Here is a 56941-nt window from a genome sequence, read left to right as displayed (position 1 = left end):
GGTGCCGAGCGCGACCCGGCGGGCGAAGACCCGGCCGTACGGGGTGCGCACGGACATGCCGCTGCCGTACTCCCGCAGGTCGGTGGCCCGGGTGTGCTCGTGGATCCGCACGCCCTGGCTCAGGCAGGCGTCCTTGAGGCCCCAGGCGAGCTTGGCGGGGTGGACCATGGCCACGCCCTCCTTGTCCCAGAGGCCGCCGAGGAAGGTCGGCGAGTTCACCTCGGCACGCACCTGGTCGGCGTCCAGGACGGTGATGTCGAGGCCGTAGCGGGCGATCGCCTCGGCGACCTCGTGCAGCTCCTCGACCTGGTGGGGCTGGGTGGCGACGTCGATCTCGCCGGTGCGCTCCCACTCGGCGTCGATGCCGTAGCGCTTGAGGGTGGCCTCGATGCCGTCGAGGTTGGCGGCACCGAGGCTCTCCAGCCGGGCGAGTTCGGACGGCCAGCGCTCCAGGCCGTTGCCGAAGCCGTGGGTGAGGCTGGCCGCGCAGAACCCGCCGTTGCGCCCGGACGCGGCCCACCCGACCTCGTTGCCCTCGACCAGCACGACGTCCAGCGAGGGGTCGCGTTCCTTGGCGATGAGGGCGGTCCACAGGCCGGAGTAGCCGCCGCCGACGACCAGCAGGTCGCAGGTGGTGTCGCCGACCAGGGCGGGCTGCGCCGCCGGCCGGCCGGGATCCTCCAGCCAGAAGGGGGTGGGCCTGGCGTCACTGAGCGCGCGGGCGGAGTCCATGCATTATCAGCCACTTTCTACGGATAGGTGATGTGACGAGCCACCGCTGACCGACCGTACGTCAGGCGGCGGCCTTCCTGCGGTTGCCGAGCCACTGGCCGACGACGGTCAGCGCGACGGCGGCGAGGAACATCGCGGTGCCGATGACGTTCACCTGCACCGGGATGCCGCGCTGCGAGGCGCCCCAGACGAACATCGGGAAGGTGACCGTGGTCGGGCCCGAGTTGAACTGGGTGATGATGAAGTCGTCGAAGGAGAGCGCGAAGCTGAGCAGCGCGCCCGCCGCGATGCCGGGTGCCGCCAGCGGCAGCGTGACCCGGAGGAAGGTCTGGACGGGGGTCGCGTAGAGGTCCTGCGCGGCCTGTTCGAGCCTCGGGTCCATGCTCATCACCCGCGCCTTGACCGCCGTCACCACGAAGCTGAGGCAGAACATGATGTGCGCGATGAGGATGGTGGTGAAGCCGAACGGGATGCGCATGTTGAGGAAGAGCGTCCCGAGCGAGGCGGCCATGACCACCTCGGGCATGGCCATCGGCAAGAAGATCATCGCGGTGGTGGCCGAGCGCCCGCGGAAGCGGTAGCGGGCCAGGGCGAAGGCGACCATGGTGCCGAGGACGGTGGCGCCGATGGTGGCGAGCACCGCGATCTGCAGGCTGAGCGAGAGCGACTGGCACATGTCGGCCACGCCGCAGGGGTTGGTCCAGGCGTCGGTGGAGAACTCGTTCCACTCGTAGTTGAACTTGCCCACCGGCTTGTTGAACGAGAAGGCGAGCACGACCAGGTTGGGGAGCACCAGGTAGGCGAGTGCCAGCACGCCGGCCAGCACCACCAGGTGGGCGCGGACCCACTTCAGGATTCGGGACATCAGACCAGATCCTCCGTCCCGGCCTTGCGCATGTAGACCGTCACCATGCCCAGGATCAGGGCCATCAGGATGAAGCTCAGCGCTGCCGCCGTGGGGTAGTCGAGCACGTTCAGGAACTGCTTCTGGATGCCGTTGCCGACCATCTGCTCGCTCGGCGAGCCCAGCAGCTGGGCGTTGATGTAGTCGCCGGAGGCCGGGATGAAGGTCAGCAGGGTACCCGCGACCACGCCCGGCAGCGAGATCGGGAAGGTGACCTTGCGGAAGGTGGTGAACGGCCGGGCGTAGAGGTCGCCGGCCGCCTCGTGCAGGCGCGGGTCGATCCGCTCCAGCGAGGTGTACAGCGGAAGGATCATGAACGGCAGGAAGTTGTAGGTCAGACCGCAGACCACCGCGAGCGGCGTCGCGAGCACCCGGTCGCCGGAGGTGAGGCCGACCAGGTTGGTGAGGTCCAGGACGTGCAGCGCGTTGAGCGCGCCGACCACCGGGCCGCCGTCGGACAGGATGGTCTTCCAGGCCAGCGTGCGGATCAGGAAGCTGGTGAAGAACGGCGCGATGACCAGGATCAGGATGACGTTGCGCCAGCGCTTGCTCGCCTTGAAGGCGATCGTGTACGCGAGCGGGTAGCCGACGGCCAGGCAGAGCGCGGTGGCGACGGCGGCGTAGGAGAACGAGCGGACGAAGTGCCACTTGTACTCGACCAGCGCGTCCCAGTAGGTCGAGAGGTGCCAGGTGACCTTGAAGCCGGCTTCGAGCGAGCCGGTCTGCAGCGAGGTGGACGCCTGGTAGACCATCGGGACCGCGAAGAACACGACCAGCCAGGCGATGCCGGGCAGCAGCAGCCAGTACGGGGTGAGCTTGCGCCGGGGCTTGGGCCCGTCCTTCGCGAGGGGGCCGCCGTCGGGGGGTATCGCCTGCGCCGGAGCGGCCGGGGTGGTGGCGGTCATGCGGCCTCCTCCCCGGTGCCCGCGTCGATCGCCTGCGAGGCGTCCAGGGCGAAGGCGTGCGCCGGGTTCCAGTGCAGCAGGACGGCGGCACCGGGGACGACCCGGGCGTCGCGCTCCATGTTCTGCTCGAAGACGGTGACCTCCTGGCCGCCGTCGGTGCGCACCACGTACTGGGTGGAGACGCCGATGAAGCTGGAGTCGAGCACCGTGCCGGCCAGCTTGTTGCGGCCGTCCGCGACCGCCTCGGAGGCGTGCGTGATGGTGATCTTCTCCGGGCGCACGCCGAGGTGCACGCGCTTGGCCCCGGTGGCGCAGCGCGCCTTCGGCACGGTGAGGCGGGCGCCGGCCGCGCTCAGCAGCAGGTCGCCGCCCTCGCTGCCGGTGACCTCGGCGGACAGCAGGTTGGACTGGCCGAGGAAGTTGGCCACGAAGGTGGTGGCGGGGTTCTCGTACAGCTCGGCGGGCGCGCCCAGCTGCTCGACCCGGCCGCCGTTCATCACCGCGATGGTGTCGGCCATCGTCATGGCCTCCTCCTGGTCGTGGGTGACGTGCACGAAGGTGATGCCGACCTCGGTCTGGATCCGCTTGAGCTCCAGCTGCATCTGGCGGCGGAGCTTGAGGTCGAGCGCGCCGAGCGGCTCGTCCAGGAGCAGCACCTGCGGGTGGTTGATCAGCGCGCGGGCGACGGCGACGCGCTGCTGCTGGCCGCCGGAGAGCTGGTGCGGCTTGCGCCGGGCGTACTGGCCGAGTTCGACCAGTTCCAGCATGTCCTCGACCTGCTTCCTGACGTCCTTCCGGCCGCGCCGGCGCAGGCCGAAGGCGACGTTCTCGAAGATGTCCAGGTGCGGGAAGAGGGCGTAACTCTGGAAGACGGTGTTCACCGGCCGCTTGTACGGGGGCAGGGCGGTGACGTCCTGGCCGCCGATCAGCACGGTTCCGCTGGTGGGCTCCTCCAGGCCGGCGATCATGCGCAGGGTGGTGGTCTTGCCGCAGCCGGAGGCGCCGAGCAGGGCGAAGAAGGAGCCCTGGGGGACGGTCAGGTCGAGCGGGTGGACGGCGGTGAAGGAGCCGTAGGTCTTGCCGATGCCGGTGAGCCGGACGTCGCCGCCGACGGCCGCGTCGCGCTGCTGGTCTGTCATGGGGTGGGTGTCTTCCTGGGTTCGCTGCCGGGAGTGGGGGTCAGGCGCCGATGAGCTTGGAGAACTTCTGCTCGAAGTCGCTCTCCTCGGTCTCGGTGAGGGTGCGGAACACGTGCGCCTTGGCCGCCATCTCGGGGGTGGGTACGACCAGCGGGTTGGCCGCGCTGTCCGGGGCGAGGGTGGCGAGCTCGTCCTTCATCCCGGTGACGGCGGAGACGAAGCCGATGCCCGCGACCAGCTGCGCCGCGATCTTCGGCTGATAGTAGAAGTCGATCAGCTTCTCGGCGTTCGTCTTGTGCTGCGCCTTCGCCGGGACCAGCAGGTTGTCGGTGGAGGAGATGAAGCCCTTCTCCGGGATGACGAACTCGATGTCCGGGTTGTCGGCGCGCAACTGGATCAGGTCCCCGCCCCAGGCGATGCAGGCCGCGATGTCGCCGGAGGACAGCTCCTGGCCGTAGTCGTTGCCGGTGAAGCGGCGGATCTGCTTGCTGTCGACGGCCTTCTGCAGCCGGGCGACCGCGCCGTCGAAGTCGTCGGCGGTGAACTTCGCGGTGTCCTTGCCCTGGTCCAGCAGGACCATCCCGATGCTGTCGCGCATCTCGGAGAGGAAGGTGACCCGGCCCTTCAGCTCGGGGTCGTCCAGCAGCTGCGAGACGCTGGTGACCTCCTTGCCCTTGGTCGCCTTCCGGTTGTAGGCGACCACGGTCTGGATGCCGGCCCACGGGTAGGAGTAGAGCCGCCCCGGGTCCCAGTCGGGGGCGCGGAAGCGCGGCTCGACATTGGTGATCGCGGTGGTGACGTTCGCCGGGTTGAGCTTCTGGACCCAGCCGAGCCGGATCAGCCGGGCGGCCATCCAGTCGGTGAGCACCACCAGGTCGCGGCCGGTGTCCTGGCCGGAGGCGAGCTGCGGCTTGATCTTGCCGAAGAACTCGACGTTGTCGTTGACGTCCTCGGTGTACCTGACCTTGATCCCGGTGGCCTGGGTGAAGGCCTCCAGGGTGCCGTGCTTCTCCTTGTCCTTCTCGTCGGTGTCCACGTAGAGCGGCCAGTTGGAGAAGGCGACCTCCTTCTGCGTGTCCGAGAGGTCCTTGGCGGCGTTCGCGGTCGAGTCGCCGGTCGCCCGGGGAGCCGCCGGGATCCCGCAGGCGGCGAGGGTGCCCGCTCCGGCGGTCAGGGCGGCGGCGCGCAGCAGGGCGCGGCGGCCGAGCGCGGCCCGGCCGCTGGTCAGACTGCGCTCCCAGGCCCTGCGGACCGGTTCGGGCAGACCGTCGGTGAGCTCGTTGAACGCCATGGAACGGGCCTCCTGGGGAGATGAAGGGGCGTGGGGGAAGCGCCCTCGTCCGGGGGTTATCTGTCTCCGAAGACGGTGCGGTGCCAGTCCTTGCGGGCCACCGCGGTGGTGTCGAACATGACGTGCTTGACCTGGGTGTACTCGTCCAGCGAGTACTGGGACATGTCCTTGCCGTAGCCGGACGCCTTGTAGCCGCCGTGCGGCATCTCGCTGATGATCGGGATGTGGTCGTTGACCCAGACGCACCCGGCCGCCAGCTCCCGGGTGGCGCGCAGCGAGCGGTGCACGTTGCTCGTCCAAGCGGAGGCGGCCAGGCCGTACGGGGTGTCGTTGGCCAGCCGCAGGCCCTCGTCGTCGCCGTCGAAGGGCAGCACGACCAGCACCGGGCCGAAGATCTCGCCCTGGACGACCTCGCTGTCCTGGGCCGCGCCGGTGACCAGGGTCGGCGGGTAGTACGCGCCGCGGGTGAGGTCGTGGCCGTCGTGGCCGGTCGTGGGCACCCGGCCGCCGGTGACCACGGTGGCGTACGAGCGGGCGCGCTCCACGAAACCGGCCACCCGGTCCCGGTGGGCGTAGGAGACCAACGGGCCGAGGTCGGTGTACGGGTTCAGCGGGTCGCCGATCCGGATCGCCGCGTACAGCTCGGCCACCCCGGCCACGAAGGCGTCGTACAGCGGGCGCTGGACGTAGGCGCGGGTGGCGGCGGTGCAGTCCTGGCCGCCGTTGATCAGCGAGGCGGCGACGGCTCCGTGCACGGCGGCGTCCAGGTCGGCGTCGTCGAAGACCACGAAGGGGGCCTTGCCGCCGAGCTCCAGGTGGGTGCGCTTGACGCCCGCGGTGGCGATCTCGGCGACCCGCCGGCCGACCGCGGTGGAGCCGGTGAAGGAGACCATCGCGACGCCCGGGTGCCCGACCAGGTGCTCGCCGGCGGTGCGCCCGGCGCCGGTGACCACGTTGACCACGCCGTCCGGGATGCCCGCCTCGGTACAGGCCGCGGCGAACATCAGCGAGGTCAGCGGGGTCAGCTCGGCCGGCTTGAGCACGATGGTGTTGCCCGCCGCGATCGCCGGGAGGATCTTCCAGGCGGCCATCTGCAGCGGGTAGTTCCACGGCGAGATCGAGCCGACCACGCCGATCGCCTCGCGCCGCACGTACGAGGTGTGGTCGCCGGAGTACTCGCCGGCCGCCTTGCCCTCCAGGTTGCGGGCGGCGCCGGCGAAGAACGCGGCGTTGTCGACCGTGCCGGGGACGTCGAACTCGGTGGCCAGCTTGACCGGCTTCCCGGTCTGCGCGGTCTCCACCCGGGCGAGGTCGTCGGCGGCCCCGGCCAGCACCGCGGCCAGCCGGGTCAGCGCCTCGGAACGGGCGCCCGGGGTGGCCGAGGACCAGCCGGGCAGGGCGGCCTTCGCGGCGGCGACGGCCGCGTCGACGTCCCCGGTGCCGGCCAGGGCGACCTGCTCGACCACGCTGCCGTCGGCGGGGTTGACGACCTGGAAGGGCTCGCCGCTCCCCCGGGTCCGGCGGCCGGCGATGTACTGCGCGCCCGCGCCGAAGTCGGTCAGGTCCATCTGGTTCCTCCAAGTGCCGGTGGTACGACCGGGCGGCGGAGCGCCGTCTCCGCAGGTGGGGGTCTGCGGGGCGCGGGACGCCGTCCTGTCGATCATCGGGGTTGCGCGATCCTGGCAGTCCGGCTCGCTCCGGACAAGGGATTCCACGGTTGCGTTCTGGTCAACGCGACGGATTCCGCTGTGGGGTCGGTTTTTCGCCACAGCCGACCCGCTGACCATGCCCGGTGCGGCCCGGGCGTGACAAGGGTCACTGCGGCAATCTCGATACGAAGCGCCTTACAGGGTGCAAGGGTCCCGGCAGGGCGACAGGTCGTCGTGGGGATGGATGATTCACCTGACACTCTGACCGGCAGGCACCACGCACCACCCCCATCACCACCCCGACACCCCCCGATCCCCCACTCTGGCCCCCACGGCCACGGAGGCCCGCGATGCTCCCCACCGTCGCCCGCGTACTCGACCTGGAGGTGATGCGGCGCGGCCTGCCCCAGGTCGTGGCCGGCGCCGACCGCCTGGAGCGGCCGGTCCGCTGGGTCCACGTCAGCGAACTGCCCGACGTCGCCGGGATGCTCCGGGGCGGCGAACTGGTGCTCACCACCGGCATCGCGCTGCCCGAGGACCGCGAGGGCCTGGCCCGCTACGTCCACGAGCTGGACGACGTCGGGGTGGCCGGCCTGGTCGTCGAGTTCGGGCGGCGCTACTTCGACGCGCTCCCCCGCGCCCTGGTCAACGCCGCCGAGCAGCGCGGGCTGCCGCTGATCACGCTCCGCCGCGAGCTGCGCTTCGTCGCCGTCACCGAGGCCGTGCACGCGCTGGTCGTCAACGCCCAGCTGGAGCAGCTGCGCGTCTCCGAGTCCGTCCACCAGGTGTTCAACGAGCTGGTGGTGGAGGGCGCCGAACCGCCCGAGGTGATCCGGCAGGTGGCCCGGATGGCGGGCGCCCCGGTCGTCCTGGAGAACCTGGCCCACCAGGTGCTCGCCCACGACACCGCCGGGCGTCCGGAGGCCGAGGTGCTGGAGGACTGGGAGCGCCGCTCGCGCGGGGTCCGTCCGGCCGGCCGCACCGGCCACGACCCGCGCAGCGGCTGGCTGGTCACCACCGTCGGCGCCCGCGGCCAGGACTGGGGGCGGCTGGTGCTGGTCCAGGAGCCCGGCCCGCTGCCCGAGGGCGAGGCACACCCGCACACCATGCTGCTGGAGCGCGGCGCGTCCGCGCTGGCGCTCAACCGGCTGGTGGTGCGCGACCGGGAGAGCCTGGAGCGGCAGACCCACCGCACCCTGCTGTCCGGCATCCTCACCCACGCGCTGACCGTCTCCGAGGCGGCGCTGCGCGCCCAGGCGCTGGGCGTCCCGCTGGAGGGCCGGCGACTGGTCGGCGTGGTGCTGCGGCAGCGGCGCGGGCCGATCCCGGCCGCGCTGGAGGCACAGGCCCGGCTGCGCGACTTCACCGAACTGGCCGCGAGCGCGGTCCGGGCCAGCCGGCTCTCCGCCCTGGTCGGCTCACTGGACGACGAGGCCGTCGGCCTGCTGATCTCACTCGGCGCCCAGCAGGAGGAGCACGCCTCGCTGGACGCCTTCTCCGCCACCCTGCGCCGGATGTCCGCCGAGGCCGGCCGGGAGGGCGCCGACCCGGCGGGCCCGGTGGTCGCGGTCGGATCCTCGGTCGGCTCGGTCCGCGACGCCCGGCGCACCCTGCTGGAGGCCACCCAGGTCGCCGACGCCGCCCTGCACGACGCGCCCGGCGGCGGCCGCACCTCCTCCTACTACCGGCTGCCGGACGTCCGGCTGCGCGGCCTGCTCCACCTGCTGCGCGACGACGCCCGGCTGCAGACCTACGTGGAGCGGGAGCTGGGCCCGCTGCTGGCCCACGACGCCGAGCACAACGGCCAGTTGGTGCAGATGCTGCGGATCTACCTGGAGCAGGGCCGGAACAAGTCGGCCGCCGCGGACGCCGCGCACCTGTCCCGGCCGTCCTTCTACGACCGGCTGCACAAGGTCGAACGGATCCTCGGCGTCGACCTCGACCAGGTCGAGTCCTGCCTCTCCCTGCACGTGGCGCTGCTCGCCCTGGACGCCGTCCGCCGCTGAAACCCGGGCCCGGGGCCGGCCGGGGCGCCGGCCCCGGGGGCGCGTCACACCCCGGTGATGCGCCCCCAGACCTTGTGCAGCCGGGGCCGCTCCTCCGAGGTGACGTCGCGCATGGTGCGCAGCCGGGCGCGCATCTCCTCGGTCGGGAAGACCAGCGGGTTCTCGGCGAGTTCGGCCTTCTCCTTGTCCCCACTGGCCGCCAGCACCTCGCGGGCGGCCGGCACCGGGCAGATGTACTGGACGAAGGCGGCCAGTTCGGCGGCCACCTCGGGCCGGTAGTAGTAGTCGATCAGCAGCTCGGCGTTGCGCTTGTGGACGGCCCGGTTGGGGATCATCAGGCTCTCCGCCCACAGCTCGCCGCCCTCCTCCGGCACCACGAACTCGATGTCCGGGTTCTCGGCGGTGAGTTGGACCGCGTCGCCGGAGTAGGCCTGGCAGGCGAGCGCGGCGCCGGAGGCGAGGTCGCTGGTGTAGTCGTTGCCGGTGAAGCGGCGGACGTGGCCGGTGTCGACCATCTTCTGCACCAGGTCCATCGCCTTGTCCGCGTCGTCGTCGCCGAACGTCGCGACATCCGCGCCCTGGGAGAGCATCAGCAGCCCGAGCGCCTCGTCCAGTCCGGCGAACAGCGTGACCCGGCCCTTGAGATCCGGCGCCCACAGGTCGGCGGTGGACCTGATCTCCCGGCCGAGCGCCTTGCGGTTGTACGCGATGCCGGTGATCCCGGACTGCCACGGCACGCTGCGCCGGCGCCCGGGGTCGAAGGCCGGGTCGGCGAGCTGCGGGTCCAGATTGGCGGTGACGTTGGGCTGGCCGGCCCGGTCCATGGCCTGCACCCAGCCCAGCGAGACGTACCGCCCGGCCATCCAGTCGCTGACCACCATCAGGTCCCGGCCGGGGTCGGCGCCCTGGGTGAGCACCGGGCTGATCTTGCCGAAGAACTCGTCGTTGTCGTTGATGTCCTCGGTGTAGGCGACCTCGATCCCGGTCTCCCGGACGAAGGCGTCCAGCGTCGGGCGCCCGCCCTTGTCGTCGGTGTCGATGTACTGCGTCCAGTTGGAGAAGGCGAGCCGCCGGTCGCTCTCCGAGCGGTCCGGCACCGAGCGGCGGTCCTCGGCGACGTACGCGGACGGGATCCCGCAGCCGGTCAGCGTGCCGGCGCCGAGCAGCGCGGCCCCACCGAGCACGGAACGCCGGCGGATCGCCGGGGAGTCGGACGGACGGCGGGTCAGGGTGGAGCTGCTGCGCATGGGGGAGCCTTCCGGAACGTGGGACGGCCCCGGGCGCGCACGGGCCCGTCGTCGCCACCCGCGAGGGGTTCGACGACGGGCCCCGCCCGGGGCCGTCCTGGGAGGTACGTCAGACGGTGTGCGCGTCGGTGAGCGACAGCACCTCGTCCAGCACCGCGAGGCCGCTCTTGGCCTCCTCCTCGGTGACGGTGCACGGCGGGACGACGTGGAAGCGGTTCATGTTGACGAACGGCCAGAGGCCGCGCTGCTTGCAGGCCGCGGCCAGCTCGGCCATCGGCGCGTTGGCGGCGCCGGCCGCGTTGTACGGCACCAGCGGCTCGCGGGTCTCCCGGTCCTTCACCAGGTCGAGCGCCCAGAACACGCCGAGGCCGCGGACCTCGCCGACCGACGGGTGACGCTCGGCCAGCTCGCGCAGGCCGGGGCCGAGGACGGTCTCGCCGATGTGCTTCGCGTTCTCGACGATGCCCTCCTCCGCCATGGTGTTGATGGTCGCCACCGCGGAGGCGCAGGCCAGCGGGTGGCCGGAGTAGGTGAGCCCGCCGGGGAACGCCCGCTCGGCGAAGGTGGCCGCGATCTCGGCGCTGATCGCCACGCCGCCCAGCGGCACGTAGCCGGAGTTGACGCCCTTGGCGAAGGTGAGCAGGTCCGGGGTGACGCCCCAGTGGTCGGCGGCGAACCACTCGCCGGTGCGGCCGAAGCCGGCCATCACCTCGTCCAGGATGAACACGATGCCGTGCCGGTCGCAGATCTCCCGGACCCCGGCCAGGTAGCCCGGCGGCGGGACCAGGATGCCGGCGGTGCCGACCACGGTCTCCAGGATGACCGCCGCGACGGTGCCCGGGCCCTCGAACGCGATCAGCTCCTCCAGGTGCCGCAGCGCGCGCTCGCACTCCTGCGCCTCGTTCTCGGCGTGGAAGTTGGAGCGGTAGGCGTAGGGGCCCCAGAAGTGCACGACGCCGGAGACGCCGGTCTCGTTGGCCCAGCGCCGCGGGTCACCGGTGAGGGCGATCGCGTTGGCGGTGGCGCCGTGGTACGAGCGGTAGGTGGCCAGGACCTTCTGCCGGCCGGTGTGCAGCCGGGCCAGCCGGATGGCGTTCTCGTTGGCCTCGGCGCCGCCGTTGGTGAAGAAGATCTTGTCCAGGTCGCCGGGGGTGCGCTCGGCGATCAGCCGGGCGGCCTCGCTGCGCGCCTCGACCGCGAAGCCGGGGGCGATGGTGCAGAGCTTCGCCGCCTGCTCCTGGATCGCGGCGACCACCTTCGGGTGCTGGTGGCCGATGTTGGTGTTGACCAGCTGCGACGAGAAGTCGAGGTAGCGGTTGCCGTCGTAGTCCCAGAAGTACGAGCCCTCGGCGCCGGCCACCGCGAGGGGGTCGATCAGCGCCTGGGCGGACCACGAGTGGAAGACGTGCGCGCGGTCGGCGGCCTTGACGGCCTTCCCGGCGGCCGGGTCAGCGGTGGGGATGCTCATGCCGGTAAGGCTAGGGCGGACCGCCCCCGAAGTGCAGTTCCATCCTGTCAGCCGGTCACCCGATCCGTCGACAGGATGCAAAGACACAGGGCCCGGGTCGAAAAGACCCGGGCCCATGGTCGGTTCGTACGACCGACGTCCTGCATCAGATCGCGGTCATCCAGCGCCCGACGGTCCTGACCCGCTAGATCGCGGTCATACTGCGCAGAACGGTCCCGACCCGCCAGATCGCGGTCATACTGCGCCCGACGGTCCCGACCCGCTAGATCGCGGTCATCACGTGCTTCACGCGGGTGTAGTCCTCGAACCCGTACGACGACAGGTCCTTGCCGTAGCCGGACTTCTTGAAGCCGCCGTGCGGCATCTCGGCGACCAGCGGGATGTGGGTGTTGATCCAGACGCAGCCGAAGTCCAGGCGGCGCGACATCCGCATGGCGCGCGCGTGGTCCTTGGTCCACACCGAGGAGGCCAGCGCGAACTCGACGCCGTTGGCGTACTCGACGGCCTGGTCCTCGTCGGTGAACTTCTGCACGGTGATGACCGGGCCGAAGACCTCGTTCTGGATGATCTCGTCGTCCTGGTTCAGGCCGGAGACGACGGTCGGGGCGTAGAAGTAGCCCTTGTCGCCGACCCGGTGGCCACCGGCCTCGACCTTGGCGTGGGCGGGCAGCCGCTCGATGAAGCCGGCGACCTGCTTCAGCTGGTTGGCGTTGTTCAGCGGGCCGTACAGCACGTCCTCGTCGTCCACGCCGCCGGTCTTGGTCTCGGCCGCGGCCTTGGCCAGCGCCTCGACGAAGGCGTCGTGGATCGACTCGTGCACCAGCACGCGGGTGGCGGCGGTACAGTCCTGGCCCGCGTTGAAGTAGCCCGCCACCGAGATGCCCTCGACGGCCTCGGCGATGTCGGCGTCCTCGAAGACCACGACCGGGGCCTTGCCGCCCAGCTCCAGGTGGACGCGCTTGACGTCCTTGGAGGCCGACTCGGCGACCTGGATGCCTGCCCGGACCGAGCCGGTGATGGAGGCCATCGCCGGGGTCCGGTGCTCGACCATCAGCTTGCCGGTCTCGCGGTCGCCGCAGATGACGTTGAAGACGCCGGCCGGCAGCTCCAGGTCCTTGAGGATGCCGCCGATGATCTCGGCCAGCAGCACGGTGGAGGCCGGGGTGGTGTCCGAGGGCTTCAGGACCACGGCGTTGCCCGCGGCGATGGCCGGGGCGAACTTCCAGACGGCCATCATCATCGGGTAGTTCCACGGCGCGACCTGGGCGCAGACGCCGACCGGCTCGCGGCGGACGATCGAGGTCATCCCGTCCATGTACTCACCGGCGGCCTTGCCCTCCAGCAGGCGGGCGGCACCGGCGAAGAAGCGGATCTGGTCCACCATCGGGCCGATCTCCTCGGAGAGGGTCAGTCCGCGGGGCTTGCCGGTGTTGCGCACCTCGGCGTCGACGATCTCGTCGGCCCGGGCCTCCACCGCGTCGGCGATCTTCAGCAGCAGCTTCTGCCGGGTGCTCGGGGTGGAGTCGCGCCAGATCGGGAAAGCGGCGGCAGCGGAGGCCATGGCGGCGTCCACGTCCGCGGCACCGGACAGCGGCGACGTCGCGTACACCTCGCCGGTGGTCGGGTCGACGATGTCGAGCGTGCGGCCGTCTGCCGCGTCGACGAACTCACCGTTGATGTAGTTGCGCAGCGTGCGAAGGTCGCTCACGGATCTCTCCTCGGTCTGGGCCTGCGGCATTGCAGATTCCGGCGCCATGGTACGTCGGCGGATCCGACGTACGAAGGGTGCCGAGCGGCCGTACCCGAAACGGCACGGTCCACTGGTGGCGGTACGCACAGCGCCTCGCGGGGCCGCGCGCGTACCGTGCCAGGGTAGCCGGATGACTGCCGGTATCGACAGGCCGCGTCCGCGTAGGCAATGAAATCCGCATGCGTTTTCCAAGATCACGACGAAATCAGCAGTTTCCACGCTTGCGAACACGCGCCCGATCAGGCACAGTGGCCGCGTGGCCAACCGCGACCGGAACGCCAGCGTTCCCCTCGACGCCGCCTCCAAGGCGATCATCGAGCAGCTCCAGGAGGACGGGCGCCGCCCGTACGCCGCCATCGGCAAGGCCGTCGGCCTGTCCGAGGCAGCCGTACGGCAGCGCGTCCAGAAGCTGCTCGACCAAGGCGTGATGCAGATCGTCGCCGTCACCGACCCGCTCACCGTCGGCTTCACCCGCCAGGCGATGGTCGGGATCCGGGTCGAGGGTGACATCGAGCCCGTCGCCGACGCGCTGGCCGCCCTCGACGAGGTCGACTACGTCGTCTGCACCGCAGGCTCGTTCGACCTCCTGGCCGAACTGGTCTGCGAGGACGACGAGCACCTGCTCGAAATGATCAACAAGCGCATCCGCGCGCTTCCCGGCGTGCGGAGCACCGAGAGCTTCGTTTACCTGAAGCTCCGGAAACAGACCTACACCTGGGGCACCCGATGACAGCCGACCCGGCGCAGAAGGACCTTTCCAAGACCGCCTACGACCACCTGTGGATGCACTTCACCCGCATGTCGTCGTACGAGAACTCCCCCGTGCCGACGATCGTCAAGGGTGAGGGCACCTACGTCTGGGACGACAAGGGGCGCAAGTACCTCGACGGCCTCGCCGGCCTGTTCGTCGTCCAGGCCGGCCACGGCCGCGAGGAGCTCGCCGAGGCCGCCGCCAAGCAGGCCAAGGAGCTCGCCTTCTTCCCGGTGTGGAGCTACGCCCACCCGAAGGCCGTCGAGCTGGCCGAGCGCCTGGCCAACTACGCCCCCGGCGACCTGAACAAGGTCTTCTTCTCCACCGGTGGCGGCGAAGCGGTCGAGACCGCCTGGAAGCTCGCCAAGCAGTACTTCAAGCTGACCGGCAAGCCGACCAAGTACAAGGTCATCTCGCGCGCCGTCGCCTACCACGGCACCCCGCAGGGCGCCCTGTCGATCACCGGCCTGCCGGGCCTGAAGGCCCCGTTCGAGCCGCTGGTGCCGGGCACCCACAAGGCGCCGAACACCAACATCTACCGCGCCCCGGCCTTCCTCGAGGGCCCGGACGGCACGGTCGACCCCGAGGCGTACGGCCGCTGGTGCGCCGACGAGATCGAGGTCGCCATCCTCAACGAGGGCGCCGAGACCGTCGCCGCCGTCTTCGTCGAGCCGGTGCAGAACGCCGGCGGCTGCTTCCCGCCGCCGCCCGGGTACTTCCAGCGCCTGCGCGAGATCTGCGACCGCCACGACGTGCTGCTGGTCTCGGACGAGGTCATCTGCGCTTTCGGCCGCCTCGGCACCATGTTCGGCGCCGACAAGTTCGGCTACCAGCCCGACATGATCACCTGCGCCAAGGGCATGACCTCGGGCTACTCCCCGATCGGCGCCACGATCATCTCGGACCGTCTGGCCGAGCCGTTCTACAAGGGTGACAACACCTTCCTGCACGGCTACACCTTCGGCGGCCACCCGGTCTCCTCCGCGGTGGCGCTGGCCAACCTCGACATCTTCGAGCGCGAGGGCCTGAACCAGAAGGTCCTCGACAACGAGGCCGCCTTCCTGGGCACCCTGAACAAGCTGCGCGACCTGCCGATCGTCGGCGACGTCCGCGGCAACGGGTACTTCTACGGCATCGAGCTCGTGAAGGACAAGGTCACCAAGGAGTCGTTCAACGACGACGAGGTCGAGCGCGTGCTCTACGGCTTCCTGTCGAAGGCGCTCTTCGACAACGGCCTGTACTGCCGCGCCGACGACCGTGGCGACCCGGTGATCCAGCTGGCCCCGCCGCTGATCTCCGACCAGTCGACCTTCGACGAGATCGAGCAGATCCTGCGGACCAGCCTCACCGACGCGTGGGCGAAGATCTGACCACCTGATCCTCCTTCCCCACCCTCCGCCGAAGGGCGGTCCCGCTTCCCGCGGGGCCGCCCTTCGGCGTTCCCCCGCCCAGCCCACCAAACGACGGCGCCTCGCCGCAACATCACAGTCGTACGACCAAACATGCCTGAATGCGGGTGATTTGCCCGTGATGGACCAGTGCGCCGCAACCGCGCCCCGCCCCGGTCGTTCTAATCTGACGACTGTCATATCCCTGCGGCCACCCAGGATGGAACCTGATGTCAGCGGCACCGCCTGACAACGACGTGCTGTGGGCCCGAGGGATCGTCAAGTCCCATCACGGCACCCCCGCCCTGCGCGGCATCTCGCTCGGCGTCCGCGACGGCGAGGTGCTCGCCGTCACCGGCCCGCGAGGCTCCGGCAAGAGCACCCTGCTGGGCTGCCTCTCCGCCCAGCTCCCGGTCGACGAGGGCGAGGTCTGGTTCAACAGCGCCCCCGTGCACACCCTCACCCGGGCCGGCCGCGAACGGCTGCGCCGCGACCGCTTCGGCTTCGTCGGCTCCGAGCCGCACCTGGTCCCCGAACTGACCGCCCGGGAGAACGTCGCCCTGCCGCTGCTGCTCGCCGGAGCGGGGAACAAGGCCGCCTACACGGCCGCCGACGAATGGCTGGAACGCCTCGACGTCGGCGACTTCGCCAGGCACCGCCCCGACCGGCTGGTCCAGAGCCAGCGCCAGCGGGTCTCCGTCGCCCGCGCCCTGGCCCCGCTGCCGCCCGTCGTCTTCGCCGACGACCCCACCGCCCCGCTGCACCGCGAGGCCGCCGACCAGGTCCTGCGGATACTGACCAGCGCGGCCCGCTCGCACCAGCTCACCCTCGTCCTGGCCACCCACGACCCCGAGCTCGTCCGGTTCGCGGACCGCTCCGTCGCCCTCGTCGACGGACGGCTCACCGCCCCCGCCGCCCCCGTCCCGCGCGGCACCGCCCTCTCCGGGACCCCCGGAGCGAACGCCGTCACGGCCACCCGCCGCTGACGGCGCCGAGCCGCCGAACGAACCGAGCCGCTGAAAGAGTCGCCGTGTTCTATCTCCGTCTGGCCCGGGGCTACCGGGTGTCCGACCTCGGCCGCTGGCTGCTCACCGCACTGGCCGCCGCCGTGGTCGCCGCCTTCCTGCTGCGCTCCCTCGGCCGGGCGATGAGCGACCCGCTCGGCGGCGCCGACCCGCTGGTCCGGCTGCTCTGGTGCCTGCCCCCGCTCGCCGCCGTCGCCTGGTTCGCGGCCGTCGCCGCCCGCGCGGTACCCGCCCGCCGGCCCGAGCGGATCGCCGGCCTCACCGCCGCCGGGGCCGGCTCCCGCCGGATCCGGGCGCTGATCGCCGGCGAGGCCGCCCTCGCCTGCACCCTCGGCAGCCTGCTCACCCTGCTGGTCTTCCTGGTCCTGCGCAACGACATCGCCGGGCCCTCGCTCGCCCCCGACCTCGGCATGGGCGTGCCGCTGCCGCCCGCCGCACCGGTCACCCTGCTCGTCCTGGTCCCGCTCACCGCCGGCATCGCCGCCGCCTGCGCGGTCCCCGCCACCGGGGACCTCCCCGGCACCCGTACCCGCGCCCGCACCGGCTTCGGATCCTGGCGGATCGCCCTGCCGATCGGACTCGGCGTGATCGGCGCCGCGCTCGAACTCATCGCGCTGCGGCCCGGCGCCGCCGTCGACGGCCGGCCCATCCACCTGCCCGCCGGACTCGGCACCACCAGCACCGCCGCCCTCGGCGGCTGGGCCGCCGGCGCACTCGGCCTCGCCCTGCTCACCGGCCCGCTGCTGGCCTGGACCGGACGGCTGCTCGCCGTCGGCCGGCCCACCCCGCTGCGGCTGCTCGCCGGACGCGGGCTCACCGCCCAGGCCCCGCGCCTCGGCGCACCGCTGGCCGTGCTCACCCTCGCCGTCGCGCTGGTGCTCACCACGATCCGCTACTGGATCGGCACACCCGACAGCGCCGACGCGCTGCCCGCCGTCGAGGCCTGCCTGGTCCTGGGCTGCGCGGTCGCCGCAGTGGCTGCCCGACTGGCGGAGGTCCGCACCGACCGCCGGGACGTCACCGACGCGCTGCTGCGCCTCGGCGCCTCGCCCCGGCTGCTGTTCGGCGCCGTCGCGCTGCGCACCCTGGCGGTCGGCACCACCCTGCTGCTGACCGGCGGGGCGACCGCCGCGCTGGCAGCGGCCGGGCTGCGCTAGGCCGCCCGCCCGCCGCTGCCGACTGCTGCCGCTAGCCCGCCGCGGCGAGCTGGCCGCAGGCGCCGTCGATCTCCTGGCCGCGGGTGTCGCGGACGGTCGTCGGCACGCCGTGCGACTGGAGCCGGCGGACGAACTCGCGCTCGTCCTCGGGCCGCGAGGCGGTCCACTTGGAGCCCGGGGTCGGGTTCAGCGGGATCAGGTTGACGTGCACCCGCTGGTTCTTGATCAGCCGGCCGAGCAGGTCGGCCCGCCAGGCCTGGTCGTTGATGTCCTTGATCAGCGCGTACTCGATGGAGATCCGGCGGCCCGACTTCTCCGCGTAGTTCCAGGCCGCGTCCAGCACCTCGGCGACCTTCCACCGGGTGTTCACCGGCACCAGCTCGTCGCGCAGCTCGTCGTCCGGGGCGTGCAGCGACAGCGCCAGCCGGCAGCTGAGGCCCTCGTCGGCGAAGCGGTGCATCGCCGGGACGAGCCCGACGGTGGAGACGGTGATGCCGCGCTGGGACAGGCCGAAGCCGTCCGGCGCCGGGTCGGTCAGCCGGCGGATCGACGCCAGCACCCGGTTGTAGTTCGCCAGCGGCTCGCCCATGCCCATGAAGACCACGTTGGACAGCCGCGCCTCGCCGCCCGGGATCTCGCCGGACTTCAGCGCGCGCATCCCGGCCGCGATCTGCTCGACGATCTCGCCGGTGGAGAGGTTGCGGGTCAGCCCGGCCTGGCCGGTGGCGCAGAACGGGCAGTTCATGCCGCAGCCGGCCTGCGAGCTGATGCACATGGTGACCCGGTCCGGGTAGCGCATCAGCACGGACTCGACGAGCGTCCCGTCGAAGAGCTTCCACAGCGTCTTGCGGGTGGTGTCGTCGTCACAGGACACGTGGCGCACCACCGACATCAGCTCGGGCAGCAGGCTCCCGGTGAGCTTCTCCCGGCTGGCGGCGGGGATGTCCGTCCAGGTCTCCGGGTCGTTCGACATCCGGCCGAAGTAGTGGTTGGAGAGCTGCTTGGCGCGGAACGGCTGCTCGCCCAGCTCGGCGACGGCCTCCTTGCGCTCGGCGGGGCTCAGGTCGGCGAGGTGTCGCGGGGGCTTTGCGCCGCGCGGCGCGACAAAGGTGAGTTCTCCGGGCTTAGGCATGGTTGTTCCAGTGTCGCAGACGCGCGAGGGCCCCGGACGCACAGGCGTCCGGGGCCCTCACAGGTGCGCGCGCACCGGCTGCCGGTCAGCTGCCGACGAAGGCCGCCAGCAGCAGCCAGACCACCGGGGCGGTCGGCAGGAGCGAGTCCAGCCGGTCCATGATGCCGCCGTGGCCGGGCAGCAGCGTGCCCATGTCCTTGATCCCGAGGTCGCGCTTGATCATCGACTCGCCCAGGTCGCCCAGGGTCGCGGTGACCGCTGCGCAGCCGCCCAGGATCAGGCCCTGCCACCAGCTGCCGCCGTCGATGATCAGCTGCATCAGCAGCGCGCCCGCCAGCATCGACAGGCCGATGCCGCCGGCCAGGCCCTCGCGGGTCTTGCCGGGGCTGATCGTCGGGGCGAGCTTGGTCCGGCCGAACTTGTAGCCCACGGCGTAGGCGCCGGTGTCGCTGCAGATCGTGACGATCAGGAAGAGCACGATCCGCTGGGGGCCGTCGTCGGCCGCCAGCATCAACGCCACGAAGGTGGCCAGGAACGGCACGTAGAAGGCGGTGAACACCCCTGCCGTTATGTCCCGCAGGTAGTTCTCCGGCGGCGCGGCCATCCGCCAGACCATCACCGCCAGCCCGGTCAGCGCGAGCGAGGCCGCGGCCCACTGGATCCCCGACCAGTAGCCGGTGGCGACCATGGCGATGCCGCCCACGACCAGCGGGACCAGCGGTGCCTTGATCTCCTTGCGCTCGGCGAGCCGGCTCGTCAGTTCCCAGACACCGACCGCGACCGCGGCCATCACGACGACCAGGAACAGCGCCTTCACCACGAACAGCGAGGCGATGATCACCGCACCGAGGCCGACCCCCACGCCTATGGCGGCCTGGAGGTTACGGCCGCCGCGCTGCTTGCGCGGCTGCGGCTGCGGGTCGGACTGGGCGGCCACGGGTGTCTCCTGCCCTGGATGGGACGACGGCACGAAGCGGGGCTGCCCGGCCGCCGGGTGGCTGGGCGGCGGCGCGGGATGCACCGGTGCCCCCGGGTACGGCGGGGTGCCGTGGCCGGGGGCCGGGGCGTCGTCGGATATCGCGCGCAGCACGACGGTCTCCGTCACGCCGGGGGGCGCCGTCCCGGCGTGCTCGTCCCGGAACAGCGGGCCGCCCAGCCGGCCGGCCTCCCGGGCCGGTCCCGCGGCGGGGTCGGCCGGTCCGCCGGCGCCGGGGTGCCCGGGGGCACCGGACGGGCCGCGGCCGCCCGTGCGGCCGAAGCCGGGCGCACCGCGGGGCGGGCCGGGCTCGGCCGGAACGGGAGGCATGACCTGAGTCTCCTCCGCGTCGCCGCCCCAGTACACCGGAGGCTGCTGCGAGTGATCCGAACGGAGGCCGCGGCCTCCCGGGCCCGCGCCCGGAAGACCCGGCGCGCCCGGAGGCACGGCCCTGCCGCCGGGGTGTCCCGGGTGTCCCGGGTGTCCCGGGACCGGCGCCGGCGGCTCGCCGTACCCCGGCGCCGGGTGGGCCGGGGTACGGGGCGCCTGCGGCTGCGGTGCCGGGCGGTAGGGCTGGAACTGCTGGTCGGACGAGCCCCAGTAGCCAGGGGCGTCAGGGGCGTCGTTCATCAGACCTCGAGCAGCTCGGATTCCTTGTGCTTCAGCAGCTCGTCGACCTGGGCCACGTACTTGGCCGTGGTGTCGTCGAGCTCCTTCTCGGCGCGGCGGCCGTCGTCCTCGCCGACCTCGCCGTCCTTGACCAGCTTGTCGATGGCGTCCTTGGCCTTGCGGCGCACGGCGCGGATCGAGACCTTGGCGTCCTCGCCCTTGGTGCGGGCGATCTTGATGAACTCCCGGCGACGCTCCTCGGTCAGCTCGGGCAGCACCACGCGGATGATCGAGCCGTCGTTCGACGGGTTGACGCCCAGGTCGGAGTCGCGGATCGCCTGCTCGATGGCCTTCAGCGCGGTCTTGTCGAACGGCGAGACGACCGCCATCCGGGGCTCGGGCACCGAGAACGAGGCCAGCTGGTTGATCGGCGTCACGGTGCCGTAGTACTCGGCGACGATCTTGGCGAACATCGCCGGGTGCGCGCGGCCGGTGCGGATGGCGGCGAGGTCGTCCTTCGCGACGGCGACGGCCTTCTCCATCTTCTCCTCGGCCTCGAGGAGGGTCTCTTCGATCACTGTGGTCTCCCTGTCCGGTTCATCTGCATGGTGTTCCGAGCGGTACCGGCGCGGATGCCGGTCGTGGCACCCGCGCCGCTCCGCACGGCTGGTTGCGGTTCAGGCCCGGACAGAATCCTGGCTGATGAGTGTGCCGATCTTCTCACTCTTCACCGCGCGCGCGATATTGCCCTCCGCCAGCAGTTCGAAGACCAGCATCGGGAGGTTGTTGTCCTTGCACAGCGTGATCGCGGTGAGGTCGGCCACCTTGAGGTCGCGCGCGATGACCTCGGAGTACTCCAGCGCGTCGAACTTGACCGCGTCCGGGTTGGTCCGGGGGTCGGAGTCGTAGACGCCGTCCACGCCGTTCTTGCCCATCAGCAGGACGTCGGCGTGGATCTCCAGCGCGCGCTGGACGGCCGTGGTGTCGGTCGAGAAGTACGGCATGCCCATACCGGCGCCGAAGATCACCACACGGCCCTTCTCCAGGTGCCGGACGGCCCGCAGCGGCAGGTACGGCTCGGCGACCTGGCCCATGGTGATGGCGGTCTGGACCCGGGTCTCGATGCCCTCCTTGACCAGGAAGTCCTGGAGCGCCAGGCAGTTCATCACGGTGCCGAGCATGCCCATGTAGTCGGAGCGGGCCCGGTCCATGCCGCGGACCTGCAGCTCGGCGCCACGGAAGAAGTTCCCGCCGCCGATGACCACCGCGACCTCGGTGCCGGCGCGGACGACGGTGGCGATCTCCCGGGCGATCGCGTGCACGACGTCCGGGTCGACGCCGAGCCCGCCACCACCGGCGAAGGCTTCACCGGACAGCTTCAGCAGCACCCGGCGGCGCGAGCCGGCCCTGGGGTCCTGCGCGGTCTCCTGCGTCTCCTGCATGGACTTCTCCTTTTTGCACCTACTGGTCACAGGCGCGGGTGTGCGGATGCCCCGCCTGCGCGTACACGAGAGGAGGCCACTGCCGCGGGAACCGGTTCGGTGTCCTGCACGGCAATGGCCTCCTCGTCGTTCATGGTGCCGACGCGAGCCCGCCCGTTGGCGGTTGGCGCTGGGTGAGCCCGTTCGGCGTTCCGCCCGCCCTGGTCAGCGGGCGGGGGCGGTTCCCAGCCTAGAGGGGCCGGGGACCAGGTGGAACGTGGCTCAGGCGCCGACGCGGAAGCGGACGAAGCGCTTGAGGGCGACGCCGTTCTCCTCGAGGACCTTGGCGACGGACTTCTTGTTGTCCTTGGCGAAGGCCTGCTCCAGGACGGCGTTCTCCTTGACGAAGCCGGTGACGCGACCCTCGACGATGCGCGGCAGGGCGGCCTCGGGCTTGCCCTCCTCGCGAGCGGTGGCCTCGGCGACGCGGCGCTCGTTCTCGAGGTCCTCGGCCGGGATCTCCTCGCGGGAGAGGTACTTCGGCGCGAAGGCGGCGATGTGCTGCGCGACGTCCTTGGCGACCTCGGCGTTCGCCTGGTCGAGCTCGACCAGGACACCGATGGTCGGCGGCAGGTCCGGGTCCGACTTGTGCATGTACACGCCGACGAAGCCGTCACCGTCGAACTGCGCGAAGCGGCGGAAGACGATCTTCTCGCCCAGGGTCGCGTTGGCCTCGTCCACGAACTGCTGGACGGTCTGGCCGGCGGCGATCTCCGAGGCCAGCGCGGTGTCCAGGTCGGCCGGGGAGGTGGCGGCGACGTGGGCGGCGATCGCGTTGGCGACCTCGACGAACTTGCCGCCCTTGGCGACGAAGTCCGTCTCGCAGTTCAGCTCGACCAGGACACCGGACTTGGCGTCCTCGGCGATCAGCGCGGCGACGGCGCCGTTGGAGGCGTCACGGCCCTCGCGCTTGGCAACGCCCTTCTGCCCCTTGATGCGGAGCAGCTCGACGGCCTTCTCGACATTGCCCTCGGCCTCGTCGAGCGCCTTCTTGCAGTCCATCATGCCGGCGCCGGTGAGCTCACGGAGCTTCTTGACGTCCGCGGCGGAGATGTTCGCCATGGTGTGAATCTCTTCTCGCGTCTCGCGTGTCTGCGTGGGGATGCGCCGGGACCGATGGTTCGGTCCCGGCGCGGGAGAGAGGGGCACCTGCCGGCGTCGTACCGGCGAGTGCCCCTCACCCTTGGTACGTCAGGCCTGCTCGGCCGGGGCCTCGGTGGCGGCGGCCTCGGCCACGGGGGCCTCCTCGGCCGGAGCCTCGACAGCCGGAGCCTCGGTGGCGGCGTCGGCGTCGGCGGCCGGAGCCTCCTCGGCCTTCTTCTCGCCCTCGATGAGGTCCTTCTCCCAGTCGGCCAGCGGCTGGTCGGCGCCCGGCTCGGCCTTCGCGTCGCCCTTGGCGACACCGGCGCGGGACTTCAGGCCCTCGGCGACGGCGTCGGCGATCACGCGGGTCAGCAGGGTGACGGAGCGGATCGCGTCGTCGTTGCCCGGGATCTTGTAGTCGACCTCGTCGGGGTCACAGTTGGTGTCGAGGATGGCGACGACCGGGATGTTGAGCTTCCGGGCCTCGCCGACCGCGATGTGCTCCTTCTTGGTGTCCACGATCCAGACAGCGCTGGGAACGCGCTGCATGTCGCGGATACCGCCGAGGGTCTTCTCCAGCTTGTCGTGCTCGCGCTGGAGGACCAGGAGCTCCTTCTTGGTGAGACCGGAGCCGGCCACATCCGAGAAGTCCAGCTCGCCCAGCTCCTTGAGGCGCTGCAGACGCTTGTAGACGGTCGAGAAGTTGGTCAGCATGCCGCCGAGCCAGCGCTGGTTCACGTAGGGCATGCCCACGCGGGTGGCCTGCTCGGCGATGGCCTCCTGGGCCTGCTTCTTCGTGCCGACGAAGAGGACGCTGCCGCCGTGGGCAACGGTCTCCTTGATGAACTCGAAGGCGCGGTCGATGTAGTTCAGCGACTGCAGGAGGTCGATGATGTAGATGCCGTTGCGCTCCGTGATGATGAAGCGCTTCATCTTCGGGTTCCAGCGGCGGGTCTGGTGACCGAAGTGGACGCCGCTCTCAAGCAGCTCCCGCATCGTGACGACGGCCATTGCCGTACTCCTTGGTGTTACGGCCCGGCAGCGGCAGCTCGTACGAGCGTTCGCCCCAGCCGGGTCAGTCTCGGTTGTCCGTGGCGGCCAGGTGACAGCCACGCCTGACGCCCCGAACGTGCCGAGCCGCTGCCGCCCGCTCGGCCTGGGGCCGGTCGGGCTCGGCGGACCGAGCGGCACTCGCACCTGGCGGGGCCGCGGAAGAACCGTGTCCGACCACCGGTGGCGGGGCGTGCGAAGTCGACCCGGCGGACCGGGTCGCGTGTGAAGTGTACGGGAAGCGCCGAGCAGCGGGCGACTTCACGATCGGCCGGGGACCTGGCGGGGACCTGGGAAGAACTCCGCAAACGGCCGCGGCGACCGGGCCGGCGGCGGGGGCGGGGGCAGGGGCGCGCAGTCGCCGCCTGCCCGCGATTCGTCGTCGGCATGCCACCTGTACACCGGATGGCGGCGTCCGTACACCCGCTTGAGGGACCACCGGTGGGCGTGGGGGCGGTTTGTCCACAGGAATCCGGATCCGGGTGGTGCGGGGGCGACGGGGTGGCGAGCCTTCGCCCATGACTGTTCGTGCGGGTGCGTGGTTGGCCGGGGGTCGGGGTCGGGTTCGGGTCCGGAGGCTGGTTGCCGTGACGGTGGTGACGGGGGTGGTGGTCACGGGGGTGGTGGTGCTCGGGACGCCGGGGGCTTCGGGGGCTCAGAGGGTGGCCGGGGCTTCGGGGGCTCCCAGGGTGGCGGGGGCTCCGGGGGTGGCGGGGGTGGCGGGTGGCTCCCGTGGTTCCGATGGCTCGGGTCCCGGCCCGGGTTCCGGCTCGGGCCCCGGCCCCGGTGGCCTGCGGGCCTGGCCGGTGGGCGGACCGGGCGGGCTCCTGACGCGGTTCGAGGCACCGGCGAAGCCGTGGGCCGCCGGACACCGGGGAGTGGACCTCGCCGCCGCGCCCGGGGCCGAGGTCCGGGCAGCTGCGGCCGGGGTGGTCGCGTTCTCCGGCCTGGTGGCGGGGCGCCCGGTGGTGACCGTCTCCCACCCGGGAACGGGCTCGCCGCCGCTCCGGACCACCTATCTGCCCGTCACCGGCACCGTCCCGGTCGGCACCGAGGTGGCCGCCGGACAGGTCATCGGGCGGCTCGCCCCGGACGGACGGCACTGCGCCTCACACGACTGCCTGCACTGGGGGCTGCTGCGCGGGGGCCGCTACCTGGATCCGCTGGCCCTGTTCGGCGCGGGCTCGGCACGGCTGCTGCCACTGGGCAGAACTGCGGAGACGGACGGGAGCGGAAGTGGGAGCGGGGGCGGCTAATCCGCCGGAGAGCGGTCGGCGAGGGAGCCCCGCCACCGGTCACCCCCGGCCGAGGCCGTGCAGCGCCAGGGCGACGGCGGCGTCCGCGACCGCCTCGGGATTCTCCGCCGGGCAGCCGACGCGGTCGCCGGCAGCAGCGCGCTCGACCCGGCGGACGGCCGCCTCCACGACGCCCTGCAGCAGCGCCGCGGCGAGCCGGGGCTGCTCGTGGCCGAGATCCTCCAGCGCCCGGACGACCAGACCCGCCAGCCTGCGGTGCGCCGCCCGGATCCGTTCACGTGCGGCCTCGTCGAGCTCCAGTGCCGAGATCGCCACGACCGCCCGGTGGCGCGGGTCGCCGGCCAGCGCCAGCTGGCCCCGGACGTACGCCTCGATCCGCTCGGGGGCGGTGTCGCAGCTCTCCATCCCGGCCTCGATCTCGGCCGCCCACAGCGGGAAGTCCACCTCGCAGAGCGCCTCGACCACGGCGGCGCGGGAGCGGAAGTACTCGTAGACCGAGGAACGCGCCAGCCCGGTCCGCGCCGCGAGCGCGGGGAAGGTCAGGGCGTCCTTGCCGCCCTCGGTGAGCAGGGTGCGGGCAGCGTCGAGGAGGGCTGCCCGCTGCAGCTGGCGATGCTCGGCCACCGTGGCCGCTCGGATCTTCGGCACTCCCCCACTGTACGGAGCCCTGACGGCGGCCGATACGGCGCCGCGCATGACGCCGGGCTCGCGGCCCCTCGGGGCAGGCCCGCTCCGGCCGGCCGCACACCCGCGCCACCGGGCCGGTGACCGGATCGACGCCGGTATCAGCGCCGGTTTCGGTGCCGGTTTCGGTGCCGGTTTCGGTGCCGGTTTCGGTGCCGGTTTCGGGGCCGGTTTCGGTGCCGGTTTCGGGGCCGGTTTCGGGGCCGGACCGGCGTGCTACCGGATCTCCGAGAGCTTCGCCCGCAACTGGAGGACGGACTTGGTGTGGATCTGACTCACCCGACTCTCCGTCACCCCCAGCACCTGCCCGATCTCGGCGAGGGTGAGCCCCTCGTAGTAGTAGAGCGTCACCACGGTCTTCTCCCGCTCGGGGAGGGTGTTGACCGCCTGGGCCAGCAGTCGGCGCAGCTCGCGGTCCTCGGCCACCTCGACCGGGTTGTCCGCGCCGTGGTCCTCCAGGGTGTCCATCAGGCTCAGCCGGTCGCCGCCCTCCCCCACCGGGTGGAGCAGTTCGTCCAGGGCCACCACGTTGGCGAGCGACAGCTGGCTGAAGATGGCGTGCAGGTCCTCGATCGCGATGCCCATCTCGGCCGCGACCTCGGGCTCGTGCGGCGTCCGGCGCAGCCGGGCCTCCAGCGTCGCGTACGTCCGCTCGACCGCCTTCGCCTTCTGCCGCACCGAGCGCGGGATCCAGTCCAGCGCTCGCAGTTCGTCGATGATCGCGCCGCGGATGCGGCTGATCGCGTAGGTCTCGAACTTGATGGCGCGGTCGATGTCGAACTTCTCGATCGCGTCGATCAGCCCGAAGACCCCGGAGGAGACGAAGTCCGCCTGCTCGACGTTGGAGGGCAGGCCGACCCCGACCCGGCCCGCCACGTACTTGACGAGCGGCGAGTAGTGCAGGATCAGCTGCTCCCGCAGCCGCTGGTCGCCGGTCTGCTTGTAGGAGCGCCAGAGCTCTTCGAGGGCGCTGCGTCCCTGGGCCGCGGCGTCCCGGCCGGCCTGGTCCGGCTCGGCCGCCGCCCGCTCCCGGCGGGGCAGGGAGACCGGCGGAGAGAGCGGTGGCGACGGCGACAGCGGCGGCGGCGAGGTCGCGTCCGGTGCCGGGGCACCGCCTGCCGGGCCGGCCGCACCGTCGACGGCCGCGCCGACGACGGTGTCCACCGCCCCGCCCGCGGCCGCGTCCGCAGGCTGGCCGGGCACCGCCGTCGGCCGGCCGCCCTGGCGCGACAGGCCGCCCATGGTCCCCGCCGACTTGGGCGGGAACTCGGTCGCGGAGCGCCGCTCGGTCCGCGGCCCTCCCGAGGACCGAGCGCCACCGGTCACTCTGTGTCCGGGAATGTGTGTGGGCATGCGTTGGTCTGCGCCGTTCTGCCGAGTCATGTGCTGATAGGGAAGGCATGTGGAGCGTAGCGTGACCGACTCACTGCAAAGCGCTACCGCCACTCGGTCGTCGCCCGATCCGGTGGCGTTCACTCGCCGGATCCGGCCACACGAGCGGATGAACCGGATCAGCAGGTCAGCCGGGCGCTTCCGACGCGCCCTCCCCGGGCGCACGTGTGTTCTCCCGTTTCGGGCGCTCACCTCCTCCGCACCATGCGCCAGTGCGCGCCGTATCGCTCGACGTAACCGAGCGATCCCAACTCGTAGAGCCGCTGGAGCACTTCGTCCGGCGGGAGACCGGACTGGCGGGCCAGTCGCTCGACCGGCGCGCCCTCGGCCGTCGCGGGCACGGCTTCCAGCACCCGGGCCACCGGCGGCTCCAGGAGGTCGCGCGGCAGCACCGGCCCGCTGCGCTGCGGGGCCAGGTCGTCCCCGATCGCCCCGATCAGCTCGCTGATCTCGGCCGCGTCGGTGACCAGGGTGGCGCCGCCGCTGCGGATCAGGGCGTGGACCCCGGCCGACAGTTCCGAGGTCACCGGGCCGGCGACACCCATGGTGTGGCGGTTGAGGTCCCTCGCCCGTCTGGCCGTGCTCAGTGCCCCGCTGCGCACCGCCGCCTCGACGACCACGGTGCCCCGGGTGAGCGCGGCGATGACCCGGTTCCGGAGGACGAAGCGGAAGCGGTTCGGGTGCTCCCCGGGCGGGAGTTCACTGACCAGCAGGCCCTGGACGCCGATCCGCCGGATCAGTTCGGCGTTCCCTTTCGGGTAGGCGACGTCGACTCCGCAGGCGAGCACCGCGACGGTCATCCCGCCGACGGCGAGCGCCCCGCGGTGGGCGGCCGCGTCGATCCCGTAGGCGGCGCCGGAAACCACCACCCAGCCGCGCTCGGCCAGTTGGGCCGACAGCTCCCCCGCGACATGGGCGCCGTAGGCCGTGCAGGCCCGGGAGCCCACCATCGCGACCGAGCGGAGCGCGAGCAACCGCAGCGATCCGGTGCCGGTCGTCCAGAGCCCGATCGGACGTCCGTCGCCCAGATCGTCGAGCTGACTGGGCCATTCGGTGTCCCCCGGAATGATGAACCGTCCACCGGCGTGCCGTACCCGTTTCAGGTCCGTCTCCGGGTCCAGCCCCGGGAGCCTCGCCTGGTAGCCGGTCAGCCGGGCGGCGTCCAGCCCGGGGTGGTCGGGCACCGCCCCGTCCCGGATCGCCCTGACCACGTCGACGGCGGGGAACTGGGCGAGCCAGCGGCCGATCACCGCGTCCCCCGGTTCACTGAGCCGGCTGAGCAGGACCCGGGCGAGGCGTTCGGGCTCGGACGCTGCCGTGCTGCCCGCCCGGGCGTCGGCTTCGGGCGGCCCGGCCCCGGCCCCGGCCGCGCGCTGTGCTCGGGGCTGCCGCAAGAGCTGGTTCATGCCCTGTCCTCCGTGTCGTCCGCATGCTCGTCCGCCGTCCCGGACCGGCCCTCGGCCGGCGGGCCGCCGCGCTGGGCCGGGATGCCGCCGAGTCGGCCGAAGACCCGCGCGGCCGGGAGTTGCCCGTGCTCCACCCCGGTACGCAGTACCAGGGCGGTGCGCACGTCCCGCTGGTCCGGCCGGTCGCGGCCGGCCAGGTCGGCGACCGTCCAGGCGACCCGGAGCACCCGGTCCAGGCCCCGGGCGGTCAGCAGTCCGCGTTCCAGCTGGCGTGCGGCGTCGTTGAGCGCGCCGCCCGCGAGCTGCCAGCGCGTGCGCAACTCGTGGCCCGGCACCTCCGCGTTGGTCCGCCACGGGGTGTTCGCCAGCCGGGCCGCCGCCCGCTCCCGTGCGGCCAGCACCCTGGCCGCGACGGTCTCGGTGCTCTCCGCCGTGACGTCCCGCTCCATGAGTTCGACCCTCGTCACCGGGGCGACCTGGACCTGGAGGTCGACCCGGTCCAACAGCGGCCCGGAGAGCCGCCCCTGGTAGCGGCTGACCATCGCCGGGGTGCACTCGCAGCCCTCGCCCCGCCGTGAGTACCGGCCGCACGGACAGGGATTGGCGGCCAGGCAGAGGAGGAAGCGGGCCGGGAGCCGGAGCGACCCGGCCGAGCGGGCGATCACCACCTCGCCCGACTCCAGCGGCTGGCGCAGCGCGTCGAGCACCCGGACCGGGAACTCCGGTGCCTCGTCCAGGAACAGGACGCCCCGGTGGGCCAGCGAGACGGCGCCCGGTCTCGGCAGCCCGCTGCCGCCGCCGACGATCGCGGGCATCGTGGTCGAGTGGTGCGGGGCGCAGTAGGGCGGGGTGTCGATCAGCGGGCGCCCGACCGGCAGCAGGCCCGCCACCGAGTGCACGGCGGTGACCTCCAGTGCCTCCTTCTGGGTCAGCGGTGGGAGCAGCGCGGGCAGCCGCTCCGCCAGCATGGTCTTGCCCGCGCCCGGCGGCCCTTTCAGGTAGAGGTGGTGTCCTCCGGCGGCGGCGATCTCCAGGGCGCGCCGGGCCTCGTACTGGCCGGCCACGTCGGCCATGTCGAGGTGGGCCGCCTTGTCCTCGGACAGGCCGCGCACGCTCGCGCTGGGCAGCATCAGCCCGGCCATCAGCGGATCCGGCCGGCCGCCGATCGGGTCGGGCGGCTCCTCCGGTGCCGTCCCGCCGGTCAGGATCGCGACCAGCTGGCGCAGGCTGCGGACGCCGATCACCGTCACCCCGGGGACGAGCGAGGCCTCGGGCGCCGTCTGCTCGGCGACCACCACCCGCTCGTAGCCGGCCTCGGCCGCGGCCAGCACCGACGGCAGCACCCCGCGGACCGGCCGCACCCGGCCGTCCAGCCCCAGCTCGCCGATGACCAGCAGGTCGGCGATGGACGACGGGTCGAGCCGCTCGGCGGCGGCCAGCACGGCGCAGGCCACCGCGAGGTCGAAGCCGCTGCCGCTCTTGGGCACCGAGGCCGGGCTGAGGCCGACCGTCAGCTTGCGCTGCGGCCAGGCCTCGCCGCTGTTCACCACGGCGGCGCGGACCCGGTCGCGGGCCTCGGAGAGCGCCTTGTCGGGCAGGCCGACCAGGGTGAACGCGGCCACCCCGGGCTCCAGATCGGCCTGGACCTCGACGATCACGCCGTCGACGCCGACCAGCGCGACGGAACAGGTACGGGCGAAGGCCATCTCAGACCACCCCCCGCAGGTGGTCGACCAGGGCAGCACCCCGCGCCCGGTTGACCACGGCGACCAGGTCGATCCGCACTCCACCGGGTGGGGCGGGCGGCCAGTGCGGATCCGTCGGCGCGGCGTCGTAGCCGGGGCCGGCGAGTTCGGCGAAGTGGCCCGGCCAGCGCTCGGCCATCCAGCGCTCGGCCAGGCGTCGCAGCCGGGCGGCCTTGGCCCGGTCGATGGCCTCGGTGGGCTGCTGGAAGCCCCGCTCGGAGCGGGTCTTCACCTCGCAGACGGCCACGGTGTCGCCGTCGAGGGCGACGATGTCCAGCTCACCCTCGACGCAGCGCCAGTTGCGGTCGAGGATGCGGAGCCCGGCCTCCGCGAGGCAACGGGCCGCGACCCGTTCCCCGTAGCGGCCGAGCCCGGTCCTGGTGCTGCGGCCCGGGACCCCCGGCGCCTTGTTGCCGGGTACGGCCGTGTCCGGTGCGGCCGTGTCCGGTGCGACCGCCTCCGATGCGGCGGTGTCCGGTCCGGCCTGGTCCTGCACGACGGTGTGCTGCATGGTGACCACCTCCGCCGAGGAGGCTGCACCACCGTGCGCGGCGAGGTCCGGAAATCCTCGTTCCCTGTGGATAACTCCGGCCCTGTGGATAACTTCTGTCACTCACAGGAGTGAGAAGCCCCGCCCCCGCGAAATTCGGCTGGACAACACGGGACGGAGTCGTCCAACGTCAGTTCCCGAAGCCGGACTCGTCCGAGGGCAGCTCCAGATCGCTCTTCGCGAGTTCCTCGATGTTCACGTCCTTGAAGGTCAGCACCCGGACCTTGCGGACGAACCGGGCCGGCCGGTACATGTCCCAGACCCACGCATCCGCCATCGACACCTCGAAGAACACCTCGCCCTGGACCGAGTGCACCTGCAGCTCGTAGTCGTTGGTGAGGTAGAACCGTCGCTCGGTCTCGATCACGTACTTGAACAGGCCGACGACGTCCCGGTACTCCCGGTAGAGCTTGAGCTCCATCTCGGTCTCGTACTTCTCGAGATCTTCGGCACTCATCCAGGCGTCCCCTCAACTTGTCGCGTCCACCCATTGTGGACCACCGCACCCATGGTCAGAGCCGTACCGGTTCCACCGGCGGGCCCTCGACCAGCAGCCGTTCCAGGAAGTCCGCCAGTCCGGCCGGATAGACCGTCTCGGCGGTCCCCTTCAGTTCCTCGACCGTCCACCAGCGCGCCGCGAGCAGCTGGGCGTGCTCGTCCGCACCCATTCCCGAGTGGTCCAGCCCGGTCTCCGTGGTCCGGGCGAGGTGGAACCACTGGTCCTGCTCGTAGCGCTGTCCCTGAAAGGAGAACGACACCGTGCCGTACGCCACCAAGGGCCCCAGGTCCACATCCCGCAAGCCGGTCTCCTCCGCGAGCTCCCGCTCGGCGGCCTCGCGCACGCCCTCCCCCGCTTCCAAGCCGCCCCCGGGCGTGAACCACCACGTCCGCGCGGGGACCGCCGGATCGGTGCCCAGGAAGAGGAGGATGCGGTCCAGCCCGTCCAGCAGCAGGATCCGCGCCGCCCGGCGACGCTGTGCTGTCATGGCAGCGCTTCACGCTCCTTCCGTCCGCATCGGTGGCGCTACCGATCCTGCCACCCGGCGAGGCCGTCCGGGGCGATGTTCGGCAGAGCGGCCCGCGCCGCGACGCGCCCGCTCAGGCGCCGCTCCCCCGACGGAGCCTGCGGGCCAGCCCGGCCACGGCGCCCAGCGCCGAGGTCAGCAGGATCAGCGCCGCACCGGCGACGGTGGCGTAGGCGGCGGGCCCCAGCGGCCCGGGCTCCGACGCCCTCGCCCCCGTGAGGCCGTCGAAGGCGGTGGCCCGGTCGAGCAGGCCCATCCGGCCGAAGGGCTGCACGGTGGCCTCGACCCTGGCCTCGACGGCGTCGGCCGGGACGGTCCCGCCGTCGACCTCCAGGTGGGTGCGGGAATCGAGCGAGCCGACGCGGTTGTCTCCGAGCAGGAACAGCCGGCCCTGCGGCACCGTCACGCTGAACGACTCGCCCTGGCGTCCCTGGTCCGCGAGGTAGGGCTCGTCGACCGGCTGCCCGTCGACCGTCAGCCGGCGGTCGTCCCCGCTGGTGGCCACGGTGTCCCCGCCGACCGCGACGACGCGCTTGACCATGAGCTCACCGCCCCAGGCCTGGTCCCGGAACACCACCACGTCGCCCCGGCCGATGGCACCGCCGTCGACCTTGCGGGCCAGCACGGTGTCCCCCACCCGGAGCGTCGGGTGCATCGAGGCGGTGGGGATGTTGTAGGGCCGGTAGTCGACCGCGATGAAGGCGAAACCGCCGATCATCAGCACCAGGCCGACCGCCAGCGCGACGCCCTGCAGCACCGCGGCGGGCCCGCGGCGCCCGCCGACGGGTGCGGGCGGGCGGTCGGCCGCCTGGTCCACGACACTGCTCATCGACACCGTCCACCTCTGGCCGACCGGAGAACACTGGCACGCCGGAGGCACCGGCGGGAACGCCGACGGGCCGTGGCACGTCCGAGCAGATTACTCGTCGGTACCACGGCCCGCGCAAGAGTCGGGGGCAACCCGGTGGGGCTCAGGACTCCTTGCGGCGCTCCGCCCGGCCCCGCACCCGGCGCACCAGCGGGAGCAGGGCGACGGCTCCCACCGCTCCGGCCACGGGGGGCGCCATGGGCGCGGCCGCCGCCAGGCCCTTCTGGTCGAAGGTGTCCGGCACCGTCAGCGTCGACCAGTGGTCGATCGGCCAGGCCACCACGAAGGCGCGCCCGATCACGTTGTCCACCGGAACGGTGCCACCGCCCGGCTGGTCCATGTGGAAACGGGAGTCCAGCGAGTTGGCGCGGTGGTCGCCCATCACCCAGATCCGGTCCTTGGGCACCTTGACCGGCCCGAACGGGTGGTCACCGCAGGGGGTGTTGCCCTGGTAGACGTACGGCTCGTTCAGTGCGACGCCGTTGACCTTGACCGGGCCCTCGCCCTCGCACTCCACGGTGTCCCCGCCGACCGCGATGACCCGCTTGATCAGGTCCTTCTCGTTGGCGGAGGGCATCAGCCCGACGAAGCTCAGCACGTCCTGCACACCGCGGAGGAAGGAGTTGCTGCTCTGCGGGGTCGGCTCGTCGCCCAGCCAGCCGCCCGGGTCGTGGAACACCACGACCTCGCCGCGCTCGGGCTCGGCCCCGAACCACGGCGTCAGCTTGTCCACCAGGACACGGTCACCGACCTGCAGCGTGTTCTGCATCGACTCCGACGGAATGGAGAACGCCTGGACGAAGAAGGTCTTGATCACGAGCGCGAGGACCAGCGCGATGCCGATCAGGATCGGCAGTTCCTTCCAGAAGGAGCGCTGCTTGCGCGGCTTGGCCGGAGCCTCCGACTCCGACCCGTCCGCCGACTCCTCGCCCGACCGGTCCGCCGACCCGCCGGCCGGACGCGAGGGCTCCGGGGAGTCCTCCGCTCCGGCGCCCTGCTCGTCGGCGGTCTGGGCCGCGGCATCGTCGACCGCGGCCGAAGGCGCCGAGGACTCGGCGGACCGGGCCGCCCGACGACCTGGGCCTTCGGGCTCTCCGGCGCCCGAGCGGGCGCCGATCACCAAATCCCCCACAACGTCTCCTCCCTGCTGTGCGGACGCCCGCGCGCCCGCGCTCAGAGTGCCGCACAGCGGGCACCACGCTCGCCGTGACCATGAACGCCTCAGGGCTGCCCACCGCGGACTCCCCTGACACCAGCACAGCCTCGGCGCTCGGCCGGGACCACTCCCGGCCGCACCTGCACTTCTCTATCACTCCGGGGCATCCGGCCGGCGGTTCCACACGCGAGGCCCGACCGTTCACCGGTCGGCGCGGCTCACTCCGGAGGCCGCCCCGACCTGCGAACAACAAGCGGAAGGATGCCCAACACACCCATAACGAGCGGAGGTTCCACAGGAACCGGCCCAACACCCACGGATTCCGGGGCAGTTCCACCGGCCTGCGAAGCCCGGGCGAGAGAGGAGAGTGAACTCGGCACATCGAGTTGATGGAACCGGTCCAACGGCCAGGCGATCACGAACGCGCGACCGACCACGCCGCTGAGCGGGATCGTGCCCTGGCCCGGATTGCCCATGTGGAAGCGGGAGTCGGCGGAGACGTCCCGGTGGTCACCCATGACCCACAGCCGCCCTTGCGGCACCTTCACCTTGAAGGGCTGCCGGGACGGCGGGTTGCCGGGCGCCAGGTAGGACTCGTCCACCGGACGGCCGTTGACGCTGAGCCGCCCCTGCGCGTCGCAGCACTCGACGGTGTCCCCGCCGACGCCGATCACCCGCTTGATCAGGTCCTGCTCGTTGTCGGACGGGAGCAGCCCGACGAAGGTCATCACGCGCTTCGCCGCGCCCAGCACCGGACCGTCGTCGGCGGGCTTGTGCTCGTTCTCCAGCCAGCCGCCCGGGTCCTTGAACACCACCACGTCGCCGCGCTGCGGCTCACTGCCGAACCAGGGGGTCAACTTGTCGACCAGTACCCGGTCCCCGATCCGGATGGTCTGCTCCATCGAACCCGAGGGGATCACGAACACCTGGATCAGGAAGGTCTTCAGCACCAGCGCGACCAGCAGGGCCACCAGGATGATCAGCGGGACCTCGCGCACCAGCGACCGCTTGCGCCGGCGGGCCACCCGTCGGGCGCTGCGGCGGCGGTCGGCCCGGCCGCGCACCGGAGGGGCCGCGATGGATCCGGCGCCCTCCACGGCTCCGGACGCCGCCGCTCCGCCCTCCGCCCCTCCGGCCACCACATCCCCACCGCCCGGCGCGCTGTCGCCCGCCACCCGGGCGCCCGGCACCCGGTCGCCCGCTGCCTGCTCTCCTGCCGCCCCGCCGTCGGGGCCCCCGCTCCCCGGCTCCCGGGCCGGGCGGTCGGCGAGCCGCCCCCTACCCCTGGTCCCCATGACCGCCCGTCCCCGCAGTCGCGGCGAAGGCCGCGGGCCGGTCCAGGCCGGTCAGGCGCGAGAACGGGTAGACCACCCAGTCCGCCCGGCCGATCACCTTGTCCTCCGGTACGAAGCCGCCGCCGGGCTCGCCGAGGTGGTCGCGGGAGTCGCGGGAGTCGCTGCGGTGGTCTCCCATCACCCACAGTTCACCCGCCGGCACCAACACGTCGAAGGCCACGCTCGACGGTTCGTTCCCCGGGGCCAGGTAGGAGGTCTCGTCCACCGGCACGCCGTTGACGGTGATCGGCGCGCCCGGACCGGCGCAGGTCACCCGGTCCCCGCCGACGCCGATCACGCGCTTGACGTAGACGGTGTCCCCGGCCGGGGCCAGCCCGAGGTCCTTGGCGAGCGAACGCGCCCCGTCCCAGAAGCCCGACGGCTTCGCGGACTCCCGGAGGAAGGAGCCGGTCCCGTCGAAGACCACGATGTCACCGCGCTGCGGGTGGCCGCCGAAGGCGTACGCGAGCTGGTTCGCGACCAGCCGGTCGCCGGGGCGCAGGGTCTCCTCCATCGAGCCGGAGGGCACCGAGAACGGACGCGCGACGAAGGCGTTCACCAGCAGCAGGGCCGCCAGGCAGATCCCCACCAGCAGCAACAGGTCGCGCGAGCGCGAGTGGCCGGGCTCCTCGTCCTCCTGCTCCGAGCCGTCGGCGGTGTCCTCGGCGGCGTGCTCAGCCGTGCCCTCGGCGGTGCGCTCAGCCGCATCGTCGGCGGCGCGCTCAGCCGTGCCCTCGGCCGTGCCCGCTGCGCCGCCCCGGGCCCCGAGGGCCGCCGTCCCGGCTTCGACGGCTTCGACGGCCTCGACGACTCCCCCGGAAACGACCGCGGACCGCGACAGCGAGTCCGCACCGGTGGGTGCGGGACTGCCGTCGCGGTCCGCGGGTGGTTCGTGCGTGCTCATCGGGGGGTGAGCTTACCTTGCGGCCGTTCGGCCCCCCTGAGCGTTCCGGTCCCCAGCGAGGCCGGGGACGGAGGATCAGCGGTCGCGCTTCTCCTTGATCTTCGCGGCCTTGCCGCGGAGGTCACGCAGGTAGTACAGCTTGGCGCGGCGAACCGCACCGCGGGTCACGACCTCGATCTTCTCGACGACCGGGGTGTGCACCGGGAAGGTACGCTCCACGCCGACGTTGAAGCTGACCTTGCGGACGGTGAAGGTCTCACCGACGCCGGCGCCGTGACGACGGATGACGACGCCCTGGAAGACCTGGACACGGGAGCGGTTGCCCTCGATGACCCGGACGTGGACCTTCAGGGTGTCACCGGCGCGGAAGGCCGGGATGTCGGTACGCAGCGAAGCGGCGTCGACAGCAGCGAGCTTGTTGCTCATGTTGCTCTCCATCGCAGGCGCCACGGGCCGCCCACGGAAGTTCGTCACAATGGGGTTCGCTGCGGGCCGCATCGGCTGGCGGCGATCCCCCCGTGGCGGGGGCGCCGGTCCACGTGCCCCCTACGGGAGGGGACCAGCGACAGACAGCAGCGGCCTATTCTTCCACATCACCGGCCGCCGACCGAAATCGGCCGAGCCGCTCGTCCCAGGCGAGGCCGAGGAGGCCGAGCGCCGCCCGGTCCTTCTTGTCGAAGGCGCCGTGCTGCCAGCGCCCGACCAGGTCGGGCCGGTTCGCCAGGGTGCGGGCGAAGGCCTGCTCGCGCCGCCAGCGGGCGATCTTCCCGTGGTTGCCGCTGAGCAGGACGTCCGGGACGGTCCGGCCGCGCCACTCGGCGGGCTTGGTGTAGACCGGGCCCTCCAGCAGGTCGGCCATCGCGCCGGGCGCGAAGGAGTCGTCGCGGTGGGACTCGGCGTTGCCGAGCACCCCGGGCAGCAGTCGGGCGATCGCCTCGACCATCACCAGCACCGCGACCTCGCCGCCGGCCAGCACGTAGTCGCCGATCGAGGCCTCGACCACCGGCATGCGGGTGGCCGCCTCCTCGATCACCCGACGGTCGATGCCCTCGTACCGCGCGGGGGTGAAGGCCAGCCAGGGGCGGCCGGCCAGCTCCTGGGCGAGTTCCTGGGTGAAGGGGCGCCCGCTCGGGGTCGGCACGACCAGGGTGGGCACCTCGCCCTCGGGTCCGCCGGCGACCACCGCGTCCAGCGCCTCGCCCCACGGCTCGGGCTTCATCACCATGCCGGGGCCGCCGCCGTACGGGCTGTCGTCCACGGTGCGGTGCACGTCGTGGGTCCACTCCCGCAGGTCGTGGACGTGCACGTCCAGCTGGCCTCGGGCGCGGGCCTTGCCGACCAGCGAGATGTCCAGCGGCTCCAGGTACTCGGGGAAGATCGAGACGACGTCGATCCGCATACCGCTCTGGACCGCGGCACCCGGCACGGCGTCGTTCTGCTCGGCGGTCGCCGCGGCGCCGCCGTTCTCCTCGACGGTCACTCCGACTTCTCCGTGCCCTCGGCGCCCTCGGCGCCCTCAGCGCCGTCAGCACCCGCGTCGCCCTCGGCACCGTCCGCACCGTCAGCACCCTCGGCCGACGCGGTACCCGCGGCCTCGGCGTCCTGCGGGTCGATCAGCCCGGGCGGCGGGGTGATCACCGCACGCTGGTTCTCCAGGTCGATGGTCGGCACGATCTGGGTGACGAAGGGCACCATCACCTCCGTCCCGTCGGGCTTCTCCACCAGGAGCAGGTCCTGGTACGGCAGGTGGAGGACCTCGGTCAGCTCGCCGACCAGGGTGCCGTCGAGCAGCACCACGTCCAGGCCGATCAGCTGGTGGTCGTAGTACTCCTCCGGGTCGTCGGGGCGCTCCTCCGGGTCGACCTCGGAGATGAGCAGGGTGCCGCGGAGGGCCTCGGCCGCGTTGCGGTCCTTGACGCCGGCGAAGCGCAGCAGCAGCCGGCCGCTGTGCACCCGACCGGACTCGACGGTGAGCGGACCGGCCGACGCGGGGTCGGTGAACAGGACGGCACCCGGGCCGAGCCGGAGCTCCGGCTCGTCGGTGCGGACCTCGACACTGACGTCCCCCCTGATGCCGTGGGCACGGCCGATCTTGCCGACGACGAGCTGCACGGTGATCGTTCTCCTGGAGTTCCTGAGCCGGTGCGGAACGCACCACCGGATGCGCGGGGCCGACGCGGACAGTTGGCGCGAGCGGGTGGTGCGAAGGGCCGGCACGAGCGGGTGGTACGGGGAAACGGGAAAGGCCGACCGGGACGACATGCGTCCCGGTCGGCCCCAAGCCCTGACGGCTGAACGAGCAGCTGCGTCAGCGAATGCTGTCCGCGTCGACCAGGTCGACCCGAACGTTGCGACCGCCGAGGGCGCCGACCACGGTGCGCAGTGCGCGCGCCGTGCGGCCGCCCCGGCCGATCACCTTGCCGAGGTCATCGGGGTGCACCCGCACCTCGATGGTGTTACCCCGACGCAGGTTGCGCGAGCGCACCTGTACCTCGTCGGGGTGCTCGACGATGCCCTTCACCAAATGGTCGAGGGCGTCCTCGATCACGCTCAGGCCTCGACGGCGGCGTCGGCCTCAGCCTCGGCCTTGTCCGACTTCTTGGCCTTCGGGGTGATGGCGACACCGGTGGTGGCGTCCTCGAAGCCGGCGACGGCCTTCGCGAACAGGTGCGAGAAGTCCTCGACCTTGGGCTCCGCGACCAGCAGCGGGGCCGGGGCCGGCAGGCCCTTGTACTTCTGCCAGTCGCCGGTCAGCTTCAGGATGGCGAGCACCGGCTCGGTCGGCTGGGCGCCGACGGACAGCCAGTACTGGGCGCGGTCGCTGTCGACCTCGATCTTCGAGGGGTTGTAGGTCGGCTGGTAGATGCCGATCTCCTCGATCGCGCGACCGTCACGCTTGGTGCGCGAGTCGGCGACGACGATGCGGTAGTGCGGGGAGCGAATCTTGCCGAGACGCTTGAGCTTGATCTTGACTGCCACGGGAGTGGATTCTCCTGGTGTTGACGTGGGTGAGCGGGTTCGCCGTCCGCGTGGGGTTGCGGGGCGGACCGCTCAAGGGACACGCCAGCCGTAGGAGAGAGGGGTCCTGCTCGGCTGCCGAGTACTCAGCTGTCCATTCTGCCATATCGGCGCGAACCGCCTGGACACTGGTCCCGGAGCCCGGCGGTCAGGGCTCGACCGGGAGCCCCCGCTCCCGGCCCAACCCACGGACTCACCGTCGTCCTGCCGCGCCGTACGACCGTCCCGTCGCACCGCACGTCCTGCTCATGTGCGCGTACCGCTCGCATGCGCGTCCTGCTCGCATGCCGGTACCGCGCACATGCCTGCTGCCTTGGCGCTCACGCGCCGCTCGTGGCGTTCACACGCCGTCCGTACCGCTCGGAAACCTGCGTTGCCTGCCGTACCGCTCGCTCCGGCCGGGCCGCCGCCCGCACAGCAGCCCGCCGGGCCACCGGCCACTTATGCGATCTTGAACGGCTGCTGGCAGGCGCCGCAGACGATGGACGCCTGCGCCAGCACGGACGGCACGACGCGGACGTTGCGTCCGCAGCCGCAGACCGCCTTGACGCGGACGCCGCCCCCGGAGGAGCCGTGCCGGGCGGCCGGGCCGCGGAAGGCACGCGTAGCGCCGTCGCCGGCCACCGCCTCCTGGTGCGCGCCGAGGGCGCGGTCCAGGCGTTCGATGGTGTCGGCGTAGCGCTCCTGGGTCTCCTTGAGCATGGTCACCTGGGAGAAGCCGCTGCTCGCGTGCGGTTCGACCGGGTGCGCCAGACCGAGCTCGGAGGCGAGCATCAGGAAGCGCCGGTTGTGGTATCGGCCGGCCCGCGAGGTGTCCCGGATGTCCCGGGCCGCGGCCAGACCGTGGGCGGCCTCGTGAAGGAGGCGCTCGAAACCGAGCCGCGTCCCGCAGGCCGAGGAGGATTCGCCGATCAGGGCCTCGGGCGAGGCCAGGTCGGGGAGGTCCTGGTGGAAGGCCTGGATGTCGCTCCAGGCGGCGGCCAGTTCGGCCGCGAGAACGAGGGGCTGTGTCGTGCTCACGCTAGACCAACGACGGAGTGCGAGCCGATGTTCCGCATGTTCCCGTTCTCCGGGAATTCACAGGGAACTCCCAGGAATGCAAGGCAGCGCGCGAATTGCACGCTCCGGATCTGATGCAAGACCAACCCCCTGCCGGTTTCGGCCCGTCGCAGAGTCCGCGGGCCTGGTGAATTCCGTCCGGGGGCGGGCTGTCGCCCCCAAGACGTACGGCCCGTGGTCCCGCCTGATTGACAGGGCCACGGGCCGTACACCGTACCGCTATTCCGTTAATGCCGGGAGTTGACCGGCCAGTAGGGATGTCGGCCGTCGGGAGCCCTCCGGAAGAGTTACCGGATTCTTACCCACCCGCATTCCGGGCAAATGTCGCCGCCGACAGCCATTACCGGCAGGTAACAGACATCCGGCGGCGGACCGTACGGAACGGACCGGGAAGGAACGGTCGAACCGGTGTCGGACCGACGTCAGTACGCGCGGGAGACGATCGCGATATTGCCGTCCTGGTCGTCCGCCTGCGGCACCGAACCGTCGGCCGCGACGATGCAGCGCACCGTGACGCCCTGCTCGGCCAGCTTGGCCTCGCCCTCCGGGCCGAGCTCGGCCCAGGAGATCCGGCCCCAGCCGGTGGCGGCGGCCTCGACGGCCTCGTCGAGGGTCTTGACGTCGACCGTGCGGGACTCGCGGCGCTCGCGGGACTGGCGCAGCAGCAGCGCCTGGTCCTCCTCCAGGACGCCCGGGAGCAGCGCGGCCAGGGAGTCGATGGAGACCGGCTCCTTGCCGCCCGGGATGCGGCGGGCCAGCATCGCGGTGCCCCCCGGGAATTCGGTGGAGGCCAGGTCGCGCGGGCCGACCTCGATGCGCAGCGGGACGCCCTTGAGCTCCCAGTCGACGGCACGGCGGCCGAACGGGGTGTCGGTGCGGTCGTCGACCACGACCCGGATGCCGACGGCCTCCAGCTGGGCGCCGATCTCGCGGACCTTGGCGATGACCGCGTCGTCGCCCTTGATCGCGAGCACGACGGCCTGGACGGCGGCCAGGCGCGGGGGGACCCGCAGGCCGTTGTCGTCGCCGTGGGACATGATCAGGCCGCCGACCATGCGGGTCGAGACGCCCCAGGAGGTCTGCCAGACGTACTCGCGCTCGGCACCCTGCAGCTGGTAGGTGGTGTTGAACGCCTTGGCGAAGTTCTGGCCCAGCTCGTGGCTGGTGCCCAGCTGCAGCGCCTTGCCGTCACCCATCATGCCTTCGAGGGTGAGGGTGTTGATGGCGCCGGCGAAGCGCTCCTTGGCGGTCTTGCGGCCCAGCACGACGTCGATGCCGAGCACGTTGGTCATGAAGTCGCCGTAGACGTCGGTGTGGATCATCGACGCGTACGCGCGGGCGTCCTCGTACGTGGCGTGGGCGGTGTGGCCCTCCTGCCAGAGGAACTCGGTGGTGCGCAGGAAGACGCGCGGGCGCAGCTCCCAACGGACCACGTTGGCCCACTGGTTGATCAGCAGGGGCAGGTCCCGATGGCTCTGCACCCACTTCGAGAAGTACTCGTTGATGATGGTCTCGGAGGTCGGCCGGACGACGACCGGCTCCTCCAGCTGCTTGCCGCCGCCGTGGGTGACCACCGCGAGCTCGGGGGCGAAGCCCTCGACGTGCTCCGCTTCCTTGGTCAGGTAGGACTGCGGGATGAACATCGGGAAGTAGGCGTTCTGCGCGCCGGCCTTCTTGATCCGCGCGTCCATCTCCTGCTGCATCCGCTCCCACAGGCCGTAGCCGTACGGTCGGATGACCATGGTGCCGCGCACCGGACCGTTGTCGGCCAGCTCGGCCTTGTTGATGAGGTCCTGGTACCAGCGCGGGAAGTCTTCCGCCTGAGGGGTGAGAACGGGTGCCTTAGCCATGGGGCGAATGGTACGGGGAGCGACCCCCTGACTTCGAATCGGTATCACACCCCCGGACGGTGGCGGACCGGGCCCCGGACGGAGGGGGGCGCACCACCGCGACACGCGCGCACCACCCTGCACCCCTCTGGACGCCGGGCCCGACCCGCTGTTCGCTGGAGTGGGGCGGGACTTTGGGGGAGCCGTAGCAGCACACCGAAGGACCGGATGGGAGGCCGCGATGGCTTCAGCTCGGACGACCGGCACGACCGTACGACCAGCGGGCGCACGCCCGCACCACCCGCAGCCCGGGGCGACCGGGCCCGCGCGGGCGCGCGACTGGGCGGAGATCCAGGAACGCATGCTGGTGCCGCTCTACGAGGCGGTGCACGACCGGCTGGAGGTCGGCCCGGCGAGCAGCGTGCTCGGCCTGGGCTGCCGCTCCGGACTGGCCCTGCTGCTCGCCGCCGGGCGGGGCGCCCAGGTCGCCGGGCAGGAGCCCCGGGACGAACTGCGCGAGCTGGCCCACGGGCGGCGGCTGCGGGTGTGCGCCGGGTCCCGGCCGACCGCCGCCGTCCCCCGCACGGCCCATTCGCTGGTGACGGTCTTCGAGCAGCTGCCGGGCGCGGCCGAGCCCGGCGCGGTGGTGGCCGAGGCCGCCCGGATGACCCTCCCGGGCGGGCACGTGGTGCTCGCCGCCTGGGGCCCGCCGGAGCGCTGCGAGAGCGCCCCGGTCCTGGACGTGGCACGGCGGATGGCGGGCCGGACCACCGCGCGCGACCCGTTCGAGCTGAGCGCGCCCGGCGCGCTGGAGGACCTGCTCGCCGGGGCCGGCCTGCGCCCGGCGGGCAGCGGCCGGGTGGGCTGCCCGTTCGCCTACGCGGACCTGGACAGCGCGGTGCGCGGCCTGCTCTCCACCGGTCTGTTCGAGGCGGCCGAGGAGTTCTCCGGGGCCTCGCTGGTGGCCAAGGAGCTGGAGGAGGCGCTGCAGCCGTACCTGCGGGCCGACGGCTCGGTCCGGATGGAGAACGTGTTCCGCTACCTGGTCGCCGAACGGTCGCGCTAGCCGGCGCCGGGCCCCGGAAGCCCGCGAGAGCCGGGAACGAGACCCGGGCACGAGACCCGGGAACGCGAACCGGGGGCGCCCGCCACCATGGCGTGCGCCCCCGGCCACCGGACTCACGCCCGGTCGAGCGACTTCCCGCCCTCCCCGTCGTCCCCGTCGTTCCGGTCGTCCCCGTCATCCCCGTCGTTCCGGTCGTCGCCAGCAGCCGCAGAGGCCCCAGAGGCCCCAGCAGACCCGTCGTCCCCGTCGGTGCCCGTCGTCCGCGGCACCCCCGCCGCCCGGTACGCCGCCGCCTCGTCCAGCGTCTCCGCCTCCAGCAGCGCCGCCGCCAGCGCGTCCAGCCGGTGCCGCTGCTCGGTCAGCAGCCGCACCGCGTCGTCGTAGCACTCGGCGACGATCCGCCGGGCCTCCTCGTCCACCGCGTCCAGCGTGGTGGGCGCGGCGGAGAGCCCGTACGCGCCCTGCGGGTCGGAGGGCACCGCGGTGAGCCGGCCGACCCGCTCGCTCATCCCCCAGCGCCCGGCCATCCCGCGGGCGATGTTGGTGACCTGCTCCAGGTCGCTCTCCGCGCCGGTGGTGATCACCCCGTAGACCACCTGCTCGGCCGCCATGCCGCCGAGCGCGCCGATGATCCGGCCGCGCAGGTAGGGCTCGGTGTACGAGTAGCGGTCGTTCTCCGGGGTGGAGAGGGTGACGCCGAGCGCCCGGCCGCGCGGCACGATGGTGATCTTGCGGACGGGGTCGGCGCCGGGCTGGAGCATGCCCAGCAGCGCGTGCCCGCTCTCGTGGTAGGCGGTCCGCTCGCGCTCCTCCTGCGGCATCACCAGCGGCCGGACGGCACCCAGTTGGACCTTCTCCAGGGCGTCCGAGAGGTCCCGCTCGTTGACCGCGTCCTGGTCGCGCTTGACGGCCAGCAGCGCGGCCTCGTTGACCAGGTTGGCGAGCTCGGCGCCGGTCATCCCGGGGGTGACCTTGGCCAGCTGCCGGAGGTCGGTGTCGCCGGCCAGCGGGACGCTGCGGGTGTGGATGCGCAGGATCGCCGCGCGCCCGTCCCGGTCGGGCGGGCTGACGGTGATCCGCCGGTCGAAGCGGCCGGGGCGCAGCAGCGCCGGGTCGAGCACGTCCGCCCGGTTGGTCGCGGCGATCACGATGACGCCCTCGGAGCCGCTGAAGCCGTCCATCTCGGTGAGGATCTGGTTGAGCGTCTGCTCGCGCTCGTCGTGTCCGCCCATGCCGCCACCCGCGCCGCGCTGGCGTCCGATGGTGTCGATCTCGTCGATGAAGATGATCGCCGGGGCGACCTTGCGGGCCTCGGCGAAGAGTTCGCGGACCCGGCTGGCGCCGACGCCGACGATCATCTCGATGAACTCGGAGGCGGAGGCGGAGAAGAACGGCACGTCCGCCTCGCCGGCCACGGCCCGGGCCAGCAGGGTCTTGCCGGTTCCGGGCGGGCCGCTCAGCAGCACGCCGCGCGGCATCTTGGCGCCGAGCCTGCGGTACCGGTCGGGGTTCTTCAGGTAGTCGACCACCTCGGTGAGCTCGGCCTCGACCTCGTCGATGCCGGCCACGTCGGCGAAGGTGGTGCGCTTGCCCTGGTCGGCGGTGACCGGCTTGGGCGGGGTCTTGCGCCCGAGCGGTCCTCCGCCGAGGCCGCCGGCCATCCGGCGGGCGAGCAGCACCCAGATGAAGACCAGCAGCAGCATCGGGGCGAGCGAGAGGAGCAGGTTGGTCAGGAAGCTGCGCTGCTGGACCGGCGAGGTCGCGGTGACCTCGACGCCCTGCTGCTGCAGCGTGCCCCAGAGGTTGTCGCCCGCGAAGGAGGGCCGCTGGGTGTCGAACTCCGTGTAGTCGCCCTTGCCGCCGTCCGGTTTGGGCTGGGCGCTCTTGAGGGTGCCCTCGATCGCGTCGCCCTTGGCGTAGATCTTGGTGATGTTGCCCTTGTTCAGCTGGTTGTTGAACTCGGTGTACGAGATCGTGGTGGCGCCCTCGTTGCCGAAGAAGGACAGCAGCACGTCGGAGATCAGGAACACCACCAGGGCGGTGAGGACGAGGCCCGTCCAGCCGCCGGGCATCCGCCGGCGGGGCGGTGGCGGGGGCGGCGCGCCCTCGGAACGCCAGGGCTGGTCGGGGGTCTGACGCGGCGGCACGGGTTCGGTCACCCATCGGACGATACGGACAGCTGCTCGGGCGGGCCAACCGCAACGCCGTGTCCGGGCGCCCGTACGGCCGCGCCGACCCCCTCCGACCAGCGCTTATGCCGAAGCGCCCGGCCACTCCTCGGCGGTCAGCGCGAACCGCTCGTGGTCGCGCCAGTCGCCCTGGAGGAAGAGCATCCGCGGTGAGAAGCCCTCGTGCCGGAAGCCCAGCCGCTTGGCCATCGCGACCGAGCGCTCGTTGTCCGGCTGCACGTTGATCTCCAGCCGGTGCAGCGCCAGCCCGCCGGCCGACTGCGCGGCGAAGCAGCGGTCCAGGACCAGCCGCATGCCCTCGGTCATCCGCCCGGTGGCGGCGAACGGCAGGTAGGAGTCGTAGCCGAGCGTCGCGTTGCAGAACCGGCCCATGACGATGTTGGCGACGTTCACCTTGCCGACCAGCCCGCCGGTCTCCCCGTCGACGATCAGGAAGGTGCGCAGGCCGGCGCCCTGGCGCTCCAGCAGTTCGGGCAGCCCGTCCGGCTCGACCGGGTTCCACCGCCCGATGTGTTCGGCGGACCGTCGGACCGCCTCGGCGTACGCGACGGCGTCCTCGGCCCTCGGGGCCCTGATCATCACTCGCATGCCCCCATCATCGGACACGCGATCGGCCCGCCACCCGGAAACACCGGACGACGGGCCGATCAGGGCCGATCAGGGCTGGCCAGAGGTCGGCCGGAGGTCGGTCGGACCGCTACAGCAGGTCCTTGAACTCCTTGGGCAGCTCGAAGTCGGCCGGGCCCTTGCCCGCGCCGAGCCCGAACGCGCCGCCGTCCGCCGGGGCCTGGCCGGCGCCCGGGCCGAGCGCGCGGCGCTCGGCGGCCGCGGCCTCCTCCTGCGCCCGCTTCAGCGGGTTGCCGCTCTTGCGCTTGCCCTTGGCCTGCGGGGCCTTCTTGCCGGACTTCTTCGCGCCGCCGCCCATGCCCGGGATCCCCGGCATGCCGGGCATGCCCTTGCCGGAGGCCATCGCGGACATCATCTTGCGGGCTTCGAAGAACCGCTCGACCAGGTTCTTCACCTCGCCGACCTGGACGCCCGAGCCCTTGGCGATGCGGGCCCGGCGCGAGCCGTTGATCAGCTCGGGCTCGGCACGCTCGACCGGGGTCATCGACTTGATGATCGCCCCGACCCGGTTGACGTCCTTGTCGTCGATGTTGTTGATCTGGTCGCGGATCTGGCCCATGCCGGGCAGCATCCCGAGCAGCTTGGAGATCGAGCCCATCTTCTGGACCTGCTCCAGCTGCGACAGGAAGTCGTCCAGCGTGAAGGCCTTCGGGCCGCCGCGCAGCTTGGCGGCGATCTTCTCGGCCTCGGCCTGCGAGAAGGTCTGCTCGGCCTTCTCGATCAGCGAGAGGACGTCGCCCATGCCGAGGATGCGCGAGGCCATCCGGTCGGGGTGGAAGGCGTCGAAGTCGTCGACCTTCTCGCCGTTGGAGGCGAACATGATCTGCCGGCCGGTGACGTGCGCGACCGACAGGGCGGCACCGCCGCGGGCGTCGCCGTCGAGCTTGGAGAGCACCACACCGGTGAAGTCCACGCCGTCGAGGAAGGCCTGCGCGGTGGTGACCGCGTCCTGGCCGATCATCGCGTCGACGACGAACAGGACCTCGTCCGGGTCCACCGCGGCACGGATGTCGGCGGCCTGCCGCATCAGCTCGGCGTCGATGCCCAGACGGCCGGCGGTGTCGACGACGACGACGTCGTACTGCTTCTGCTTGGCGTACTCGATCGAGTCCTTGGCCACCTGGACCGGGTCGCCCACGCCGTTGCCCGGCTGCGGGCCGTAGAAGGCCACGCCGGCGCGCTCGGCGACCACCTGGAGCTGGTTGACCGCGTTGGGGCGCTGGAGGTCGCAGGCGACCAGCAGCGGGGTGTGCTTCTGCTGCTTCAGCCAGTGGCCGAGCTTGCCCGCCAGGGTGGTCTTACCGGCACCCTGGAGACCGGCGAGCATGATGACCGTCGGGCCGCTCTTGGCGAAGCGCACCCGGCGGGTCTCGCCGCCGAGGATCGCGATGAGCTCCTCGTTGACGATCTTGATGATCTGCTGCGCCGGGTTCAGCGCGCCGGAGACCTCGGCACCGAGCGCCCGATCCTTGACCTGCTTGATGAAGGCCCGCACGACCGGCAGCGCGACGTCCGCCTCCAGCAGCGCGATGCGGATCTCGCGGGCGGTGGCGTCGATGTCCGCCTCGCTGAGGCGGCCCTTGCCACGGAGGTTCTTGAACGTCGCTGCGAGGCGATCGGAAAGGGTGTCGAACACGTCGTCGCGGGTCCTCTGCGGCATCGGTATCGGTACGGTCGTCGTCCCCCAGGGTATCCGGCCGCCCCGGGTACGGTCTCCACCCCTGCCGCCGGAGCTCCCCGGCCCCGGTTCGCCGGGTCCGCCCGCCCGGGCTCCCCGCCCGCATCGGCCCTGGCCCCGGGGTGCGTCGGCCCTGGCCCCGGGCGCTTCAGCCCAGCGCGGCCCGGACGGCGGCCGCCACCTCGCCGGCCCGACCGGCGGCCAGCGGACGGCCCGCCGGGTCGGTCAGGTAGAAGGAGTCGACGGCCTCCGCGCCCAGGGTGGAGACGTGCGCGGTGCGCACCCGTACGCCGGCGCCGTCCAGCGCCCGGGCGATCCGGTGCAGCAGCCCGGGGGCGTCGTGCGCGCGGACCTCCAGCACGGTCGCGGTCGCCGAGGCCACCGAGGGCGCCACCGCGACCAGCGGCGGCGGGGTGGGGATGCCCCGGCGGCGCGGGGCGGCGGCGTCCCGTTCGGCGAGGCGGCGCGTGACGTCCAGCGAACCGTCCAGCGCCCGGCGCAGGTCGGCCCGCAGCCGGGCCGTCTCCGGCAGCTCGCCGAACTCGGCGGCCACCCGCCAGGACAGCAGCAGCACCGGCCCCGCGCCGATCGGGTCCAGCTCGCGCAGCCCGGCCGAGCGGACGGCCAGCCGGTGCAGTGCGAGCACCCCGGCGGCGGTGCCGAGCAGCCCCGGCCGGTCCGGGACGGCCAGGGTCAGCTCGACGCCCATCGGCTCGTTGCCCGTCCCCTCGGCCTGGGCCCGCAGCGACAAGGCCGGCTCGCCGGTGCGGGCGGCCTCGACCGCGAGCCGCTCCTGCTCGGCGGTGGGCGCCGCTTCCGCCGGTGCCGTGCCCGCCCCGGCCAGCCGGCCGGCCGCCCGGGCCACCAGGCCGTCCACCAGCGAGGCCCGCCAGGCGCTCCACGCGGCCGGGCCGGTGGCCAGCGCGTCCGCCTCGGTGAGCGCGTGCAGCAGTTCCAGCTCCGGCAGGGTGGTGACCACCTTGGTGACCGCCTCGACGGTGGCCGGGTCGTCCGGGTCGCGCCGGGTCGCGGTGTCGACCAGGGTCAGGTGGTGGCGGACCAGCACCGCCAGGGTCCCGGTGTCCTCGGGGCCGAAGCCCATCCGGGTGGCGAGGTCGCGGACGATCACCTCACCGGCCTCGCTGTGGTCCCCCGGCCAGCCCTTGCCGATGTCGTGCAGCAGGGCGGCGACCAGCAGCAGGTCCGGCCGGGCCACCCGGCGGGTCATCGCGGCGGCCCGCACCGCCGTCTCCACCAGGTGCCGGTCCACCGTCCAGCGGTGCACGGCGTTGCGCTGCGGGCGGCAGCGCACCCGCTCCCAGTCCGGCAGCAGCCGGGTGACCAGCCCCTCCGCCTCCAGCGCCTCCCACACCGGGACGGCCGCCTCCCCCGCGCCCAGCAGGGTGACCAGCTGCTCGCGCGCCTCGTCCGGCCAGGGCACCGGCAGCGCACGGCACTCGGCGGCCAGCCGGCGCACCGTCGCGTACGAGACGGTCAGCCCGTTCTGCGCGGCGGCGGCCGCGGCCCGCAGCGGCAGCACCGGGTCGGCGGCCGGACGGGCGCCCTGGGCGAGCACCGCCTCGCCGTCCTGCTCGACCACGCCCTCGGCGAGCGGGCGGCGCTCGACCGCGCCCCGGGCCACCGCGCCCGAGCCGCGCCCGGCGCCGGTGAACGGCGCGGTGAAGGGGGCGGTGAAGGGGAAGGCCCGCCGGACCGTCCGGCGGGCCCGGCCGGAACGGGCGGCGAGCACCCGGTCCACCGCCCGCCAGGTGACGTCGCTCGCGTAGGCGATGGTGCGGGCGGCCTCGTAGACCTGGCGCAGCAGGGTGTCGGCGTCCAGCACGCCGAGCCGCTCGGCGACCTGGTCCTGGTCCTGGAGGCTGAGCCGCTCGGTGGCCCGTCCGGTGGCCAGGTGCAGCGCGTCGCGGACGTCGGCGAGGCGCAGCGCGGCGGCGTCCAGCCCGTCCCGGGGCGCGTCGGCCAGCCAGGTCGCGGCGATCGCGTCCAGCGCCACGACGTCGCGCAGGCCGCCGCGGGCCTCCTTGAGGTCGGGCTCCAGCAGGAAGGACAGCTCACCGTGCCGTTCGGCCCGCTCGCGGCCCAGCTCGCGCAGCTCGGGCAGGCGCGCGGGGGCGCTCGCGCGCCAGTCGGTGAACACCGCGGAGCGCAGCGCGGCGGTGAGCGCCGGGTCCCCGGCGAGGTGGCGGGCGTCGAGCAGTCCGAGCTGCGCCTTGAGGTCGGCAGCGGCGACTGCCCGGGCCTCGGCGACGGTGCGCACCGAGTGGTCGAGCTTGGCGCCCGCGTCCCAGACCGGGTACCAGATCCGCTCGGGCAGCTCACGGGAGACCGGACCGTCGTGCAGCAGCAGGACGTCCAGGTCGCTGCGCGGGGACAGCTCGCCGCGCCCGTACCCGCCGACGGCGACCAGGGCGACGCCGGGCGGGGCGCCGGCCTCCGCCAGCAGGCCGGCCAGCCAGTCGTCGGTGAGCCGGGCGAGCGCCTCGCGGCGGGGGCGGCCGAGCGGGCCGGGGGCGGCGAGCAGCGCGGCCCGGGCGGCGGCGTGGCCGGCGGGGTCGGAGGACTCGGAGGGCCTGGTCTCGGTGGTCATGCGCGGGGTCCCGTCCGTCGTGCGGGTGAGCGGTCCTGCGGGTGAGCGGTCCTGCGGGTGGTGCCGTCCTGCGGGTGGTGCCGTCCTGCGGCGTGTCGGAGAGGGCGCGCCGGTGCGCCGGTGCGCCGGAGGGGCGGCGCGGTTCGGCCGTGCGGGGTACGCCGTCGGCGGACCCGCGATCCCCGAGGGATCACGGGCCCGCCGGGCGGGTGGGGGCTACCGGGCCACCGGGCCGCGGGGCGCCGCTACAGGGCGTCCGGGCCGCGCTCACCGGTGCGGACCCGTACGGCGGTGTCCACCGGGACGCTCCAGACCTTGCCGTCGCCGATCTTCCCGGTCCGGGCCGCCTTCACCAGGACCTCGATCAGGTCGTCGGCGTCCTCGTCCTCGACCAGGACCTCGATTCTGACCTTCGGCACCAGGTCCACGGTGTACTCGGCGCCCCGGTACACCTCGGTGTGGCCGCGCTGGCGGCCGTAGCCGCTGGCCTCGGTGACGGTCAGGCCGTGGACCCCGAAGGCCTGCAGGGCGGCCTTCACCTCGTCCAGGCGGTACGGCTTGATCACGGCGGTGATGAGCTTCATCAGGCGTCGACCTCGGTCTTCTCGGCAGCCTTCGCGGCGGCGTTCTCGGTGGGCTTCTCGGCGGGCTTGTCGACGGACGTCGCCGCGGGCTTCGCGGTCGACGGACCGGTCGACGAACCGGCCGCCGCGGCAGCCCCGACCAGGCCCGGCAGGGCCCGGGCCAGGCCCGCCCCGACAGCGCTGAAATCGTAGGCGGACTCGGCGTGTTCGGCCTGGTCGATACCGGCCACCTCGACCTCCTCGGCGACCCGGAAGCCGACCAGTCTGTCGACCGCCTTGGCCAGCAGCCAGGACAGCACGAAGGAGTACGCCGCGACCACGGCCACACCCATCGCCTGCTTGCCGAGCTGCCCCAGGCCGCCGCCGTAGAACAGGCCCTTGGCGGCCTGGCCGACCCCTCCGGTGGCGAACAGGCCGACCAGCAGCGACCCGATCGCCCCGCCGACCGCGTGCACGCCCACCACGTCGAGCGAGTCGTCGAAGCCCCAGCGGTACTTGAGCGAGACGGCGGCGGCGCACACCGCGCCCGCGACCAGGCCGATCGCCACCGCGCCGAGCGGGCTGACCGAGCCGCAGGCCGGGGTGATCGCGACCAGTCCGGCCACCGCGCCGGAGGCGGCGCCCAGCGTGGTGAAGGCGCCGTGCCGCAGCTTCTCGTAGACCAGCCAGCCGACCAGCGCCGCGCCGGTGGCGACCTGGGTGTTGACCATCGCCATCGCGGCGACGCCGTTGGCGGCCAGTGCCGAGCCCGCGTTGAAGCCGAACCAGCCGAACCAGAGCAGCCCGGAGCCGAGCATCACCAGCGGCAGGCTGTGCGGGCGCATCGGGTCCTTCTTGAAGCCCACCCGCTTGCCCAGCACCAGGCAGAGCGCGAGGCCCGCGACGCCGGCGTTGATGTGCACGGCGGTCCCGCCGGCGAAGTCGATGACGCCGTTGCGGTCGCCCAGCCAGCCGCCGTGGCCGCCGTCGAAGAAGAACACCCAGTGCGCGACCGGGAAGTAGACGATCGTCACCCAGAGCGCGATGAACAGGCCCCAGGCGGCGAACTTGGCCCGGTCCGCGACGGCTCCGCTGATCAGCGCCGGGGTGATGATCGCGAACATCAGCTGGAAGACCGCGAAGGCGGTGACCGGGATGCTCCCGGTCAGCTCGTTCAGGCCGATGCCGCGCATCCCGAGGAAGTCCAGGTTGCCGATCAGTCCGGCGAAGGAGTCGGGCCCGAAGCTGAGCGAGTACCCGTAGAGGACCCAGAGCACGGTGACGATGCCGAGCGAGAGGAAACTCATCGCCAGCATGTTCAGTGTGCTCTTGGCCCTGACCATGCCCCCGTAGAAGAAGGCCAGGCCCGGGGTCATCAGCATGACCAGGGCCGCACTGATGAGCACGAAGGCGGTGTCGCCCGCGCTGAAGCCGTCCGGCATCGGCGTCTCCTCTGCGTCCAAGCCGATCCGCACCCGGGTACCTGTCCCGTGCCACCCGGGGTGTCGGCGATGAGGAGGAGCGTGCCGAAGGCTGGTTTCGGCCAGTGCGGCCGGTTGTTTCGCGGCCGTGACGCGTGCGACGCGCGGGTTACGGCTACGTGAACCGCAGCCCGGCCCTCACCCGGACGGCCTACCGTGCGGCCGCACCGGGCGCTCCCGGACACTCCCAGGCACCCTCGGGCGCTCCCGGCCGGGCCCGGCACGACGGCGCGGCCCGACGGACGCGGGAATGCCACCGACCGTGACGGCGGCGGCCGCCACGGTCGGTGGAGTCTCGGGAGGGGAACGGCGGTCAGGGAGCGGAAACGGTTGCTCAGACCACCGAGACGTACTCCGGGATGTCCTGGACGACCCGCTCCTTGAGCCGGCTCACCGCGTCCACGCCCTTGAACCGGGCCGCCGCGGCCTCCGTGGTCTTGCGGACCCGGGAGTTCAGCCGCTCCGAGCGCACCTTGGTCGCGATGTCCACGGCCTGCTCGGCCATCAGCGCCGCCTGCTCGGCCTCCCGCTGCAGCAGGTGCACGCTGGCCATGCCGATCAGGTTGAAGGCGTACGAGCGGACGTGGTCGCCGTCCTGACGGAACAGGTCGACCGCGCGCTCCATCACCGGCGCGGACAGCGAGGCGTACAGCTGGGCGTTGTCGGAGTGGTACGCCAGGTCGCGGAAGGAGTGCGCGTTCTCGGCGTTCAGCTCGGCCGGCGAGAAGAACTTCAGCCAGTCCGGCTCGTTGTCGCCCTCGCGGATGTCGGTGAAGGTGTCCTCGGCGAGCCGGATCGCGCGGGCGCAGCGGTTGATCTCCCCGATGGTGGCGTAGGCGCGCGCCTCCATGGCGAACAGCAGGGACTGCTGGCGCGGGGTGGCGGTGTCGCGGCTGCCGTACTGCGCCAGGTGGATCAGCTCCAGGGCGTCCTCGCCCCGGTTGAGGTGGATCATCTGGCGGCTCATGTCGGTGAGGATCAGCGCGCCGAAGGGGCGGTCGCCGGCCTCCTTGGCCGCGTGCAGCGCCAGCACGTAGTACTTCTGCGCGCTCGGGTGCATCCCGACGTCGTAGGACATCCATCCGGCCAGGTGGGCGAGTTCGGCGGTGAGCCGGAACAGCCGCCGGGTGGTGTCCTCGCTGTACGTCTCCTGGAGCAGGTCGGTGACCTCGTGCAGCTGGCCGACCACCGCCTTGCGGCGCAGCCCGCCGCCGTTCTGGGCGTCCCACTGGCGGAACATGACCGTGGTCTGCTCCAGCAGTTCGAGCTCGGGCTCGGAGAGCCGCCCGGTGAAGGCCTCGCCGCCGTTGGCCGCGGTGAGGATCGGGGTGGGGATGCCGCCCGGGCCGGGGGTGAGCCAGCGCTGCATCGGCTCGATCAGGGCGGCGCCGGCGGTCAGCGCCAGCGAGGTGCCGAGGAAGCCCCGGCGGTTGAGCATCAGGTCGCTGCGGGAGTAGTCGCTGATCAGCTGGACGGTCTGCGGACCGCTCCACGGCAGGTCGACGCCGCCGCCCACGGTGGAGACCGGGATCGCGGCGCGCAGTCCGAGGTCCTCGATCGAGACCACCGAGCCGAAGCGCTCGGAGAACAGCTCCGACATGATCTTGGGGATCGGCTCGCGGGGCTGCTCGCCGTCGAGCCAGCGGCGCACCCTGGAGGTGTCGGTGGACACGTGGTGGGCGCCGATCTGGCGGGCCCGGCGGTTGACCTGGCGGGCCAACTCGCCCTTGGACCAGCCACTGCGGGCGAACCACGTGGTCAGCTTCTCATTGGGTTGCTTCTCTGCCATGGGAACGTCCCATCCCGCCCGGCCCCTCGCGGGGCCCCCGATCGTGACCGCCCGACGGTTGCGGGCTCTTGCCAGACGTGCCGTGCCTGAGGTGGTGCCGTACCGCGCCCTCGCACTGGTGTGCCATCGTCGCGGACGATCCGTCAGATTCCCAACTCCCGCTCTCCGGCGGCCCGGAGCGTGGTCATGACGAGGTCCGCGTGCTGAACGTAATGCCCCGCGAGGCGCCCGCGGGAGCGGCCCTGGCGAAACGCCACCTTTCGCCACCCCCAGGAGTGAACCGAAGGCAGGGGCCACACGCTTCACTTAGGGGGTCCCGACGGCCCGGCATATGCGGGCCGCCAAGTCCCCGGGCTCATCCCGGAGGACCCGGCGGGACCCGCAATCCACCGCAGCCACAGGCGAGTTCACCGCCCACTCGGGGCGGCATCCGTCTCACGCACCCGACGATCCGGCATCGGCGCCGCCCCCACAAGGCGGCGCCCGAGGCGCACCATCGGAACAGGCGCACGCCACGCGCTGCGCGCCGCCACCGCACTACGCACCACACGCCCGACAATCGACACACAGTCACCGTCCCGTAACCATCGGCAACCAGAACCTGTTGGGGGAGGCATGGACAACCTGTTCGGCGAACTACGGCTGGGGCACCTGCGGCTGGCACCGCTGGGCGCGCGCCGCCGCACCAAGGCCACCGCGTCCCAGGCCGCCGCGGAGTACACCGGCCGCTGGGGCTGGACGGTCGCCACCGGCGGCCCGGCCGGCTCCGCCACCGCCCCGACCCGCTGTCCCTGCGGCGCCGCCCGCTGCGCCGCGCCCGGGCTGCACCCGGTGCCGGGCGGCGACGGTCGGGCCCGCGCCGCCCGCGCCGAGGGCTCGGTACTGTTCCCCACCGGCCGCGCCTTCGACGTCCTGGACGTCCCCGAGCAGGCCGGACTCCAGGCGCTGGTCCGACTGGAGCGGATGGGCACCCAGGTCGGCCCGGTGCTCGCCGCCCCGACCGGCCGGCTCCAGTTCCTGGTCGCCCCCGGCACCGCCCGCCGGCTGCCCGACCTGCTGTACCGGATGGGCTGGGACGACGCCGCGCTCGACCTCACCTGCCACGGCGAGGGCAGCTACGTCGCCGCGCCGCCCACCGTCCTCGGCGCCCTCGGCCCGGTCCGCTGGCTCCGCCGCCCCACCCGCGACAACGCGGGCTGCCCGCCCGAGGCCCGGCTGCTGCTCGGCACCCTCGCCTACGCCTGCCACCGCAGCCGCGAGCGCACCGCCGAACCGGCCTGGCTGGCCTCCTAGGGCCCGTCTTCAAACCCCCACCTGCGGGGCGACGCCGGGGCACGCACCTCGCCGCGTTGTCGTCGGTCGCCGATGGCCCCCAGCCTTCGGCCGGGAGGTGCCCCCACCGCATGGACTCCCTCCTCCGCCTTGCGATGCACGCACCCCAACGCCGCCCCGCCCGCCCTCCGGGCGGACGACGGGGGCTTGAAGACGGGCCCTAGGACGTCTGACAATTCCCGCCGACCGCGGGCCCGCCCGGCGGCGGGCACGCGAAAGGGCCCGCCCCGAGCGGAGCGGACCCTTCACCCGACGGGGAGGCTCAGTCCCCGATCAGCGCGTCCACGAACGCACCCGGCTCGAACGGCGCCAGGTCGTCGGCGCCCTCGCCCAGGCCGATCAGCTTGACCGGAACGCCCAGCTCGCGCTGGACCGCGACCACGATGCCGCCCTTGGCGGTGCCGTCCAGCTTGGTCAGCACGATGCCGGTGATGTCGACCACCTCGGCGAACACCCGGGCCTGCACCAGGCCGTTCTGGCCGGTGGTGGCGTCCAGCACCAGCAGCACCTCGTCCACCGGGCCGTGCTTCTCGACGACCCGCTTGACCTTGCCCAGCTCGTCCATCAGGCCGGTCTTGGTGTGCAGACGGCCGGCGGTGTCGACCAGCACGGTGTCCACGCCCTCGGCGATGCCCTCCTTGACCGCGTCGAAGGCGATCGAGGCCGGGTCCCCGCCCTCCGGGCCGCGCACGGTGCGCGCACCGACCCGCTCGCCCCAGGTCTGGAGCTGGTCCGCGGCGGCGGCACGGAAGGTGTCGGCGGCGCCGAGCACCACCGTACGGCCGTCGGCGACCAGGACGCGGGCCAGCTTGCCGGTGGTGGTGGTCTTGCCGACGCCGTTGACGCCGACGACCAGGACCACCGCCGGGCCCTCCTCGTGCTTGGTGGAGCGGACGGTCCGGTCGGTGTCCTTGCCGATCAGCTCGACCAGCTCCTCGCGCAGCAGCGCGCGCAGCTCGTCGGGCGTACGGGTGCCGAGCACCTTCACCCGGGTGCGCAGCCGCTCGACCAGCTCCTGGGTGGGGGCGACGCCGACGTCGGCGACGAGCAGGGTCTCCTCGATCTCCTCCCAGGTGTCCTCGTCCAGGTGCTCCCGGGAGAGCAGCGAGAGCAGGCCCTTGCCGAGCGAGTTCTGCGAGCGGGACAGCCGGGAGCGCAGCCGGACCAGCCGGCCGGCGGTGGGCTCGGGGACCTCGACGGCGGGCGCCGCCTCGGCCTCGGCCGGCGCCGGTTCGACGGCCTCGGGGGCCTCGACGGCTTCGGGGGCCTCGGGCCCGGCCGGGAGTTGCACCTCCTCGACGGTGCGGCGGGGCTCCTCGGTCGGCGGCGCGGCCTCCTCGCCGACCTGCGGTTCCTGCGGGGTGGTCGGCGGCGCCGTGATGACCGGCGCCTGCGACTTCGGGGGTAGCTGCTGGCGTCGTCTGCCGGAAACGACGAGGCCCGCGATCGCGCCGACGGCGACCACGGCGATGACTACGGCAAGGATCACGTATTCCATAACCGCTCCAGTATCCGCGACCGGAGCCCGGATGGACCGCAGACGCCCTAGGCCCAATGCCGGTGACTTTGTCCTGTCTGTCTCGTTGGTTGTGGTGTGGCGAGGGTGGGGCAGGTCAAGGCGCCTGCGGGCGAGCGGTTG

The 56941-nt window shown here is 72.6% G+C and carries 49 protein-coding genes (1 of these 49 cut by a window edge); 8 read left to right on the top strand and 41 right to left on the bottom strand.

Features of this window, described 5'->3' with window-relative positions; translation table 11 throughout:
* The 6 genes from ACFQ6N_RS27680 to ACFQ6N_RS27655 form a co-directional block, all read right to left on the bottom strand.
* Positions 1 to 732, bottom strand: partial view of an NAD(P)/FAD-dependent oxidoreductase gene (locus ACFQ6N_RS27680; protein WP_380654456.1) — the 5' portion only. Its footprint begins 663 nt before the window's first position; 732 of the gene's 1395 nt are visible here — the first part of the coding sequence; the start codon lies at positions 730 to 732; the stop codon falls past the left edge of the window.
* Between the two features lie 61 nt (positions 733 to 793).
* Positions 794 to 1597 (bottom strand): ABC transporter permease, encoded by an 804-nt coding sequence (locus ACFQ6N_RS27675; protein ID WP_380654453.1) that lies wholly within the window; start codon positions 1595 to 1597, stop codon positions 794 to 796.
* The gene (locus ACFQ6N_RS27670; RefSeq protein WP_380654450.1) at positions 1597 to 2541 is read right to left on the bottom strand and encodes an ABC transporter permease; all 945 of its coding nucleotides are present in this window, start codon (positions 2539 to 2541) and stop codon (positions 1597 to 1599) included. Before ACFQ6N_RS27670 ends, ACFQ6N_RS27675 begins: the two co-directional genes overlap by 1 nt.
* On the bottom strand, positions 2538 to 3680 hold the full coding sequence (locus ACFQ6N_RS27665) for an ABC transporter ATP-binding protein (protein ID WP_380654447.1): 1143 nt from the start codon (positions 3678 to 3680) through the stop codon (positions 2538 to 2540). Before ACFQ6N_RS27665 ends, ACFQ6N_RS27670 begins: the two co-directional genes overlap by 4 nt.
* Positions 3681 to 3720: 40 nt before the next feature.
* Positions 3721 to 4971 carry a spermidine/putrescine ABC transporter substrate-binding protein gene (locus ACFQ6N_RS27660; protein WP_380654444.1) on the bottom strand — a complete coding sequence of 417 codons (1251 nt, stop codon included), beginning with the start codon at positions 4969 to 4971 and terminating at the stop codon, positions 3721 to 3723.
* A gap of 56 nt (positions 4972 to 5027) precedes the next feature.
* Positions 5028 to 6539 carry a gamma-aminobutyraldehyde dehydrogenase gene (locus tag ACFQ6N_RS27655; RefSeq protein ID WP_380654441.1) on the bottom strand — a complete coding sequence of 504 codons (1512 nt, stop codon included), beginning with the start codon at positions 6537 to 6539 and terminating at the stop codon, positions 5028 to 5030.
* A gap of 431 nt (positions 6540 to 6970) precedes the next feature.
* Between ACFQ6N_RS27655 and ACFQ6N_RS27650 the strand changes: the two genes are divergently transcribed.
* On the top strand, positions 6971 to 8626 hold the full coding sequence (locus tag ACFQ6N_RS27650) for a PucR family transcriptional regulator (protein ID WP_380654438.1): 1656 nt from the start codon (positions 6971 to 6973) through the stop codon (positions 8624 to 8626).
* Between the two features lie 44 nt (positions 8627 to 8670).
* Here ACFQ6N_RS27650 and ACFQ6N_RS27645 read toward each other — a convergent pair whose 3' ends face one another.
* The 3 genes from ACFQ6N_RS27645 to ACFQ6N_RS27635 form a co-directional block, all read right to left on the bottom strand.
* Positions 8671 to 9873, bottom strand: a complete 1203-nt coding sequence (locus ACFQ6N_RS27645; RefSeq protein ID WP_380654435.1) for a spermidine/putrescine ABC transporter substrate-binding protein — start codon at positions 9871 to 9873, stop codon at positions 8671 to 8673.
* A 109-nt stretch (positions 9874 to 9982) separates the two neighbouring features.
* A complete protein-coding gene (locus ACFQ6N_RS27640; protein ID WP_380654433.1) occupies positions 9983 to 11341 on the bottom strand; it encodes an aspartate aminotransferase family protein in 1359 nt (452 codons plus the stop codon).
* Positions 11342 to 11603: 262 nt separating this feature from the next.
* Positions 11604 to 13079: a gamma-aminobutyraldehyde dehydrogenase gene (locus ACFQ6N_RS27635; protein ID WP_380654430.1), complete on the bottom strand. Its 1476-nt coding sequence runs from the start codon at positions 13077 to 13079 to the stop codon at positions 11604 to 11606.
* A gap of 268 nt (positions 13080 to 13347) precedes the next feature.
* On the opposite strand from ACFQ6N_RS27635, the gene ACFQ6N_RS27630 reads away from it, so the two are divergent.
* From ACFQ6N_RS27630 to ACFQ6N_RS27615, 4 genes are all read left to right on the top strand, one after another.
* Entirely contained in the window at positions 13348 to 13821 is a 474-nt protein-coding gene (locus ACFQ6N_RS27630; RefSeq protein WP_030306695.1) for an Lrp/AsnC family transcriptional regulator, read from the top strand.
* Complete coding sequence (locus tag ACFQ6N_RS27625; protein WP_380654427.1) at positions 13818 to 15212, top strand: aspartate aminotransferase family protein; 1395 nt, start codon at positions 13818 to 13820, stop codon at positions 15210 to 15212. The genes ACFQ6N_RS27630 and ACFQ6N_RS27625 overlap by 4 nt, the downstream gene beginning before the upstream one ends.
* Positions 15213 to 15460: 248 nt before the next feature.
* Positions 15461 to 16216: an ABC transporter ATP-binding protein gene (locus ACFQ6N_RS27620; RefSeq protein WP_380654425.1), complete on the top strand. Its 756-nt coding sequence runs from the start codon at positions 15461 to 15463 to the stop codon at positions 16214 to 16216.
* A gap of 44 nt (positions 16217 to 16260) precedes the next feature.
* The gene (locus tag ACFQ6N_RS27615; RefSeq protein WP_380654423.1) at positions 16261 to 17412 is read left to right on the top strand and encodes a hypothetical protein; all 1152 of its coding nucleotides are present in this window, start codon (positions 16261 to 16263) and stop codon (positions 17410 to 17412) included.
* Positions 17413 to 17443: 31 nt separating this feature from the next.
* On the opposite strand, the gene rlmN is transcribed toward ACFQ6N_RS27615, so the two are convergent.
* The 6 genes from rlmN to rpsB form a co-directional block, all read right to left on the bottom strand.
* Positions 17444 to 18544 carry a 23S rRNA (adenine(2503)-C(2))-methyltransferase RlmN gene (gene rlmN, locus ACFQ6N_RS27610; protein WP_380654420.1) on the bottom strand — a complete coding sequence of 367 codons (1101 nt, stop codon included), beginning with the start codon at positions 18542 to 18544 and terminating at the stop codon, positions 17444 to 17446.
* An 85-nt stretch (positions 18545 to 18629) separates the two neighbouring features.
* Positions 18630 to 19850 (bottom strand): phosphatidate cytidylyltransferase, encoded by a 1221-nt coding sequence (locus ACFQ6N_RS27605; RefSeq protein ID WP_380654417.1) that lies wholly within the window; start codon positions 19848 to 19850, stop codon positions 18630 to 18632.
* 299 nt (positions 19851 to 20149) lie between these two features.
* Positions 20150 to 20707 (bottom strand): ribosome recycling factor, encoded by a 558-nt coding sequence (frr, locus tag ACFQ6N_RS27600; RefSeq protein WP_380654415.1) that lies wholly within the window; start codon positions 20705 to 20707, stop codon positions 20150 to 20152.
* Between the two features lie 99 nt (positions 20708 to 20806).
* The gene (gene pyrH, locus ACFQ6N_RS27595; RefSeq protein ID WP_380654412.1) at positions 20807 to 21571 is read right to left on the bottom strand and encodes a UMP kinase; all 765 of its coding nucleotides are present in this window, start codon (positions 21569 to 21571) and stop codon (positions 20807 to 20809) included.
* A 261-nt stretch (positions 21572 to 21832) separates the two neighbouring features.
* Positions 21833 to 22672, bottom strand: coding sequence for a translation elongation factor Ts (gene tsf, locus ACFQ6N_RS27590; protein WP_380654409.1), 840 nt, complete (start codon positions 22670 to 22672; stop codon positions 21833 to 21835).
* Between the two features lie 129 nt (positions 22673 to 22801).
* Positions 22802 to 23704 carry a 30S ribosomal protein S2 gene (rpsB, locus tag ACFQ6N_RS27585; protein WP_380654407.1) on the bottom strand — a complete coding sequence of 301 codons (903 nt, stop codon included), beginning with the start codon at positions 23702 to 23704 and terminating at the stop codon, positions 22802 to 22804.
* Positions 23705 to 24621: 917 nt separating this feature from the next.
* Between rpsB and ACFQ6N_RS27580 the strand changes: the two genes are divergently transcribed.
* Complete coding sequence (locus ACFQ6N_RS27580; protein WP_380654404.1) at positions 24622 to 24999, top strand: peptidoglycan DD-metalloendopeptidase family protein; 378 nt, start codon at positions 24622 to 24624, stop codon at positions 24997 to 24999.
* A 39-nt stretch (positions 25000 to 25038) separates the two neighbouring features.
* Here ACFQ6N_RS27580 and ACFQ6N_RS27575 read toward each other — a convergent pair whose 3' ends face one another.
* From ACFQ6N_RS27575 to proS, 18 genes are all read right to left on the bottom strand, one after another.
* Positions 25039 to 25623 (bottom strand): TetR/AcrR family transcriptional regulator, encoded by a 585-nt coding sequence (locus ACFQ6N_RS27575; protein WP_380654474.1) that lies wholly within the window; start codon positions 25621 to 25623, stop codon positions 25039 to 25041.
* Between the two features lie 276 nt (positions 25624 to 25899).
* On the bottom strand, positions 25900 to 26925 hold the full coding sequence (gene whiG, locus ACFQ6N_RS27570; RefSeq protein ID WP_380654401.1) for an RNA polymerase sigma factor WhiG: 1026 nt from the start codon (positions 26923 to 26925) through the stop codon (positions 25900 to 25902).
* Positions 26926 to 27263: 338 nt separating this feature from the next.
* Entirely contained in the window at positions 27264 to 28481 is a 1218-nt protein-coding gene (gene dprA, locus ACFQ6N_RS27565) for a DNA-processing protein DprA (RefSeq protein WP_380654398.1), read from the bottom strand.
* Positions 28478 to 30187 (bottom strand): YifB family Mg chelatase-like AAA ATPase, encoded by a 1710-nt coding sequence (locus ACFQ6N_RS27560; RefSeq protein ID WP_380654395.1) that lies wholly within the window; start codon positions 30185 to 30187, stop codon positions 28478 to 28480. Before ACFQ6N_RS27560 ends, dprA begins: the two co-directional genes overlap by 4 nt.
* 1 nt (position 30188) lies before the next feature.
* Positions 30189 to 30737: a YraN family protein gene (locus ACFQ6N_RS27555; protein ID WP_380654393.1), complete on the bottom strand. Its 549-nt coding sequence runs from the start codon at positions 30735 to 30737 to the stop codon at positions 30189 to 30191.
* Between the two features lie 169 nt (positions 30738 to 30906).
* The gene (locus tag ACFQ6N_RS27550; RefSeq protein WP_030056781.1) at positions 30907 to 31233 is read right to left on the bottom strand and encodes a DUF2469 domain-containing protein; all 327 of its coding nucleotides are present in this window, start codon (positions 31231 to 31233) and stop codon (positions 30907 to 30909) included.
* A gap of 55 nt (positions 31234 to 31288) precedes the next feature.
* Positions 31289 to 31762: an NUDIX hydrolase gene (locus ACFQ6N_RS27545; RefSeq protein WP_380654390.1), complete on the bottom strand. Its 474-nt coding sequence runs from the start codon at positions 31760 to 31762 to the stop codon at positions 31289 to 31291.
* Between the two features lie 112 nt (positions 31763 to 31874).
* Entirely contained in the window at positions 31875 to 32630 is a 756-nt protein-coding gene (lepB, locus tag ACFQ6N_RS27540) for a signal peptidase I (RefSeq protein WP_380654388.1), read from the bottom strand.
* 142 nt (positions 32631 to 32772) lie between these two features.
* Positions 32773 to 33801: a signal peptidase I gene (gene lepB, locus ACFQ6N_RS27535; protein ID WP_380654386.1), complete on the bottom strand. Its 1029-nt coding sequence runs from the start codon at positions 33799 to 33801 to the stop codon at positions 32773 to 32775.
* A 242-nt stretch (positions 33802 to 34043) separates the two neighbouring features.
* Positions 34044 to 34823 (bottom strand): signal peptidase I, encoded by a 780-nt coding sequence (gene lepB, locus ACFQ6N_RS27530; RefSeq protein WP_380654384.1) that lies wholly within the window; start codon positions 34821 to 34823, stop codon positions 34044 to 34046.
* A gap of 280 nt (positions 34824 to 35103) precedes the next feature.
* Positions 35104 to 36063 (bottom strand): signal peptidase I, encoded by a 960-nt coding sequence (lepB, locus tag ACFQ6N_RS27525; protein WP_380654381.1) that lies wholly within the window; start codon positions 36061 to 36063, stop codon positions 35104 to 35106.
* A 75-nt stretch (positions 36064 to 36138) separates the two neighbouring features.
* Positions 36139 to 36489 carry a 50S ribosomal protein L19 gene (gene rplS / locus ACFQ6N_RS27520; protein ID WP_030243502.1) on the bottom strand — a complete coding sequence of 117 codons (351 nt, stop codon included), beginning with the start codon at positions 36487 to 36489 and terminating at the stop codon, positions 36139 to 36141.
* A gap of 154 nt (positions 36490 to 36643) precedes the next feature.
* On the bottom strand, positions 36644 to 37462 hold the full coding sequence (gene trmD / locus ACFQ6N_RS27515) for a tRNA (guanosine(37)-N1)-methyltransferase TrmD (protein ID WP_380654471.1): 819 nt from the start codon (positions 37460 to 37462) through the stop codon (positions 36644 to 36646).
* Positions 37463 to 37539: 77 nt separating this feature from the next.
* The gene (gene rimM / locus ACFQ6N_RS27510; protein WP_380654378.1) at positions 37540 to 38175 is read right to left on the bottom strand and encodes a ribosome maturation factor RimM; all 636 of its coding nucleotides are present in this window, start codon (positions 38173 to 38175) and stop codon (positions 37540 to 37542) included.
* A gap of 196 nt (positions 38176 to 38371) precedes the next feature.
* Positions 38372 to 38611 carry an RNA-binding protein gene (locus ACFQ6N_RS27505; RefSeq protein WP_280668513.1) on the bottom strand — a complete coding sequence of 80 codons (240 nt, stop codon included), beginning with the start codon at positions 38609 to 38611 and terminating at the stop codon, positions 38372 to 38374.
* A gap of 2 nt (positions 38612 to 38613) precedes the next feature.
* The gene (gene rpsP / locus ACFQ6N_RS27500) at positions 38614 to 39042 is read right to left on the bottom strand and encodes a 30S ribosomal protein S16 (RefSeq protein ID WP_380654375.1); all 429 of its coding nucleotides are present in this window, start codon (positions 39040 to 39042) and stop codon (positions 38614 to 38616) included.
* Between the two features lie 480 nt (positions 39043 to 39522).
* Positions 39523 to 40101, bottom strand: coding sequence for a hypothetical protein (locus tag ACFQ6N_RS27495; protein ID WP_380654372.1), 579 nt, complete (start codon positions 40099 to 40101; stop codon positions 39523 to 39525).
* Between the two features lie 461 nt (positions 40102 to 40562).
* A complete protein-coding gene (proS, locus tag ACFQ6N_RS27490; protein WP_380654370.1) occupies positions 40563 to 41990 on the bottom strand; it encodes a proline--tRNA ligase in 1428 nt (475 codons plus the stop codon).
* Between the two features lie 220 nt (positions 41991 to 42210).
* Between proS and ACFQ6N_RS27485 the strand changes: the two genes are divergently transcribed.
* Positions 42211 to 43035, top strand: coding sequence for a class I SAM-dependent methyltransferase (locus tag ACFQ6N_RS27485; RefSeq protein ID WP_380654367.1), 825 nt, complete (start codon positions 42211 to 42213; stop codon positions 43033 to 43035).
* Between the two features lie 113 nt (positions 43036 to 43148).
* Here the strand turns inward: ACFQ6N_RS27485 and ftsH are convergent, their stop codons facing one another.
* The 7 genes from ftsH to ACFQ6N_RS27450 form a co-directional block, all read right to left on the bottom strand.
* Positions 43149 to 45194: an ATP-dependent zinc metalloprotease FtsH gene (gene ftsH / locus ACFQ6N_RS27480; protein WP_380654364.1), complete on the bottom strand. Its 2046-nt coding sequence runs from the start codon at positions 45192 to 45194 to the stop codon at positions 43149 to 43151.
* A gap of 93 nt (positions 45195 to 45287) precedes the next feature.
* Positions 45288 to 45812, bottom strand: a complete 525-nt coding sequence (locus ACFQ6N_RS27475; protein ID WP_380654361.1) for a GNAT family N-acetyltransferase — start codon at positions 45810 to 45812, stop codon at positions 45288 to 45290.
* 109 nt (positions 45813 to 45921) lie between these two features.
* Entirely contained in the window at positions 45922 to 47487 is a 1566-nt protein-coding gene (gene ffh / locus ACFQ6N_RS27470; protein ID WP_380654468.1) for a signal recognition particle protein, read from the bottom strand.
* 190 nt (positions 47488 to 47677) lie between these two features.
* The gene (locus ACFQ6N_RS27465; RefSeq protein WP_380654358.1) at positions 47678 to 50137 is read right to left on the bottom strand and encodes a [protein-PII] uridylyltransferase; all 2460 of its coding nucleotides are present in this window, start codon (positions 50135 to 50137) and stop codon (positions 47678 to 47680) included.
* A 245-nt stretch (positions 50138 to 50382) separates the two neighbouring features.
* Complete coding sequence (locus tag ACFQ6N_RS27460) at positions 50383 to 50721, bottom strand: P-II family nitrogen regulator (protein ID WP_045700226.1); 339 nt, start codon at positions 50719 to 50721, stop codon at positions 50383 to 50385.
* A complete protein-coding gene (locus ACFQ6N_RS27455; protein WP_380654355.1) occupies positions 50721 to 52142 on the bottom strand; it encodes an ammonium transporter in 1422 nt (473 codons plus the stop codon). Before ACFQ6N_RS27455 ends, ACFQ6N_RS27460 begins: the two co-directional genes overlap by 1 nt.
* Positions 52143 to 52515: 373 nt before the next feature.
* Positions 52516 to 53970, bottom strand: coding sequence for a hypothetical protein (locus tag ACFQ6N_RS27450; RefSeq protein WP_380654352.1), 1455 nt, complete (start codon positions 53968 to 53970; stop codon positions 52516 to 52518).
* A gap of 615 nt (positions 53971 to 54585) precedes the next feature.
* Between ACFQ6N_RS27450 and ACFQ6N_RS27445 the strand changes: the two genes are divergently transcribed.
* Entirely contained in the window at positions 54586 to 55263 is a 678-nt protein-coding gene (locus tag ACFQ6N_RS27445; protein ID WP_380654349.1) for a bifunctional DNA primase/polymerase, read from the top strand.
* Positions 55264 to 55564: 301 nt separating this feature from the next.
* On the opposite strand, the gene ftsY is transcribed toward ACFQ6N_RS27445, so the two are convergent.
* Complete coding sequence (ftsY, locus tag ACFQ6N_RS27440; RefSeq protein WP_380654346.1) at positions 55565 to 56800, bottom strand: signal recognition particle-docking protein FtsY; 1236 nt, start codon at positions 56798 to 56800, stop codon at positions 55565 to 55567.
* Positions 56801 to 56941 lie beyond the last annotated feature (141 nt).

The sequence above is a fragment of the Kitasatospora sp. NPDC056446 genome, from assembly GCF_042796115.1.
Classification (GTDB): Bacteria; Actinomycetota; Actinomycetes; order Streptomycetales; family Streptomycetaceae; genus Kitasatospora.
Note: the sequence above shows the minus strand (reverse complement) of the source record. Positions and strands in the feature narration are given on the sequence as shown.

Bases quoted from the DNA above. Each gene is read 5' to 3' on its own strand.
- ACFQ6N_RS27675 (WP_380654453.1), bottom strand. From the start codon at position 1,597: ATGTCCCGAATCCTGAAGTGGGTCCGCGCCCACCTGGTGGTGCTGGCC.
- ACFQ6N_RS27670 (WP_380654450.1), bottom strand. From the start codon at position 2,541: ATGACCGCCACCACCCCGGCCGCTCCGGCGCAGGCGATACCCCCCGAC.
- ACFQ6N_RS27665 (WP_380654447.1), bottom strand. From the start codon at position 3,680: ATGACAGACCAGCAGCGCGACGCGGCCGTCGGCGGCGACGTCCGGCTC.
- ACFQ6N_RS27660 (WP_380654444.1), bottom strand. From the start codon at position 4,971: ATGGCGTTCAACGAGCTCACCGACGGTCTGCCCGAACCGGTCCGCAGG.
- ACFQ6N_RS27655 (WP_380654441.1), bottom strand. From the start codon at position 6,539: ATGGACCTGACCGACTTCGGCGCGGGCGCGCAGTACATCGCCGGCCGC.
- ACFQ6N_RS27650 (WP_380654438.1), top strand. From the start codon at position 6,971: ATGCTCCCCACCGTCGCCCGCGTACTCGACCTGGAGGTGATGCGGCGC.
- ACFQ6N_RS27645 (WP_380654435.1), bottom strand. From the start codon at position 9,873: ATGCGCAGCAGCTCCACCCTGACCCGCCGTCCGTCCGACTCCCCGGCG.
- ACFQ6N_RS27640 (WP_380654433.1), bottom strand. From the start codon at position 11,341: ATGAGCATCCCCACCGCTGACCCGGCCGCCGGGAAGGCCGTCAAGGCC.
- ACFQ6N_RS27635 (WP_380654430.1), bottom strand. From the start codon at position 13,079: ATGCCGCAGGCCCAGACCGAGGAGAGATCCGTGAGCGACCTTCGCACG.
- ACFQ6N_RS27625 (WP_380654427.1), top strand. From the start codon at position 13,818: ATGACAGCCGACCCGGCGCAGAAGGACCTTTCCAAGACCGCCTACGAC.
- ACFQ6N_RS27620 (WP_380654425.1), top strand. From the start codon at position 15,461: ATGTCAGCGGCACCGCCTGACAACGACGTGCTGTGGGCCCGAGGGATC.
- rlmN (WP_380654420.1), bottom strand. From the start codon at position 18,544: ATGCCTAAGCCCGGAGAACTCACCTTTGTCGCGCCGCGCGGCGCAAAG.
- ACFQ6N_RS27605 (WP_380654417.1), bottom strand. From the start codon at position 19,850: ATGCCTCCCGTTCCGGCCGAGCCCGGCCCGCCCCGCGGTGCGCCCGGC.
- pyrH (WP_380654412.1), bottom strand. From the start codon at position 21,571: ATGCAGGAGACGCAGGAGACCGCGCAGGACCCCAGGGCCGGCTCGCGC.
- tsf (WP_380654409.1), bottom strand. From the start codon at position 22,672: ATGGCGAACATCTCCGCCGCGGACGTCAAGAAGCTCCGTGAGCTCACC.
- rpsB (WP_380654407.1), bottom strand. From the start codon at position 23,704: ATGGCCGTCGTCACGATGCGGGAGCTGCTTGAGAGCGGCGTCCACTTC.
- whiG (WP_380654401.1), bottom strand. From the start codon at position 26,925: ATGGGCGGCCTGTCGCGCCAGGGCGGCCGGCCGACGGCGGTGCCCGGC.
- dprA (WP_380654398.1), bottom strand. From the start codon at position 28,481: ATGAACCAGCTCTTGCGGCAGCCCCGAGCACAGCGCGCGGCCGGGGCC.
- ACFQ6N_RS27560 (WP_380654395.1), bottom strand. From the start codon at position 30,187: ATGGCCTTCGCCCGTACCTGTTCCGTCGCGCTGGTCGGCGTCGACGGC.
- ACFQ6N_RS27555 (WP_380654393.1), bottom strand. From the start codon at position 30,737: ATGCAGCACACCGTCGTGCAGGACCAGGCCGGACCGGACACCGCCGCA.
- ACFQ6N_RS27550 (WP_030056781.1), bottom strand. From the start codon at position 31,233: ATGAGTGCCGAAGATCTCGAGAAGTACGAGACCGAGATGGAGCTCAAG.
- ACFQ6N_RS27545 (WP_380654390.1), bottom strand. From the start codon at position 31,762: ATGACAGCACAGCGTCGCCGGGCGGCGCGGATCCTGCTGCTGGACGGG.
- lepB (WP_380654388.1), bottom strand. From the start codon at position 32,630: ATGAGCAGTGTCGTGGACCAGGCGGCCGACCGCCCGCCCGCACCCGTC.
- lepB (WP_380654381.1), bottom strand. From the start codon at position 36,063: ATGAGCACGCACGAACCACCCGCGGACCGCGACGGCAGTCCCGCACCC.
- rplS (WP_030243502.1), bottom strand. From the start codon at position 36,489: ATGAGCAACAAGCTCGCTGCTGTCGACGCCGCTTCGCTGCGTACCGAC.
- trmD (WP_380654471.1), bottom strand. From the start codon at position 37,462: ATGCGGATCGACGTCGTCTCGATCTTCCCCGAGTACCTGGAGCCGCTG.
- proS (WP_380654370.1), bottom strand. From the start codon at position 41,990: ATGGCTAAGGCACCCGTTCTCACCCCTCAGGCGGAAGACTTCCCGCGC.
- ACFQ6N_RS27485 (WP_380654367.1), top strand. From the start codon at position 42,211: ATGGCTTCAGCTCGGACGACCGGCACGACCGTACGACCAGCGGGCGCA.
- ACFQ6N_RS27475 (WP_380654361.1), bottom strand. From the start codon at position 45,812: ATGCGAGTGATGATCAGGGCCCCGAGGGCCGAGGACGCCGTCGCGTAC.
- ACFQ6N_RS27465 (WP_380654358.1), bottom strand. From the start codon at position 50,137: ATGACCACCGAGACCAGGCCCTCCGAGTCCTCCGACCCCGCCGGCCAC.
- ACFQ6N_RS27460 (WP_045700226.1), bottom strand. From the start codon at position 50,721: ATGAAGCTCATCACCGCCGTGATCAAGCCGTACCGCCTGGACGAGGTG.
- ACFQ6N_RS27455 (WP_380654355.1), bottom strand. From the start codon at position 52,142: ATGCCGGACGGCTTCAGCGCGGGCGACACCGCCTTCGTGCTCATCAGT.
- ACFQ6N_RS27450 (WP_380654352.1), bottom strand. From the start codon at position 53,970: ATGGCAGAGAAGCAACCCAATGAGAAGCTGACCACGTGGTTCGCCCGC.
- ACFQ6N_RS27445 (WP_380654349.1), top strand. From the start codon at position 54,586: ATGGACAACCTGTTCGGCGAACTACGGCTGGGGCACCTGCGGCTGGCA.
- ftsY (WP_380654346.1), bottom strand. From the start codon at position 56,800: ATGGAATACGTGATCCTTGCCGTAGTCATCGCCGTGGTCGCCGTCGGC.